This is a genomic window from Polyangiaceae bacterium (genome assembly GCA_020633235.1).
GTDB lineage: Bacteria > Myxococcota_A > Polyangia > Polyangiales > Polyangiaceae > JACKEA01.
Genome location: JACKEA010000002.1, coordinates 860493 through 917649, shown reverse-complemented (window position 1 = coordinate 917649; position 57157 = coordinate 860493). Strand labels below are relative to the sequence as shown.

The 57157-nt window shown below is 68.1% G+C and carries 52 protein-coding genes (2 of these 52 only partly in view); 35 read left to right on the top strand and 17 right to left on the bottom strand.

Translation table 11 applies throughout. From position 1 onward, the window contains the following. The 3 genes from H6717_14535 to purE form a co-directional block, all read right to left on the bottom strand. Window positions 1-517: the 5' portion of a hypothetical protein gene (locus tag H6717_14535; protein ID MCB9578239.1), read on the bottom strand. It extends 230 nt beyond the left edge of the window; 517 of the gene's 747 nt are visible here — the first part of the coding sequence; the start codon lies at window positions 515-517; the stop codon falls past the left edge of the window. A 116-nt stretch (window positions 518-633) separates the two neighbouring features. Then, window positions 634-1731, bottom strand: coding sequence for a 5-(carboxyamino)imidazole ribonucleotide synthase (locus tag H6717_14530; GenBank protein MCB9578238.1), 1098 nt, complete (start codon window positions 1729-1731; stop codon window positions 634-636). A gap of 1 nt (window position 1732) precedes the next feature. After that, window positions 1733-2206: a 5-(carboxyamino)imidazole ribonucleotide mutase gene (gene purE, locus H6717_14525; protein MCB9578237.1), complete on the bottom strand. Its 474-nt coding sequence runs from the start codon at window positions 2204-2206 to the stop codon at window positions 1733-1735. 123 nt (window positions 2207-2329) lie between these two features. On the opposite strand from purE, the gene H6717_14520 reads away from it, so the two are divergent. Genes H6717_14520 through H6717_14510 form a run of 3 tightly spaced genes read left to right on the top strand, consistent with a single transcriptional unit; the run spans window position 2330 to window position 5378 of the window. Further along, complete coding sequence (locus H6717_14520) at window positions 2330-3343, top strand: M20/M25/M40 family metallo-hydrolase (GenBank protein MCB9578236.1); 1014 nt, start codon at window positions 2330-2332, stop codon at window positions 3341-3343. Next, window positions 3340-3831, top strand: a complete 492-nt coding sequence (locus H6717_14515) for a hypothetical protein (GenBank protein MCB9578235.1) — start codon at window positions 3340-3342, stop codon at window positions 3829-3831. Before H6717_14520 ends, H6717_14515 begins: the two co-directional genes overlap by 4 nt. Then, the gene (locus H6717_14510; protein MCB9578234.1) at window positions 3828-5378 is read left to right on the top strand and encodes a GMC family oxidoreductase; all 1551 of its coding nucleotides are present in this window, start codon (window positions 3828-3830) and stop codon (window positions 5376-5378) included. The genes H6717_14515 and H6717_14510 overlap by 4 nt, the downstream gene beginning before the upstream one ends. A gap of 7 nt (window positions 5379-5385) precedes the next feature. Here the strand turns inward: H6717_14510 and H6717_14505 are convergent, their stop codons facing one another. The 3 genes from H6717_14505 to H6717_14495 all read right to left on the bottom strand — a co-directional run bounded on the left by H6717_14505 (window position 5386) and on the right by H6717_14495 (window position 9039). Then, window positions 5386-5643 carry a hypothetical protein gene (locus H6717_14505; GenBank protein MCB9578233.1) on the bottom strand — a complete coding sequence of 86 codons (258 nt, stop codon included), beginning with the start codon at window positions 5641-5643 and terminating at the stop codon, window positions 5386-5388. Between the two features lie 707 nt (window positions 5644-6350). After that, window positions 6351-8018, bottom strand: coding sequence for a serine/threonine protein kinase (locus H6717_14500; protein MCB9578232.1), 1668 nt, complete (start codon window positions 8016-8018; stop codon window positions 6351-6353). 40 nt (window positions 8019-8058) lie between these two features. Beyond that, window positions 8059-9039: a hypothetical protein gene (locus H6717_14495; GenBank protein MCB9578231.1), complete on the bottom strand. Its 981-nt coding sequence runs from the start codon at window positions 9037-9039 to the stop codon at window positions 8059-8061. 48 nt (window positions 9040-9087) lie between these two features. Between H6717_14495 and H6717_14490 the strand changes: the two genes are divergently transcribed. The 5 genes from H6717_14490 (at window position 9088) to H6717_14470 (ending at window position 12283) form a co-directional block, all read left to right on the top strand. After that, window positions 9088-9585: a hypothetical protein gene (locus H6717_14490; protein MCB9578230.1), complete on the top strand. Its 498-nt coding sequence runs from the start codon at window positions 9088-9090 to the stop codon at window positions 9583-9585. Then, window positions 9567-10073, top strand: coding sequence for an FKBP-type peptidyl-prolyl cis-trans isomerase (locus tag H6717_14485; GenBank protein MCB9578229.1), 507 nt, complete (start codon window positions 9567-9569; stop codon window positions 10071-10073). The genes H6717_14490 and H6717_14485 overlap by 19 nt, the downstream gene beginning before the upstream one ends. Window positions 10074-10204: 131 nt before the next feature. After that, window positions 10205-11008 (top strand): methyltransferase, encoded by an 804-nt coding sequence (locus tag H6717_14480; protein ID MCB9578228.1) that lies wholly within the window; start codon window positions 10205-10207, stop codon window positions 11006-11008. A gap of 155 nt (window positions 11009-11163) precedes the next feature. Beyond that, the gene (locus H6717_14475) at window positions 11164-11898 is read left to right on the top strand and encodes an alpha/beta fold hydrolase (GenBank protein ID MCB9578227.1); all 735 of its coding nucleotides are present in this window, start codon (window positions 11164-11166) and stop codon (window positions 11896-11898) included. A gap of 28 nt (window positions 11899-11926) precedes the next feature. Continuing rightward, entirely contained in the window at window positions 11927-12283 is a 357-nt protein-coding gene (locus H6717_14470) for a hypothetical protein (GenBank protein ID MCB9578226.1), read from the top strand. A gap of 78 nt (window positions 12284-12361) precedes the next feature. Here H6717_14470 and hxsB read toward each other — a convergent pair whose 3' ends face one another. After that, window positions 12362-13864, bottom strand: coding sequence for a His-Xaa-Ser system radical SAM maturase HxsB (gene hxsB, locus H6717_14465; GenBank protein MCB9578225.1), 1503 nt, complete (start codon window positions 13862-13864; stop codon window positions 12362-12364). 267 nt (window positions 13865-14131) lie between these two features. Between hxsB and H6717_14460 the strand changes: the two genes are divergently transcribed. After that, the gene (locus H6717_14460) at window positions 14132-14839 is read left to right on the top strand and encodes a CDP-alcohol phosphatidyltransferase family protein (GenBank protein MCB9578224.1); all 708 of its coding nucleotides are present in this window, start codon (window positions 14132-14134) and stop codon (window positions 14837-14839) included. Here the strand turns inward: H6717_14460 and H6717_14455 are convergent. Continuing rightward, entirely contained in the window at window positions 14811-15263 is a 453-nt protein-coding gene (locus H6717_14455; GenBank protein ID MCB9578223.1) for a phosphatidylglycerophosphatase A, read from the bottom strand. The two genes, H6717_14460 and H6717_14455, sit on opposite strands and share 29 nt — an antisense overlap. Window positions 15264-15298: 35 nt before the next feature. Between H6717_14455 and H6717_14450 the strand changes: the two genes are divergently transcribed. From H6717_14450 to H6717_14435, 4 genes are all read left to right on the top strand, one after another. Next, window positions 15299-16261 carry an inositol phosphorylceramide synthase gene (locus H6717_14450; protein MCB9578222.1) on the top strand — a complete coding sequence of 321 codons (963 nt, stop codon included), beginning with the start codon at window positions 15299-15301 and terminating at the stop codon, window positions 16259-16261. Between the two features lie 46 nt (window positions 16262-16307). After that, window positions 16308-18782 carry an MMPL family transporter gene (locus H6717_14445; GenBank protein MCB9578221.1) on the top strand — a complete coding sequence of 825 codons (2475 nt, stop codon included), beginning with the start codon at window positions 16308-16310 and terminating at the stop codon, window positions 18780-18782. A 47-nt stretch (window positions 18783-18829) separates the two neighbouring features. Further along, window positions 18830-20341 (top strand): hypothetical protein, encoded by a 1512-nt coding sequence (locus tag H6717_14440; GenBank protein ID MCB9578220.1) that lies wholly within the window; start codon window positions 18830-18832, stop codon window positions 20339-20341. Between the two features lie 97 nt (window positions 20342-20438). Continuing rightward, entirely contained in the window at window positions 20439-22412 is a 1974-nt protein-coding gene (locus tag H6717_14435) for a DUF4157 domain-containing protein (protein MCB9578219.1), read from the top strand. On the opposite strand, the gene H6717_14430 is transcribed toward H6717_14435, so the two are convergent. Then, window positions 22375-23229 (bottom strand): SUMF1/EgtB/PvdO family nonheme iron enzyme, encoded by an 855-nt coding sequence (locus H6717_14430; protein MCB9578218.1) that lies wholly within the window; start codon window positions 23227-23229, stop codon window positions 22375-22377. The genes H6717_14435 and H6717_14430 overlap by 38 nt on opposite strands. 180 nt (window positions 23230-23409) lie before the next feature. Between H6717_14430 and H6717_14425 the strand changes: the two genes are divergently transcribed. Then, on the top strand, window positions 23410-24609 hold the full coding sequence (locus H6717_14425; protein MCB9578217.1) for an efflux RND transporter periplasmic adaptor subunit: 1200 nt from the start codon (window positions 23410-23412) through the stop codon (window positions 24607-24609). Then, window positions 24606-27968 carry an efflux RND transporter permease subunit gene (locus tag H6717_14420; GenBank protein ID MCB9578216.1) on the top strand — a complete coding sequence of 1121 codons (3363 nt, stop codon included), beginning with the start codon at window positions 24606-24608 and terminating at the stop codon, window positions 27966-27968. The genes H6717_14425 and H6717_14420 overlap by 4 nt, the downstream gene beginning before the upstream one ends. Window positions 27969-27971: 3 nt before the next feature. On the opposite strand, the gene H6717_14415 is transcribed toward H6717_14420, so the two are convergent. Continuing rightward, window positions 27972-28532, bottom strand: coding sequence for a hypothetical protein (locus H6717_14415; GenBank protein ID MCB9578215.1), 561 nt, complete (start codon window positions 28530-28532; stop codon window positions 27972-27974). Window positions 28533-28694: 162 nt separating this feature from the next. Here H6717_14415 and H6717_14410 point away from each other — a divergent pair, with 162 nt between their 5' ends. Next, window positions 28695-29507, top strand: coding sequence for a hypothetical protein (locus H6717_14410; GenBank protein MCB9578214.1), 813 nt, complete (start codon window positions 28695-28697; stop codon window positions 29505-29507). Here the strand turns inward: H6717_14410 and H6717_14405 are convergent. Further along, entirely contained in the window at window positions 29477-30313 is an 837-nt protein-coding gene (locus H6717_14405; protein MCB9578213.1) for an SGNH/GDSL hydrolase family protein, read from the bottom strand. The genes H6717_14410 and H6717_14405 overlap by 31 nt on opposite strands. 67 nt (window positions 30314-30380) lie before the next feature. Between H6717_14405 and H6717_14400 the strand changes: the two genes are divergently transcribed. From H6717_14400 to H6717_14390, 3 genes are all read left to right on the top strand, one after another. After that, window positions 30381-31088, top strand: coding sequence for a CDP-alcohol phosphatidyltransferase family protein (locus tag H6717_14400; protein ID MCB9578212.1), 708 nt, complete (start codon window positions 30381-30383; stop codon window positions 31086-31088). Between the two features lie 269 nt (window positions 31089-31357). Continuing rightward, window positions 31358-32713, top strand: coding sequence for a DUF4178 domain-containing protein (locus H6717_14395; protein MCB9578211.1), 1356 nt, complete (start codon window positions 31358-31360; stop codon window positions 32711-32713). Next, complete coding sequence (locus H6717_14390; GenBank protein MCB9578210.1) at window positions 32655-34280, top strand: hypothetical protein; 1626 nt, start codon at window positions 32655-32657, stop codon at window positions 34278-34280. The genes H6717_14395 and H6717_14390 overlap by 59 nt, the downstream gene beginning before the upstream one ends. A 98-nt stretch (window positions 34281-34378) precedes the next feature. Here H6717_14390 and H6717_14385 read toward each other — a convergent pair whose 3' ends face one another. Beyond that, a complete protein-coding gene (locus H6717_14385) occupies window positions 34379-35377 on the bottom strand; it encodes a hypothetical protein (GenBank protein MCB9578209.1) in 999 nt (332 codons plus the stop codon). A 45-nt stretch (window positions 35378-35422) separates the two neighbouring features. Beyond that, window positions 35423-35947 carry a hypothetical protein gene (locus H6717_14380; GenBank protein MCB9578208.1) on the bottom strand — a complete coding sequence of 175 codons (525 nt, stop codon included), beginning with the start codon at window positions 35945-35947 and terminating at the stop codon, window positions 35423-35425. Window positions 35948-36038: 91 nt separating this feature from the next. Here H6717_14380 and H6717_14375 point away from each other — a divergent pair, with 91 nt between their 5' ends. Both H6717_14375 and H6717_14370 read left to right on the top strand, forming a co-directional pair. Continuing rightward, window positions 36039-37703 (top strand): glycerol-3-phosphate dehydrogenase/oxidase, encoded by a 1665-nt coding sequence (locus H6717_14375; protein MCB9578207.1) that lies wholly within the window; start codon window positions 36039-36041, stop codon window positions 37701-37703. Next, window positions 37700-38848 carry an FAD-dependent oxidoreductase gene (locus tag H6717_14370; GenBank protein ID MCB9578206.1) on the top strand — a complete coding sequence of 383 codons (1149 nt, stop codon included), beginning with the start codon at window positions 37700-37702 and terminating at the stop codon, window positions 38846-38848. Before H6717_14375 ends, H6717_14370 begins: the two co-directional genes overlap by 4 nt. A 34-nt stretch (window positions 38849-38882) precedes the next feature. Here the strand turns inward: H6717_14370 and H6717_14365 are convergent, their stop codons facing one another. Together H6717_14365 and H6717_14360 are read right to left on the bottom strand one after the other, a co-directional pair. Further along, window positions 38883-40166, bottom strand: coding sequence for a cystathionine gamma-synthase family protein (locus H6717_14365; GenBank protein MCB9578205.1), 1284 nt, complete (start codon window positions 40164-40166; stop codon window positions 38883-38885). 72 nt (window positions 40167-40238) lie between these two features. Beyond that, the gene (locus H6717_14360) at window positions 40239-42170 is read right to left on the bottom strand and encodes a c-type cytochrome (GenBank protein ID MCB9578204.1); all 1932 of its coding nucleotides are present in this window, start codon (window positions 42168-42170) and stop codon (window positions 40239-40241) included. 153 nt (window positions 42171-42323) lie between these two features. Here H6717_14360 and acnA point away from each other — a divergent pair, with 153 nt between their 5' ends. Together acnA and H6717_14350 are read left to right on the top strand one after the other, a co-directional pair. After that, a complete protein-coding gene (gene acnA / locus H6717_14355; protein ID MCB9578203.1) occupies window positions 42324-45017 on the top strand; it encodes an aconitate hydratase AcnA in 2694 nt (897 codons plus the stop codon). A 101-nt stretch (window positions 45018-45118) separates the two neighbouring features. Beyond that, window positions 45119-45472 (top strand): hypothetical protein, encoded by a 354-nt coding sequence (locus H6717_14350; GenBank protein MCB9578202.1) that lies wholly within the window; start codon window positions 45119-45121, stop codon window positions 45470-45472. On the opposite strand, the gene H6717_14345 is transcribed toward H6717_14350, so the two are convergent. After that, window positions 45473-46813 carry a S41 family peptidase gene (locus H6717_14345; protein MCB9578201.1) on the bottom strand — a complete coding sequence of 447 codons (1341 nt, stop codon included), beginning with the start codon at window positions 46811-46813 and terminating at the stop codon, window positions 45473-45475. It abuts the gene before it with no gap. Window positions 46814-47056: 243 nt separating this feature from the next. Between H6717_14345 and H6717_14340 the strand changes: the two genes are divergently transcribed. From H6717_14340 to H6717_14325, 4 genes are all read left to right on the top strand, one after another. Beyond that, window positions 47057-47209: a TIGR04563 family protein gene (locus H6717_14340; GenBank protein ID MCB9578200.1), complete on the top strand. Its 153-nt coding sequence runs from the start codon at window positions 47057-47059 to the stop codon at window positions 47207-47209. Next, window positions 47178-48083 (top strand): alpha/beta hydrolase, encoded by a 906-nt coding sequence (locus tag H6717_14335; protein ID MCB9578199.1) that lies wholly within the window; start codon window positions 47178-47180, stop codon window positions 48081-48083. The genes H6717_14340 and H6717_14335 overlap by 32 nt, the downstream gene beginning before the upstream one ends. Continuing rightward, the gene (locus H6717_14330) at window positions 48080-49045 is read left to right on the top strand and encodes a hypothetical protein (protein ID MCB9578198.1); all 966 of its coding nucleotides are present in this window, start codon (window positions 48080-48082) and stop codon (window positions 49043-49045) included. The genes H6717_14335 and H6717_14330 overlap by 4 nt, the downstream gene beginning before the upstream one ends. 78 nt (window positions 49046-49123) lie before the next feature. Then, entirely contained in the window at window positions 49124-49834 is a 711-nt protein-coding gene (locus tag H6717_14325; GenBank protein ID MCB9578197.1) for a HAMP domain-containing histidine kinase, read from the top strand. 27 nt (window positions 49835-49861) lie between these two features. Here the strand turns inward: H6717_14325 and H6717_14320 are convergent, their stop codons facing one another. Then, window positions 49862-51055, bottom strand: a complete 1194-nt coding sequence (locus H6717_14320) for an SUMF1/EgtB/PvdO family nonheme iron enzyme (GenBank protein MCB9578196.1) — start codon at window positions 51053-51055, stop codon at window positions 49862-49864. A 107-nt stretch (window positions 51056-51162) separates the two neighbouring features. Here H6717_14320 and H6717_14315 point away from each other — a divergent pair, with 107 nt between their 5' ends. From H6717_14315 to H6717_14280, 8 genes are all read left to right on the top strand, one after another. Further along, entirely contained in the window at window positions 51163-51423 is a 261-nt protein-coding gene (locus H6717_14315; protein ID MCB9578195.1) for a hypothetical protein, read from the top strand. Next, on the top strand, window positions 51420-52541 hold the full coding sequence (locus H6717_14310; protein MCB9578194.1) for a DUF2088 domain-containing protein: 1122 nt from the start codon (window positions 51420-51422) through the stop codon (window positions 52539-52541). Before H6717_14315 ends, H6717_14310 begins: the two co-directional genes overlap by 4 nt. An 81-nt stretch (window positions 52542-52622) precedes the next feature. Beyond that, window positions 52623-54584, top strand: coding sequence for a 3-isopropylmalate dehydratase (locus H6717_14305; protein ID MCB9578193.1), 1962 nt, complete (start codon window positions 52623-52625; stop codon window positions 54582-54584). Then, on the top strand, window positions 54581-55159 hold the full coding sequence (locus tag H6717_14300; protein ID MCB9578192.1) for an FKBP-type peptidyl-prolyl cis-trans isomerase: 579 nt from the start codon (window positions 54581-54583) through the stop codon (window positions 55157-55159). The genes H6717_14305 and H6717_14300 overlap by 4 nt, the downstream gene beginning before the upstream one ends. Further along, window positions 55159-55398: a hypothetical protein gene (locus tag H6717_14295; GenBank protein MCB9578191.1), complete on the top strand. Its 240-nt coding sequence runs from the start codon at window positions 55159-55161 to the stop codon at window positions 55396-55398. The genes H6717_14300 and H6717_14295 overlap by 1 nt, the downstream gene beginning before the upstream one ends. Beyond that, a complete protein-coding gene (locus H6717_14290; protein MCB9578190.1) occupies window positions 55395-55736 on the top strand; it encodes a DUF1844 domain-containing protein in 342 nt (113 codons plus the stop codon). The genes H6717_14295 and H6717_14290 overlap by 4 nt, the downstream gene beginning before the upstream one ends. After that, the gene (locus tag H6717_14285) at window positions 55733-56878 is read left to right on the top strand and encodes a trypsin-like peptidase domain-containing protein (GenBank protein ID MCB9578189.1); all 1146 of its coding nucleotides are present in this window, start codon (window positions 55733-55735) and stop codon (window positions 56876-56878) included. The genes H6717_14290 and H6717_14285 overlap by 4 nt, the downstream gene beginning before the upstream one ends. 63 nt (window positions 56879-56941) lie before the next feature. After that, window positions 56942-57157 carry the 5' portion of a sigma-70 family RNA polymerase sigma factor gene (locus H6717_14280; protein ID MCB9578188.1) on the top strand. 570 nt of this gene lie beyond the right edge of the window, so only the first 216 of its 786 coding nucleotides appear in the window; it begins with the start codon at window positions 56942-56944; the stop codon falls past the right edge of the window.

Sequence of the window (57157 nt, the reverse complement as noted above, 5' to 3'; positions counted from 1 at the left end):
TGCTGATGTAGGTGATGCCCGCTCGCGGCCAGAAAGAGAACGTCTCGTCGAACTGCATGGCGTAGCCAACGCGCGGGCTGATGAGAAAATTGGTGACCGTCGGAAGGTCTGCAGATTGGCTCCCGGTTTCTTGAGTACCGCTGCTGCTGATGAACACCAGTGAGCCACCCACGCTGATGCCTTCGGCAACGAAGTAGTCGAGCGCCAAGCGGGGGACCGTTGTGGAAGGAGTGCCGCCCTGCAGGCTCTGGTTGTTGATGCCGAACAAGGAAATCGTGGTCGTCTTGACGGTGGTGTCGTCACCTTGGTCCGGCGAGAAAGTGAGTCGATCGAAGGACAGAGCCGTCACCCGGTCCACGCCGAAGACGAACTGCATCTCCTCGCCGATGTTGTCGAGGCCGCTGGAGCGCGACGGCATGGACGGCGAGTAGCTGCCGGACCACTGCTGCTGCGCGAAGGCCGCACCCGTAATCGCGAACAGTGCCGTACCCACCAGAGCCGATAGTGCTTTTTTCATGACTTCCTCCGAGAAAAAGCTCGTGCCGCCGCGCGGCGCGGGCAGCATATCCGCGGCCCTCGGCGCTTGTCGCGGGAATTTTCCGCGCCCGTGGCGGCGGTAGAAGTGTGCGGCTTTCAGCCGGTTTTGTCGGTGAGCAGCGCGTTCACCTGGGCAACGCGCCGCTCGAGCTCGGCGAAATCCGGCGCCCGGACGGTGACGTGCCCCACCTTGCGATCCGGCCGCGGCGCCTTGCGGTAGTCGTGCAGGTGCAGATCTTCCACGGCCAAGAGCGCCGCCGGCTCGGGGATCCGCCCGAGCAGGTTGACCATGGCGGCTGGGCCCAGGGCGCCGGGATCACCGAGGGGCAGGCCCACGACGGCGCGCAGGTGATTCTCGAACTGGCTGGTGCGAGCCCCTTCGATGGTCCAGTGCCCGGAGTTGTGGACGCGCGGCGCTATCTCGTTGGCGAACAGACGTCCCCCGACGTCGAACAGCTCGAGCGCGAGCACCCCGACGTAGCCCAGGTGCTCGAGCAACCTGCCGCTGATCGCTTCCGCCCGCTGCTGGAGCTCCACGGGCACGTTTGGGGCGGGCGCGCGGGAAGTGCGCAGGATGCCGCGCTCGTGCTCGTTCTCCACCAGTGGATAGAACGCGGTCTCTCCGCGCTGACCCCGCACACCGAGAATGCTGAGCTCCCGGCTGAACTCGACGAAGCCCTCGAGCAGCAGCGGAACGCCGCCGATGGCCGACCAGGCCTTGGGCACGTCCTCCGTGCTGCGCAGCACGAACTGCCCCTTGCCGTCGTAGCCGAAGCGACGGGTTTTCAGCACCGCGGGCACCCCGATGCCCTTGATCGCTTGGCGCAGCTCCGCCTCGCTCTCCACGGCGGCGAAGGGCGCGGTGTCGATGCCGAGCTCTCGGAACGTCTCTTTCTCGCGCAGGCGATCTTGAGCCACGTACAACGCCGCCGGAGGCGGCCACACGGGCACGTGCTCCGCCAGCGTCCGCGCCGCCACGTCGGGCACGCTCTCGAACTCGTAGCTCACCACGTCCACGTGGGCCATCGCGTCGAGAGCCTCGGGATCGTCCCAGGGCGCCACGATCTGCTTGGCGATCAGCCCCGCCGGGGCGCCCGCCTTGGGATCCAAGAACACGAAGTCGAGCCCCAGCGGGTAGCCCGCGAGAGCGAGCATGCGTCCGAGCTGACCCGCGCCGAGGATTCCGAGCTTCATGCTACTTCTGAGGCACTCGCGGATCGGAATCGGCCAACACGCGATCGGTCTGTTGCGCGCGGAAGGTGCGTAGCGCCTCGCGGACCTCGAGGTGACGTTGCCCCACGATGGCGGCGGCCAAGAGCGCGGCGTTGGTAGCGCCGGCGCGCCCAATCGCCAACGTGCCGACGGGGATGCCGGCGGGCATCTGTACGATGGAGAGCAGCGAGTCCATTCCGGACAGCGCCTTGCTCTGCACCGGGACGCCCAACACCGGGAGCACGGTCTTGGAGGCGACCATGCCGGGCAAGTGGGCGGCGCCGCCGGCTCCCGCGATGATGACCTCCAGCCCGCGCGCCTCGGCACCCGCCGCGTACTCGAACAGTAAGTCCGGGGTGCGGTGCGCGCTCACGACCCGCACCTCGTGCGCAACTCCGAGCTCCGTCAGCGCGTCCGCCGCGTGGCGCAAGGTTTCCCAGTCGCTCCGGGATCCCATGATCACGCCGACCAGGGGGGATTTGGGCGCCGTCTCCGCCAAAGGAAGGGCACGTTATCGGACGGCGCCGAACGGCTCAAGCCCGCACTTGCCCGCCGGCCGAGCCCTGACCATAAGGGCAGCATGCGCGCGTTCGCCGTGGGCCTTTCGCTGACCCTCGTTTCTTGCGGGACTCCGCCGCCGCCGCGCGCCACCCCGCCCGAGCCCCCCGTCGAGGCGCCCCCCGAGGTCGAGCCCGCGGCTCCCGCGCCGCTGACCGCCGAGGAGCAGGCGCTGCGGACGGAGCTCGACAAAGACGTGCACGCCCTGGCGAAGATCGGCGAGCGCAACGTGGACAAGAAGTGGGAGCTCGCCTCCGCCGCGGATTGGATCGCCGACGAGCTGGACGCAGCGGGACTCGGGGTTCACCGCGAAGGTTACGAGGTCGGCGAGGTCGCCGCGCAGAATCTCGCTACCGAGGTCCGCGGCGGCGCCCGGGGTTCGGAGTTGGTGATTGTGGGTGCGCACTACGACAGCGCCTCCGGCAGCCCCGGAGCCGACGACAACGCCAGCGGCGTTGCCGCCGTCCTGGCCCTCGCGCGGCGCTTCGCCAAGACGCAGCCGAAGCGCACCCTGCGCTTCGTGTGGTTCGTGAACGAAGAGCCGCCCTTCTTCCAGACGCCCCAGATGGGCAGCCTGGTGTACGCCAAGGCGCTGGCCGCGCGCGGAGAGACGGCGGTCGCGATGGTCAGTGTGGAGAGCATCGGAGTCTTTTCCGACGCTCCCGGCAGCCAGCGCTACCCCGCTCCGCTGGCGAAGAAGCACCCCGACGTGGGCAATTTCGTCGCCGTGGTGGGCGACGAGCGCTCCGCTCCGCTGGTGGATCGCTTCAGCGCTGCGCTGTCCAAGGGTGCCTCCCTCCCGGTGGAGTCGGACAGCTTGCCCGCGGAGCTACCTGGAGTGGGCTGGTCGGATCACTGGTCGTTCTGGCAGATCGGCGTGCCGGCCATCATGGTCACGGACACCGCACCGTTTCGCTACCCGCACTACCACAAGCCTACCGACACTCCGGACCGCCTCGACTTCGATCGCATGGCGCGAGTGACTCAGGGGCTCTTCGTCGCCCTCTCCCAGCTGGCCAACGGGGAGCAGGGATGAAGCGCCGGCGCTTCATTGCGCTGGTGGGCGCCGGCGCGGTCGTCGGAGGGACCGGCATCGCGCTGGTGCGTGCCGGCGGCTATTCCGTGCCGGACCACGTGAAGCTCCAGGTCCTCGCGCCCTGGCAGTACGTGGTGCTGTCCGCGTTCGGGGCGCGGGTCCTGGCGCCGGAGGGCGCGCCCGTCGCCGAATGGGCGGACGAGTACTTGGTGGACATGGCCGATGCGGATCGCACGGACTTGCTCCGGCTCTTGGGAGTGGTGGAGCACGTGATGCCGCTGGTCAAGGGCTATTTCCGGCGTTTCAGCGCACTCTCGTCCCGAGAGCAGGACGACGTGCTCGCCGCCCTGGAGCAGAGCCCCGTGGGGCTGCTCCGCGGAGGCTTTCAGGCGCTCAAGGCGCTGAGCATGATGGCCTTGTATCGCCGCCCGGAGAGCTGGGCGGCCATCGGCTACGACGGCCCCGTCGTGAAGTGGGACAAGTCGTGAGCCTCCGCGCGCGAGACATCGATGGGGACCTCTCCCTCGAAGCCGACGTGGTGATCGTGGGCAGTGGTGCCGGCGGTGGCATGGCGGCGCGGGAGCTCGCCGTGCGCGGTGCCAAAGTCGTGCTCCTGGAAGAAGGGCCCGAGCTCGCGCTTCCGGAGATGACCCAGCGCGAAGAAGAGATGATGCCGAAGCTGTTCCAGGAACGTGGCGGCCGTTCCACCACGGATCTCGCGATTCGCGTGCTGGGCGGACGCAGCCTGGGCGGCTCCACCGTGCACAACATCAACCTGTGCAAGCGCTTGCCCAAGGAGATCCTGGAGCATTGGGCTCGGGACTTTGCCGTGAGTGGCGCGAGTGAGGCGGAGCTGGCTCCGGTGTTCGAGAGCGTCGAGAATGACCTCAGCGTTTCTCTCGTGGAGGCGGACCGCAGAAACGAGAACAACCGCATCCTCGAGCGCGGCGTGCGCGCCCTCGGCTGGCGCGGGGGGCCCCTCCGTCACAACCGCGTGGGCTGCCAGGGCACCGGGTTCTGCGAGCTCGGTTGCCCCTACGGCGCCAAGCAGAACGCCGCCAAGATCCTGATTCCGGACGCCAAGAGCCACGGCGCCAACGTGGTCACGGACGTGCGCATCGAGCGCGTGATCCACGACGGCCACGAGGCGACGGGCGTGGCGGGCCATGCCCTCGACTCCCGCGGTCGCCCTCACGCCAACGTGAGCGTGAAGGCGCGCGTGGTGGTGCTCTCGGGCAGCGCCGTCGGCAGCGCCGTGATCGGCGTGAAGAGCGACCTGCCGGATCCGCACGCGCGCCTCGGGCGCGGGCTCCGCATGCATCCCGGGGTGGCCGTGGCAGGGCTGTTCGACGAAGAGGTCGTCGGCTGGAAAGGGATCCCCCAGAGCTTCGAGTGCACCGAGCTCTTGGATTACGCGCCGGGCAGCGACAAGCGCGTGTGGATCACGACGGTGTTCGCGCATCCCATAGGGGCCGCCATCATGCTGCCCGGTTTCGGGCAGAAGCACCGCGAGTGGATGCTGCGCTATCGAAACATCGCCGTGTTGACGGCCATGCTCCACGACGAGAGCAGCGGGCGCGTCAGCGCCAAGCGCGATGGCCGCGCCAAGATCGAATACACGCTCAGCGACGCCGACGTGGTGCAGCTGGCCCGCGGCATCCGCGCCTGCGCCAAGCTGCTCTTCGCAGGCGGCGCCAAGCGCGTATTGGTGCCCAGCGTGCCCCCAGTGGAGCTGTCTCGCCCCGACCAGGTGGAGAGCGTGCCGGACTCCGTGGCGCGCCCCCACAACATCGCCATGGCCGCGGTTCATCCCATGGGCACCCTGAGCCTCGGCGACGACCCACGACGCGCCGTCGTCAAGAGCACCGGCGAGCATCATCAGATCAACGGGCTCTTCGTGCTGGACGGCTCGCTGTTCCCGACCAGCATCGGCGGACCGCCGCAGATACCGATCTACGCGCTGGCGCGACACCTTTCGCGGTTCGTGGCCGAGCGGGCTGGGGCGCGAGGTTCCGCGGCGCACCAACAAAAGTAGGCTCTCCTCACACATCCGTGGGTGCCTGAATGCGATGAGGAGGGCTCAGAGGGACGTGCCATTCACCCGGGTCATGGTTTTCTGGTCCGGCGCGGTCGCGTTCGTAGACTTCACGCTTGTCCGCACGGCTCGGCCTTCGGTCCTTGCGACCCCCGGAGCGTCGCGGCCGCTCGGTCTTGCCCCACTGCTTGTTCTCGAGCTCGCGAATCAGCGCGTCGAGGGCACGTTCGAAGACGACCTCGAGCTTCCGGTTCACGTGGCTCATCAGGTTCTGGGCGTGCTCGAGCTTGGGGCCCGTCCGAGAATAGCAGCGTAGCGAGACCGCCGAGACCGAAGCGAGGCGGGCGCCCGAGGAGCGAGCACCGGAGGGCTACTGAAGTAGCTCGAGGAGCGCAGCAACGAGGCCGCACGCCCGCAGCGAGAGGATCGGCGGTCGTAGCAGCTGCGATTCTCGGACGGGCCCCCTAGCCTTCAGCTCCGCGCTGCCGCTGAAATGCACGAGGAAGCGCCGCTCCGACAGCGGCTCCACGCGCGAACGTTGCGCGAGGGGATAGCTCTTCGTCGCGTGCGCGCCGGAGACGCTGCGATGCGCCTGGCCCTCGCAACCGCGCGGCGACGAGCAGCGTTCGGTGTGCCCAGGATCCTGTCCACTGAATTCGACATCGCTTCGCGACTTTCTTCGAGGAGCTCGCGCCACGCGCTGCGCGCGTTCCATTCGCTGGCGAAGGGCACGCATCTGAACGGCGACACCTTTCCTGAACCCTTTCCGCGTTGTGCGTCAAAGAAGCACCGGGCTCGATTGCGGAGCTCGACAGCGCCTCCCTTCGCCTCATTCCCGATGGCCGAAACGTGGCGACAGGCGCACAAAGCCAACGATTCCTCACCCCACGAAGATGTCAGGAGAGCCAAAAGTAGACGCTTGGTCTTGTCGAGGCGGCGCGGAAAAGGCCCTGGCGGACGCCGGGGTGGGCGTCAGCAATCGTCGGGGACGCTGCCGTCCCAGTCGGCGTTCTTGATGCGCCAGCTGCCGCTGCCGTCGAGGCTGGCGGCGAAGGTGAGGGTGGCGCGGCCGTAGCCGGAAGGTCCGCCGGTCTTTTCGGCCTTGTCGAAGACCACGTCCGTGGAGCACCGCGGTGGGCTCACGGTGCGTTCCGGGCAGCTCTGGGCCTTCTGCGTGGTGAGCCCGGTGGGACCGACGTCCACGTTCACGCAGCCGGAGCTGGTGCGGAACGCGTACACCACTCGGTCCCCGGCTTCGTCGGCGAGGTTCACGGTCTTGTTCGACCAGCTTCCTTTGGCGTCGATGCTCACGAGCTTGGCGGATTCGTCGCGGTGGCTGGCGATGCTCATGGCGCGGGCCGTGAACCCCGTCACGTCGAAGGCCTTGGGCTTGAACACGGCGACCTCGCCGTTGCCCACCGGGACGCTGATGGCGTCGCCGTCGGCGTTGGCGCCGATGAACACGCAGGTGACGCAGGAGCCGAGGGTGGCGAGGGTGATGACGCCGCAGGTTCCCACCACGAAGTAGCCGAAGCGGCCGCCCCTCTTCTTCTCGACCACGGGGGGAGGCGTGAGCGGCGGCGAGAGCTCCGGCGATGGTCCCCGCGCCAGCGTCGCGGGAGTCACCGCGATGGGCGTGGGGACGCGGGCAGCGCGAGGGTTGGAACCGGCGGGCAAGGTGGCCAGCGTGCTCACCGGCACGAAGGCATCCGCGGGCAAGATCTGGCGCACTTGCGAGAGCGCTTGCGCGAGCTCGCGGGCGGACTGGAAGCGATAGGCCGGGTCCTTCTGCAGCGCGCGCAGCAACACCTGCTCGAATACCGGCGGGATCTCCGGCCGCAGCAGCCGCGGCGCGGTGGGCATGAGCTCGACGTGGGCCTTGAGCAGCTCGTACAGCGAATCCACGGAGAACGGCCGCTGGCCGGTGGCCGCCTCGAACAGGATCACCCCGGCGGAGTAGAGGTCGGAGCGGATGTCCACCGGACGACCCGCCGCTTGCTCCGGCGACATGTAGTGCGGCGTGCCGAGCAGCGAGCCGGTGCGGGTCGCGTCGCTGATGCCACCGAGCTCCGGGCGCAGCTTGGCGATGCCGAAGTCGAGCACCTTCACCCGTCCGCTGCCCGTGATGAAGACGTTGTCCGGCTTCAGATCCCGGTGGATGACGCCCTTGTCGTGGGCGGCACCCAGGGCGTCGAGCAACTCCGTCGCCAGGTCCACGAGGGTGCCCAACGGCAGCGCGCCCACGCGCTTCAGGATGCCGGACAGCGGCGCGCCGTCCAGGTACTCCATCACGATGTAGGGACGGCCGTCGGGCAGCGAGGCCAGATCCGAGACGCTCACGATGTTGTCGTGGCGGATCACGTTGACGGCGCGAGCTTCGGCGAAGAAGCGCTCCACCAGCGCGGGGCTCTTGGCGCACTCCGGCGAAAGCAGCTTGATAGCGACGCGACTGCCGATGTTCGGGTGGACGCCCTTGTACACCACGCCCATGCCACCCTCGCCGAGCTTGGCGGCGATGCGATAGCTACCGACGATGGTGCCGAGCAGCTCGTCGCCTGCGGTGGCCTGCAGGCCGCCGCCGTCCTCCGTGCAGAACCCGGGGGCCGGGTAGCTTCTTCCGCACTCGGAGCACACGAACATGGGCGGTCGGGAGAATTGCAGAGGGTCTTTCGGCCGTCCACTACCGGCGACGCCCAGCGCCTGCGACGCGGCGGAGGATCATCGGTTCGGTCGCCGTGGAGCGGAGCACCAGCCCTGCGTGGCCCTGGGGCGCCGCGCGATACGCGCCCGGAACCGACCGCGGGCCGGAAGCGGAAATCAGGTCGCTGGCGTCCTCCAAGACGGAGTCCACCCAGCCTTCCACCTCGATCTCGTCGCCGTCGCGCAGCATCACGGTGGAGGCGTCCAGGTGCTCGCGAAGCCAAGCGTCCTTGCCGCGCGGAGCCAAGAGCTCCTGCGCGCGCTCGGGCAGGGCGCGAAAACGCGCGTGCGCTTCGTCGTCCATCGCCTCGGCGACCACCAGCGGCGGAACCGAGAGATCCAGGCGCACCGGCACCATGGCCGTTTCGACGGCGGCGTCTCGGGTCAGGAGCATCCGGGAGTAGCCCTCGCCGTCTTCCGCCCAGCTGTCACGCAGCACCTCGCCGGCGCTCTGCTCGAGCGCCGTGAGCACGCCGCGCACCCGGATCCTCTTGCCCACGAGCGGTCGCAGCGAATCCGCGCGCACGTGGCCACTGACTTGTTGGCGCGGGATGCGCGCCGCGCGGGGCCTGGTCTTGGGCTCGGTGAACGGGACGAGCACGACGTGCTCTTGTTCCTCGACGCTGCCGGTGACCAGGCGAAAGACGATGAACGAGATCAGAATCGAGAAGAAGCCGAGGACCAGCGCCACGAACAGCAGCGTGACGGCGTCGCTCAGCCGCGGGTCGACCACGTTGAACATCGCCTTGGGGACGAGCAGCAGCGGAGAGAGCCACAGGGCGACGCTCACCCAGCGCAGGCTGCGTTCGAACAGCCGCGCCAGCTTCGCTGCGAGCGGGCTCGCCAGCTCCAGGTAGGCGGGGGGCGTGGCACGCTCCTCGGCGGCGGGGGCAAAGCCCTCGGCGACCGAGACTTGCTCGCAGCGCTTCGGGGTCAACCGCTGAACGATGACGACGGCCACTCCGCGCGAGGATAGCGAAACGCCGCGGGGACCGGTATCGTGTCCATCGTGAAACGTTTCGTGGGTCTGTTGGTCGTGATCGTGGTGACCACCCTTGGGATGGCCTTGTTCACCTCCACGGTGGAAGATGCCCACGGCAACAAGGTGTCCACCACGCAGGTGATGGGGGTTCCGGTGTTGCGCATCAACGCCAGCACGGACGACGTGGAGTCCCCGGCCATCGTGTCGGTTGGTGGGCCTGGCGTGGGAGTGCTCTACGTGGGCGTTGCCGGTGCCGGCGTGGTGGCGATGGGCGCCGGGGGCGCCGGCGTGCTCTTTGGTTTGGGTCAGCTCGCCACTGGTCTGCTCTCCATTGGGCAGATCAGCATTGGCTTGGTGTTCGCGCTGGGGCAGTTGGCGATCGGGAGCGCCTCGCTGGGGCAGCTGGCGGTGGGCTGGCGTACCCGGGGGCAGGGAAGCGAGAGTCGTGACGGCTGGCGTTTCATCAAGTCGCTCAACGCCGAGCTGGAAGAGGCCCTGAAGTTCGACTGGCGCGGCCGGAAGTGAAGCGGGCGCTCGTCCTCGTTCTGTTGGCAGGTTGCGCCGCCCGGACGCCGGCACCGCCGCCGGAATCGGCACCCGCTCGCGTTCAGGTGCCCGAGCCCGAGCCCGAAACCGAAGACAGCGAGCCGCCCGTACGTGAGGTCAGCGCACCGCCCTCTCGGGTGGACGAAGACGGGCTCGTGATCGAGACGCTCGCTTCCGGCAGCGGCGCGCGCGCGGTGCCCGGGACGCGCGTGGCGGTGCACTACGTCGGGACGTTGGAGGACGGCACCGTGTTCGACTCCAGCCGCGAGCGCGGTACGCCCTTCGAATTCGAGCTCGGAAGGCAGCACGCGATCGAGGGCTTCGAGCGCTGTGTGGATGGAATGCAGGTGGGCGAGGTACGCCGCGTGACGATTCCGCCGGAGCTCGGTTACAAGGACCGAGCTCGGGGGAAGATCCCCGCGAACGCGACGCTGATCTTCGAGATCGAGCTATTGGGCGTGAAATAGCGCCTGGTTTGATAATTGCGCTGAAACCTGCGTAAGCTGCGGTTCGCTCGGTGCGCGTCCTCTTCGTCGCCGAGTGAACTTAGACCGCGCGCTGCTGGAAAGCGGCGCGTTTCCACCCCTCCGGAGGTGCGATGAACGACGTTTCGCGTCGACGTGTAGATTTTTCCATGGCCGAGTGGAAGGGCAAGGTGCGCCTGCCGCCCTTGACCGAAACCATTCCCCAGCACGAGGAATGGTGTGAAGTGCTCGAAGGCGGCGAATGGAAGCGCATTCGCTTTCACGATTACGACCGCATCTACGAGCGCCCAGGCCTTTACGAGCACCTGTTCTACGGACTGCTCAAGTGCAACTCGCCACGGCGCGTGGTGCGTTTGCTTTCCGAGGTGATGGCGGAGCCCGGCGCTCTCGAAGAGCCGCTTCGCGCCTTGGACCTGGGCGCGGGTAACGGCATCGTGGGCGACGAGCTGCGCGCCGTGGGCGCCACGGAGCTCGTCGGCATCGACATCATTCCCGAGGCGAAGATGGCGGCCGAACGCGATCGCCCCGACCTGTACACGGACTACGTGGTGGCCGACCTGTGTCGCCCCACGGACGAGGTGAAGGCGACCTTGGCGGAGATCCGCCCCAACGCCCTCGTGTGCGTGGCCGCCCTCGGCTTCGGCGACATTCCGCCCCTCGCGTACTACCACTCCGCGAGCTTCGTGCCGAAGGGTGGGCTCTTGGCGTTCAACATCAAGGAAGAGTTCCTCGACGAGCGTTTCACGCATGGTTTTTCGGAGCTCATTCGCCGAATGGTTCGCGACAAGATCGTTCGCATCGAGGCGACCCGCCGCTACTGTCATCGCCTGAGCGCGGCGGGCGAGCCGATCTTCTACACCGCGATGGTGGCGACCAAGCTCGAGGACATCCCCCGGGCCATGGTCGTGGACCCGTAAATCGCGAAGAAGCCGCGACGCTCGAGCCAGGCCGTCGGCGCCCGGCTCGAGCGTTGTCGTCCAACTCGCGCGGAGTGGCTACAATCGCCGGCGTGATCCACGTCAACGGGACGAGCCTCTTCGTCGAGGACAGCGGTGGCGGGGGGCCGCCGGTGATGTTCAGCCACGGGCTCTTGTGGAGCGGTGAAATGTTTCGCGCGCAGGTCGACGCCCTCGCCGGTAGCTTCCGGACAGTGACCTACGACCATCGCGGACAAGGTCGCAGCGCCGAGTCGAGCCTGGCGAGCATCGACATGGACACGCTCACGCGGGACGCCGTCGCGCTGATCGCGCGGCTGGCGCTCGCCCCCGTGCACTTCGTCGGGCTGAGCATGGGCGGCTTCGTGGGGCTGCGGCTGGCGGCGCGCTATCCGAAGCTCGTCCGCTCCCTGACGCTGATGGAGACCAGCGCACTGCCGGAGCCCGAGGAGAATCGACTCAAGTATCGCGCCATGGCCTGGGCCTCCCGCATGGTCGGCGTCGCGCCGCTCGCGGATCGCGTCATGCCCATCATGTTCGGCAAGACGTTCTTGGAGGATCCGGCACGGGCGCAGGAGCGCAAGCTCTGGCGAGAGCGTTTGCTCCAAAATCGCCGTAGCGTGTGGCGCGCCGTCAATGGCGTCATCGATCGACCTTCGGTGGAGGCCGAGCTCGCGCGCATCGCCGTCCCCACCTTGGTGCTGGTCGGTGACGAAGACGTCGCCACGCCGAGGGACAAGGCGGAGCGCATCGTCAATGGCATTGCCGGAGCCCAGCTGACGGAGATCCCCGCCGCCGGGCACAGCTCGACGGTGGAGAACCCGGAGGCCGTCAACCGCGCCCTCACCGGCTTTTTGGCCTCTCTGAGCTGAATCACCGTGGCGGGGGTATGATCCCCTCATGAGGTGGGTCGTGGTGCTGGTCGCCCTCGCGCTGGTGGGGTCTTCATGTTCGTCCGCGGAGTCCACGCCGGACAACGACGCCGGCAGCGCGGACGCCGGCGACTGCGGCGGGCAGCTCTGCAGCGCCGGCCACTACTGCGTGCGGCCGTGCTGCGGGGGCGCGCCGCCGCTGTGCGATCCGCTGCCCGACGGCGGCAGCTGCCCGGCGGGCACCACGCCGGGGACCTGCGACATCGGCGGGCTCCCCGGCTGCCAGCACGGACCGTGCACCCCTCCGCCGCCGTACTGCTCGGCGACGATCCCGACGGGGTGCTCGCTCTCGGGAGACGGACAGGTCGTGTGTGTTTGTGCCTGATGATGTCGGTACGGCGCGAGGCCCGTCGCGCCGCGCCGGCACTCCGCGCCGGGGCTCGCGCCGTACCGACATTCAGCGTCAGGAGGCGGTAGCGGCCGTCTGCAGGAAGTGAGAGCGCTCCCGCATCGTGGTCCAGCGCCGGAAGGTGTCCATCGTGACTTCGTCTTGGTCGCGGAGCTTCTCGAACAAGTAGTCTTGGATGCCCTTGTGCACGGCGCAGATGTCGCTCTCGCGGGTGCGGCCGAAGATGGAACCCTGGGTGCGGTAGGCGTGCTCCGGCTTGTTGCCGCAGTACGGGTTGTAGGTGCAGGTCACGCAGTCGGGCTGGGCGTCCAGGTTGGAGGCGACGATCAGCGAGCGCACGGTGTCGTGCATCACCAGCTCGCGGTAGCGCGCGCTGTCCACGTGGCCGATGCGAAAGGTCTCGTCCCCGGTTTCCGAGAGCATGCGGCCCTCGTCGCTGGTGTAGATGCCGCCGTCGTAGTTGAAGGTGAGCTGGCCGATGCCGGCGCCGCCCGGGCTGCGTAGGTCCAGGAAGTTCGGATCTTCCCCGGTGAGGATCTTGGTCAGGAAGATGGCGGCGTAGCGCTCCTGGACGCGGGTTCCGTCGCGGTTCTTCGCGAGCATGTAGTCGACCGCGGTGCGATAGAAGTCGAGGTAGCGCTTGCGGTCGTACTCGATCTTGTCGCGCGTCTTCTCCGCGAAGCCGAAGGGATCCACCGGGCGCAGGAAGATGGAGTGACAGCCGAGGGAGACGTAGGTGTCGACGATCTCCTTGGGCATGTCGAGGGCAGGGCGCGTGATCGTGAGCAGCGCCTCTACGTGGTAGAGCACCGGGTCGAGCCCGAGATCCACGTAGCGCTGGTTGATGCGCTCGATGGCGCGAGCACTGGCCTGATACGCGTTGCCGGACGGCAATACTCGTTGCTTGTTGTGGAGCTGCTCGGGGCCGTCGACGCTGGTGCAGATCTGGACGCGGTTTTCCACCAGGTAGTCGAGCTTGTCGTCGGTGAGCAGGCTGAGGTTGCTCACCATGGTGAACTCGAGCTCCTTGCCATACGCCTTGTTGCGCTCCTTGGCGTACTCGATGGCGTGCTTGACGACGTCGAAGGCGACCAGGGGCTCGCCGCCCTGGAACTCGATGGTGAGGCGCGGCGCGGTGCTCTGGAACACGAGGTCGATGGCGCGCTCCGCCGTTTGCGGGCTCATGTCGGTGTCCACGCGATCCATGTCCGCCCGGCTCGCGTGGCAGTAGACGCAGGTCTCGTTGCAGCGGAGCGTGACCACCAAGATGTGCAGGTTCGGCCCGTAGCGCAAAAATCGCCGGCGCGCGGCGAGGCGGGCGGAGAGCCGTGTCGGGTCGGCACCGTCGCGAAGCAGGTTCGCTTTGTCGAGCTTGGCGCGCAGCTCTTCCGGGAGCTCTCGCCCCTGGTACAGGACCGCCAGCTCATCGTCCGTCACGAACACCCAATCACCGAAGTGACTGGTGAGCAGGACTCGATCGCCCAGGCGCCGGAAGCGAAAGGGCAAGAGGGGGCTCGCGGCGGAGGCCGGGCGGGGGAGGGTGCGAAGCTCGAGCATGCGTGAGCAATGATGACAGAGGCTCCGGGGGACTGGCTACCCGGCCTATTCCGCTGCGGCCGTAACGGGAGTCCGTTGCTGGCGGGGAGGCCCATTGCAGAGCAGAGGACGATCGAGCAGGCGAGGTGGATCAGCGAACAAAACGGAGCCGGTCCGAGCGCGGGCGAGCTTGGATTCGAGAGCATCGGCGGGCTTGTATTCGAAGCGTTGGTGACTAGGTTACGCCGTGGATCGGCGGCGCAGGGCGCGCCCCGGGAACGGTCCAAGATGCTCGCGCGTACCCTGGTAGAAGTCGACACGACCGTTGAGAGCGCTCGCGTAGCCGAAGCGCGTTTGCACGGGACCGTGTGGCAGAGCGTTGCCTCGGCCCACGTGCTGTACGGCGCCTGTGTTGGCCTCGGGCAGCGCGCCGCGCGGATTGGCGTCTCCGCCAACGCTCTCACGTACACGTCGCTGGTGTTGTCCATCGCGGCGGGCGTGGTGGCGGCCGGTGGGCACTTCGTCACCGCGGCGGTGCTCATGCTCGTGGGTGGCGCGTTCGACGCGTTGGACGGCGTCGTGGCTCGAGCCACCGGCACCGTGAGTCGTTGGGGCGCGCTTCTCGACTCCACCGTCGATCGACTGGCGGACGCTTCGCCTCTCTTGGGCGTCGCGCTGTTCTATTCGGATCATCGGCTGCTGGCGTTGATTCCGGTGCTCGCCATGGTGGGTGGCTTCACCGTCAGCTACGTGCGTGCTCGGGCGGAGGCGCTCGGCACGGTGCTGCCGCCGCTGTTCATGCGTCGGGCGGAGCGCGTGGTGTTGACCGCGTTCAGCTTGTTCGCCGGCGCCGTGGTGCTCTCCGTTCCGATTCAGGCCCCGCTGCTCTTGGGCGGCGTCACCGTGCTCGCCGTTCTCAACGCGATTGGTGCAGTGGCGGTGCTCGTCACCGCGCGGCGCGCGCTGCTCAACGACGAACGAGCCAACGCGCGGTGAGGCCGGCCATGACGCCGGCCAGCAAGTCGTCCGCCATGATGCCGAGCCCTTCCGGTTGGGCGTGTTGCACGCTGTCGATGGGCCCGGGCTTCAGGATGTCGTACGCACGGAACAGCGCGAGGGCGAGGAGCTGCGCGGGGATGCCCAGGCGCCGCGTCATGCCCATGGCGATGAGGGTGCCGGCCACTTCGTCGATCACGACGCTCTGCGGATCCTCCACGCCCAGGCGGTCCGCCTCTTTTTGGCTCGCCCACACGCCCACCGCCGTGATGGCCACGATGGCGGCAGCGTGGGGTAGCGGTGGCAGCAGCTTGAGGGCGAAGTGAAGCGGAACCGCGCCCAGCGACCCCACGGTGCCCGGAGCAACCGGGGAGCTGCCGCAGCCGAACCACGTTGCCAAGCGCTCCGCCAACCGGTCGTCCATTGCCGCGGGACCCTAGCACGACGCTGGAGGGCCGCGTGAGCCGCGTGCTCGCTCACCTGCGGGGCTTGTGGGGCCGGTGGTGGATCCTGCCCGGCGGCATCCCCGTGGCCTACGCCGTGGTCATGTGGGCGATCGGAGATCTGCGGCCGGAGCACGTGATCATTCCGGCCATCGCCTGCGTCCTTGCTTACACCGGCCCACGAACGAAGCGCTTCTTCGTGGATGCGAGCCCGTACTTGGCGGTGGCCTTTGGCTACGACAGCGTGCGCTATGCCCGCGAGGCGTTCGTCAGCGCGGATCGAGTCGTCGGTTGTGGGCTCAGGAACGCGGAGCTCAGTCTGTTTTCCGTGTCACCGGGCGTGACGGTCCAGGACTACTTCGCGCTGCATCACAACATCGTGGCGGATCTGATTTGCAGCATTCCCTACGCCATCTTCGCTTACGTCGCGATCCTCTACGCCGCCTACTTGTTCTTCGTGGATCGTCGGCGCATGCGCCACTACCTGTGGGCGTTCGCCATCGCCAATTTCATCTCCTTCACGATGTGGCTCATCGTTCCGGCGGCGCCGCCCTGGTACATCCGGCAATACGGCTGCGCCATCGACATGAACGCCCTGCCCAGCGCCGCTGGGCTCAACCGGGTGGATGCGTACCTGGGCATTCACTACTTCCACACCTTCTACTCTCGCGCCGCGTCGGTGTACGGCGCCATGCCGTCCATGCACTGCGCCTATCCCGTGCTGGGCCTGCTCACGGCGTGGAAGGCGGCGGGTTGGAAGACCCGGCCGATTCACATCGGCTACGCCATCTTGATGTTCTCCGCCGCCGTGTACCTGGACCACCACTGGATCCTCGACGGCCTGGCCGGTTGGGCCGTGGCGGTGGTCGCGGTGGTGGTGGCCAAGCGCCTGCTGATCCGCTTCGGGCTGTGGCACGAGGTCGACGCCGCCGAGGCCGAGGTGCCGGCTCCCCAGCCCGCTTCTGCGGCTGCGGAGTGAGATCCCCCGGTGACGTGACGTCGAATCCGGGCTAAGGCGGCCGCGAGTGAGCGACTCGGAACGACCCAGCGAACGCCTCGCGCGGTGGCTCCTTCGCCGCGCCAAGATGGTGCTCTTCATCGCGGCAGCGCTCGCGGTCGTGGCCGGCTACCGCACGGTGCGCACCTACATGGATCTGCGCAGCGATCTGGAAGAGCTGTTGCCCACCAGCGCGCCGAGTGTTCGAGCCCTCACCACGCTTCGCAGCCGCATGCCGGGCCTGCGGCATCTGGGCATCGTGATCGACACCGGCGGTCCCCAGAACGTGCCTGCGGCCAATCGCCTGGTAGACGACCTCGCGAAACGCATACGCGGCTATCCCGAGGAGCTGGTGGGCGCGGTGCGCGGGGACGTGAAGGCGGAGCGGCGCTTCGCCGAGACCTACGTGCTGCAGCTCATGGACCCGAGCGACGTGAAGAAGCTCCGGGAAGCCGTGGAGAAGCGGCGCGACTGGGAAGTGACTCGGTCCATGGACATGGACCTGTTGGACGACGACGAGAACCCTCCGCCCAAGGTTCCCATTGCCGAGCTGCGCGACAAGTACCAAGCGCGGCATGGCAAGCCGCACTCCTTTCCGGACGACCGCTTCGTCTCCGACGACGGAAAGACGGTGGTGCTGTTGGTCCAGGCGAGCTCCACGGCCACCGGCTATCCGAGTGACAAGGCCCTGCTCGAACGGGTGAAGGCGGATCTGGCGGACCTCGGCTTTCCGAGCTCCTATGCTCCGGCGATGCGCGTGGGCTTCGCCGGGGACGTGGCGACGCGAGTAGAGGAAATGGAGGGGCTGGCGGCGGACCTGGGGCTCTCCGGCGTGCTCGTGCTGGCGCTGGTGATCGCCGTGATCGTGTGGTTCTTCCGTTCCTCCCGCGCGCTTCCGATCCTGGGCGTGCCGCTCTTGTTCGGGACCGTCTACGCCTTCGGTCTCGCGGCGCTGCCGCCACTGTCGATCCGCCACCTGAACTCCAACACCGCGTTCTTGGGGTCCATCGTGGTGGGCAATGGCATCAACAGCGGGATCATCCTGCTCAGCCGCTACACCGAGGAGCGCCGTCGTGGTTTGGGTCTGGAGGACGCCATTGCCACGGCCCTCGCCGGGAGCTGGCGTCCGACTCTGGCCGCGGCGCTGGCGGCGGCGGCCGCCTATGGCTCCCTGGTCTTCACGGACTTCCGTGGCTTCAACCAGTTCGGTTGGATCGGAGGCCTCGGCATGGTGGTGTGTTGGTTCGCCAACATGCTGTTGATTCCCCCGCTCGTGCTGTTGGTGGGGAAGAAAATGGTCCCCGCGAAGCAGCGCTCGGGTGCGAGCCTCGGACAGCGGCTGACCCGCTGGCTGCTCCGCCGACCGCGGGCGGTGTTGGCGGTGACCGGGATCCTCTCGGTGCTGGCGGGGACGGGCATCTTTCAGCGCCACTCGGACTGGATCGAGTACGACTTCTCTCGCTTGCGGCGTCGCGACTCGTGGAACGACGGCGAACGGTATTGGGGGCCCCGCATGGACGCCACCCTGCGCCGCTACCTGACGCCCACCGTGGTGATGGCGGCCGACGCCAACCAAGCAAAGACCATCGAGGCGCGGATTCGCGCCCTTGCGAAGGCCGGCGGTGCCGGCGGCCTCATTGGCTCGGTGCGAAGTGGCAGCGAGATCCTGCCGCCCCATCGCGACCAGGCAGTGGTCGAGGCGAAGAAGCTCCGCAAGGTGCTGACGCCCAAGTTGAAGTCCGAGCTCGAGCCCAAGGACCGGGAGCTGGTGGAACGAGCGCTGACGGACGAGGCCCTGGTGCCCCTGACGTCGAGCCAAGTGCCGGGCGTATTGGTGGCCGGGCTTCGCGAGCGCGACGGCCGCATGGATCGCAACGTGCTGGTGTTCCCCAAGACCGGTGCGGGCACCTGGGACGCCAAGCGCATGAAGCAGTTCACCGACGACCTCCGGGAGGCCGCGCGAGTGGACGGGCGGCAGGTGGACGTGGCCGGATCGCTGCTGCTCTCCAGCGACATCGCCAGCGCCATGAGGGGGGACGGCCCGCGCGCCACGGTGCTTTCCCTGGCCGCCGTGCTCGGCATTTGCATCTTCGCGTTCCGGTCTGTGGGCCTGTCTTTGGCGGCGGTGGCGTCGCTGTTCGTCGGCGTGCTGCTGATGTTGGGCGGGCTGTCGTGGACCGGTGCCAAGCTGAACTTCTCGAACTTCGTGGCACTGCCCATCACCTTCGGCATCGCGGCGGACTACTCGATCAACATGTTGAAGCGCTTCCAGGCAGATGGACGCTTCGATCTGGAAAGCGCCCTTTCCGCCACGGGGGGCGCAGTGGCGCTGTGCTCCGCGACCACCATCATCGGTTTCGGTTCGCTGCTCGTGGCCCAGAATCAGGCGCTGTTTTCCTTCGGCGTGTTTGCCGTGGCCGGAGAGCTCGCCTGTTTGGGGACGGCGATCATCGCCCTGCCCGCGGCGTTGTCCTTGAAGAAACCCCGCTCGAAAGCCACCTGACGCCGGCGTGTTCCATCCCGTTTGAAGACGCTCTAACGTCGCGGCCCATGCGGACGAATCGAGTCACTGCCGTGGGTCTTGGTCTGTGCATCGTCGCGTTGTTCGGTTGCGGCAAGCTGAAGGGCCTCACCGGCGGCGGCGGAGCGGTAGAAGCGGGCGCGACCGCCGTAGCCTCGGGCTCGGCGGCGCCGGCGGCCGAGGAAGCTCGCATTCCCGAAGGCGCCGTCTGCGCCGTCGCGGAGGAGAAGGTGTGGGGCAAGTGGGCCAACCGCCGCACGGGGCTCACGCCCACGAAGTCCGGCGGCAAGCTGCTCCTCGGTGTCGCGCTCGGCAATCGGCCCTACGTCCTGTCTTTCGATGCCGGGGGGCACGGCAACCTGACCAAGGTCGCGTTGCACTCGGGCTCGAGCCTCGCCAACGAGATCCCGGCGAAGAAGGGTCAGCGCGATCTGCAGCGCGTGACTCCCTCGCTCTCCAACGGCAAGCTGGCGGTGTACGCGGACTACCGCGACAAGTACGCGGACAATCAGCGGCGGCGCATCGCCTGTGAGCAGGTGACGGAGCGCCAGGCGCTGTTGGTGTTCGACGGCAAACCGCTCCTCGAACGCGAGAAGGAAAAGGAGAAGGAGAAGCCCGCGGCGGATACGGCCAAGCCAGCGACACCCTCGGTGGTCGGACGGCTCAAGCTGCCGACTCGGGGCATCCAGAATGCGCCCAGCGCCGCGCCACCGGCGAGCTCCGCTCCCGCCGCGGAGGCGCCGCCGGAACGCGCGCAGCGGCCCATCCGTGAAGTGCGCGATTGCCGCACCTTCGTCGACTCGGACGGTGCGGTGTGGGCCGTGGGCAGCGAGCTGGTGGGCTCCCCTCAGCCGGACGGCTCGCACAAGTGGAGCATGCGCTTCTTCGCCGCGCCGGATGCCGGACGCGGCTTCGTCACGTTGATGAGCGTGCCACTGCCGAAGTCGCCGCGAGACCCGAAGGACCTCTACACGCTGGAGGCCCCCGTGGCCCACGAGCTGTCGGACCACTCGCACGTGCTCTCGGCGCGCTATCGCGGCAGCCTCCTGGCATGGTCGCTTTCCAGCGCCTTCAAGCCTCGGGGATCCATGCGCACCTATCGTGGCGGCTACCCGAGCCTGCCGCGCTTCTTCGACGACGGTTCGCCGCATCTGTTGGTGAGCCAGAAGGTCGCGGACGACCGCTGGGAGCTCCGTACCGCTCTCTTGAGCGCCACGCTGCCCCGCACGTTGGACAAGATCACCCTGGAGGGCACGGACGCGTCGCTGGCGGAGCCGTCCCTTGCGCGGGCGGGCGGCGAACGCTGGCTTGGCTTCCATGCCGGAACCCGCCGCGGCGGCCAGCTCACGATCGTGCCCGTGGACGACAAGCTGAACCGCGCCGGAAGAAGCTACGAAGTCAGTGGTGCCAACGACGAGATCTACGAGTCCCTCGTGTTCGGGCTGTCGGAAGGCAGGCTCCTTGCCGTCATGCTGCGCAGTACCAAGGACTCCGGGGCCGAGCTCGTGAGCCAAGTGCTGAGCTGCTCCGTCCGTACCTGACGGGCTCGCGGCGGACCGACGAGATCGCTGATCTGCGGGGCTTCGCCAGGGGGCGCGTCGTGAGATAGAGTCGTCCCATGAGTGGGGACGTGGGCTGATGTTGGCCCAGGCAAGACGGCCGAGGGAGGTGTCGCGCCCGACGGCGCCGGTTGCCGGAGCGCCGAAGCTCTCTCCGGCGCTCAGCGCGCCGCTTCCGGATCCGTTCGGGAGTCGGCGGGAGTGTGGCGCTTGCGGCGGAACCTGCCCGAAGTGTCGCGCTCCGGTGGATCCCGCGGAGCGGCAGGCGGACGAGATCGGTCGGCGTATCGCAGAGGATCTCGCCGCCGCGGTGCCGGTCGGGCACGGCACCTTGCCGGAGTCGGTGCAGCGCGTCGCGGAGCACCATCTCGGCGTCCCGCTCGAGGGCGTCCGCCTCGAAGCCGAAGCCGCAGGCCACGAGAAGGCGAAGAGCGAGGCTGCACTGGCGGTGACGGAAGGGCGGGAGATTGCCTTCGGTCCGAGCCAGCTTTCCACGTCGACCCGGGCGGGCCGCCAGCTGCTCGGGCACGAGCTGGTGCACGTGGCACAGCAGGCCAGCGCGCGCAGCGTGCGTCAGCGTCAACCCGATCCCAAGGCACCGCAGGCGGAGAGGCCCGAAGGGCTGCCGGCGAATCCCAAGGACGTGACGCTCGAGTACGTTCGGAGCCTGGTGACGAAGGGAGATCTCGGCGGAGCCCTGTACGTGATCCGAGGCCGGAGCATGGCGCAGATGTTGGGGTGGCTCGAGGGGATTGCCGGGGCTCTGGGACCGGCCGGGCAGGCGACGTTCAAGAGCGCTGCGGCCGGAGCCGGTGGGCCACGCCTACGCCTCGCGGTGCTCCTGAGCTACGCGCCCACGGAGATCGCCGAGAGCGACTGGCTGGACTTCGCGCGGCTGGGAGCCGCGACGAGAGCGGTCATCCTGCGCTATGCGAACGCCAAGGGCGCCGCGCTACCGATCAATCGGGTCGCCCTCGAGTGGGCGGTCGCCAAGGGTGCGCTTCGCGACATGATGGGGAGGCCCCCCGCGGGGCTGGACCCCGCGGACGTGACGCTGGCGGATGCGAAGGCCGATCTGAGCGCGGCGCTGGCCATCCCGGTGGAGGTCGGTACGGATCGAGCCGCGCTCATCGAAGCCTGCGCCGCCACCGTTCGCCGTGCGACCGTTTACTCGACCGCCGTCGACGCGATGGTGGATTGGGCAAAGGTCCACCGTGTGACCGACGCCAGCGGGCGCATCAAGCGTTGCGTGGTTCCGATGCGACGGGGCGCCGATGTCCGAGAGTTGGATTTGTCCGCTCCGGCGCGTCACACGTTCACCGGAGAGGTGGCGCCGCGCATCGAGGTGCTCAAGCGTCAGGAGTGCTGCGCCGCCGAGCCCTATGTCGCGGCCGAAGGCGCCTGCACGATCGGGTACGGCCACGTGGTCAAGAATGCGTGCAAGCCGACGGCGAAGAAGGGCGTGCCCGCACTGTGCCCGGGCGCCAGTGGCAGCAATCGATGCGCCGGCACGAAGACGCTCTGCGAGTGCTCCCCGCCCATGGGCTTCGACGAGGCCACGGCCGAAAGGACGTTGCGCGCGGACTTCCAGAACGCGGTGAAGACCCTGCAGAAGAGCGTTCCCCTCGACTTGAACGACGAGCAGATGTTCGCGTTCGCGGATCTGATGGTCCACGGGATCCCGTTGAGCAACCCGGTCGGAAGGGGGGGAGGGCGGAGTGCGCGCGACTTCCTGGACGTCGCGTACCAGGACCTCTGTGAAGACGACGACGCGGCGCGCTCTGCCTACCAGACCACCGGAACCGGGACGACGGGTGCGCCCGAGGTTTCTCATCGCGCGAGGCGCGAGGCGCGGGTGTGGAGCCCGACGGCGCCGAAGGGAGCTCCGAAGACGTCCCCGAGGCTTGCCGACGTGGTCCCCGAAGAGCTTTCGAAAGCGGCGGACGACGCCATGAGCAAGCTCGATGCGACGAGCCCTGCCAAGGAAGCCGCCGCCCGCACGGTCGACGAAAAGGTCAGCGAGGAGCTTTCGGACGCGGTTCGTTCGCCTTGAGGGCGCAGCGGATCCCATTTCCCGCTTGGGACGCCTTCGGCGGGAGCCAGCGACGGATGTGCGCGGGAAGGAACTTCTCGCCGGAGCCCCAAGCTGCCCCGCGGATCGTCCGGAAGCGCCCCGTCTCCGGGCCCCGGTAGCGGACGCTCTCTCGTGGATAGGGCGCCATCCAGTCGAACACCCACTCCCCGACGTTCCCACCCATGTCGCGAAGGCCAAAAGCCTCCGGAGGATGGCTGCCGGCGACGCAGGTCCCGTCGTACCGCCCGTAGCAGGCGCGCGTCGCGTCCGGTGCGTCGTCGCCCCAGGGGTAGATCCGATACTCCGTGCCACCGCGGGCCGCGATCTCCCACTCCGCGTTGGTCGGCAAGCGCTTGCCAGCCCAGGCGCAGTAGGCCTGCGCTTGAAACCAATCCACGCAGTTTATCGGGTGGTTTCGGCGCGCGTCGTCGCCGAAGTTGCAGAAGCGCGTGCGGTCGTCCGGTTTGGTGCAGGCGCCGGCCTTCACGCAGCTGTCGTAGGCGGACACCGTGACCTCGGTGACGTCGAGGCAGAACGGGTCGACGGTGGTCCGGTAGCGCAGCAAGCGAGCGCCCGCTTCGTCCTCCTCCGAGAGCTCGAAGGTGCCGCCCGGGATGCTGGACATGGCAGCAGGACAGACCGCCGGCGGCGCGGACGGTGGCTTCGCCGAAACCGTGGGCACGGGTGGCGGCGCAGGCGTGCTGCTCGCCGCAGGGACGCTCGGCGACGGGGGACTCGGGTGGCAGGCGCCGAGGGCGGCGAGCACCGTGCAAGCGATGGCCCTCCGGGGGAGCATGCGACTGACCCAAGCACGACTGGCCGTGTCGGTCTCATGCTTTCGATGGTGGGCGCGCCGGGGCTCGCGCCGGACCGACAAAATCAAGAAAACGGAAGCAGTTCCGTGGTATTGGCGCCTCAGAGCTTGCACCCTGCAGGATCAGGCTCTAACTGGACGAAAGGTGCGAGCGTGAGCGGCGTGGGCACGAAGATACTCCGAGCGGCCCTGCCGATCGCGGCGCTCTTGGTGGGCGTGGGGGTGTTGGTCGCGCTGGTGAAGACGCGACCGGAGCCGCAGAAGAAGGCACGCGACGAGCGCGGCGCGCTGGTGGAGGTGCAGAAGGTCGCCAGCGTTCGCGAGCGGCTGCGGGTGGTGGTGCAAGGCACCGTGGTGCCCGCGGAGCAGGTGATCCTGTCGCCGGAAGTGGCCGGGCGCGTGGTGTGGCAGAACGCCGAGCTGATCCCGGGCGGACGCTTCAAGAAGGGCGACACGCTGCTGCGCATCGATCCGCGGGACTACGCCCTCGCGGTGCGGCAGCAAAAGGCGAACGTAGACCGCGCGGCCCTCGAGCTCCGGCTCGAGCACTCACGGACCGAGATCGCGAAGCGTGAGTGGCAGATCATCGGCGAGGAAGGCAACGCCAGCGAGGAGGGCAAGGAGCTGGCGCTGCGCAAGCCACAGCTGGACGTCGCGCGGACCAATCTGGAGGCCGCCAAGAGCGCCAAGGCACAGGCTTCTTTGGCGGTGTCGAAGACGGTGCTGCGGGCGCCGTTCAACGGTTTCGTCAAGAGCGAGTCGGTGGACAAGGGCCAGCTGGTGTCGCCGCAGATGCAGCTGGCAACGCTGGTGGGGACCGATGCGTTCTGGGTGCAGGTGTCGATCCCCGTGGCACGCCTGGACGTGATCTCGGTGCCTGGCCTGAACGCCAAGGACGGTCAGGGCGCGGCCGTGAGCGTGGTGCAGGAAGTCGGCGAAAAGCGCATCGAGCGGAGCGGACGCGTGGTGCGGCTGTTGGGGGATCTCGATCCCGTGGGGCGCATGGCGCGGCTGCTGGTCGAGATTGACGACCCCATGGGGCTCGACAACGACGCCGGAGGATTGCCGCTCCTGTTGGGCGCCTTCGTGGAGGCGGCGATCGAGGCCCAGACCCTGACGGACGTGGTGGAGCTGCCGCGGCTGGCGCTTCGGGATGGCGACAGCGTGTACGTCGTGGACAAGGACGGTCGCCTCGCGGTGCGGACGGTGGAGGTGGCCTGGCGTCGAGAGCGGTCGGTGCTCGTGAAGAAGGGGCTGTCGGCCGGACAGGAAGTGATCGTCAGCCGCTTGCCGAGCGCGGTGCCCGGCATGCTGATCCGCAAGGCGCCTTCGAAGTCGGACACCGTGCTGGGCCGGCGATGAGCGACCACGAGCCGATGTCGAGCCCGCGCGGAAGCGGGCCGGCGGCCACGCGAGGCAAGGGCCCTCTGGCGTGGATGACGAAGAACGCCGTCGCCGCGAACTTGTTGATGCTGGTGTTCATCGTGGGCGGGCTTTTGACCCTGCCCAGCATCAAGCAAGAGGTGTTTCCCGAGTTCGAGCTCGACCTCGTGTTGGTGAGCGTGCCGTACCCGGGAGCCAGCCCCTCCGAGGTGGAGCAGGGCGTGGTGCTCGCGGTGGAGGAAGCGGTACGGGCCGTGGACGGCGTGAAGGAGGTGCGTTCCACGGCCTCCGAGGGCGCTGGCACGGTGGTGGTGGAGCTGCTCTTCGGGACCAACCCCGACCGCGCGCTGGCCGACGTGAAGAGCGCCGTGGATCGCATCACCAGCTTCCCAAAGGACGTGGAGCGCCCGGTGGTGAGCCTGGCGCTCGCGCGGCGCCAGGTGGTGAGCGTCGTGGTGCACGGGGATGCCAGCGAAAAGGCGCTTCGAGAGCTGGCCGAGCGCGTGCGGGACGACCTCCTGAACAGCGGCAAGATCACCCTGGTGGAGCTCTCCGGCGTGCGTCCCCCGGAGGTGAGCATCGAGGTGCCGCGGGAGGAGCTGCGTCGCTACGGCCTCACCCTGGACCAGGTGGCCCAGCGCGTGGGCGCGGCCAGCGTGGAGGTGCCCGGCGGCGGCGTGAAGACTCGCGGCGGCGAGGTGCTGCTGCGCACGGCGGAGCGGCGAGACCACGGTTCGGAGTTCGGCAGCATCGTGCTGCTGTCGCGGCCCGACGGTAGCGAGGTTCACGTCTCCGACATCGCGGAGGTGAAAGACGCCTTCCGCGACACGGACCAGGAAGCGTTCTTCGACGGCAAGCGTGCGGCCATGGTGAACGTTTTCCGCGTGGGGGACGAAACGCCGCTGGAGATTTCGGAGATCGTCAATCGCTACGTGGCGGAGCACAAGAGCGCGCTGCCACCCGGCGTGGAAATGAGCATCTGGTCCGACATCTCCGAGATCTACGCCGACCGTATCGATCTATTGCGACGCAACGCGAACCTCGGATTGATCCTGGTGCTCGGCGTGTTGGGGCTGTTCCTCGAGCTGCGCCTGGCGATGTGGGTGACGTTGGGCATCCCCATCTCGTTCATCGGGTCGCTGCTGTTCATGCCCGGGACGAACGCGTCGATCAACATGATCTCGCTGTTCGCCTTCATCGTGTGCTTGGGCATCGTGGTGGACGACGCCATCGTGGTGGGCGAGGCAGTTCACACCAAGAGAAGACAGGGCTTGCCGCCGCTTCAGGCAGCCATCGCGGGCGTTCGCGAGGTGGCGATGCCGGTGCTATTCGCGGTGCTCACCACGATCATCGCGTTCGCTCCCATGCTGTTCGTGCCGGGGCCGGCGGGGAAGTTCTTCCGCTTGATCCCCATCGTGGTGATCGCCGTGCTGGCGATCTCCCTGGTGGAGTCCCTGTTCGTGCTGCCGTCTCACTTGGCGCACCGGGGGGCCGCGGTGCTGGTGCCCACCGCCGCCATCGTGGCCGGGCTGATGTTCGGCATGCCCTACGGGCTGGGCTACGCCATCGGTCTCGGGCTCGGCACGCTGCTGGTGGGCGGGGTGCTCCTGCTGCTGCTCGGCAAGCTGGCCGAAGGCCGCGCATACAAGTGGATCGAGCGACAGCAGACACGCTTTTCACATTTCGTGGAGTGGCTCATCGAGCACACTTACGTGCCCGTGGTGCACAAGGCGCTCGATCGCCGCTACCTGACGCTGTGCATCGGCATCGCGCTGCTGCTCGGATCCTTCGGTCTGGTGGCGGGCGGCCGCATCAACTTCACCTTCATGCCCAAGGTGGAGAGCGACGTGATCGTCGGCTCCTTGGAGATGCCCTACGGCACGGCCGTCAGCGAGACACAGGCGGTCGCGGACCGGATGGTGAAGACCGCGCAGCAGATCCTCGCGGAGAAGGGCGGGGAGCACACCGTGGGTCGCGGCATCTTCTCCCAGGTGGGGGACAGTGGCTCCATGCGCGGCGGCCCCAGTGCCTCGGTGAAGACCGCCGGCGGCGGGCACCTGGCGGAGGTCGCGGTGTTCCTGGTGCCGCTCAAGGACCGCTCCTTCGGCTCCACCGAGTTCGCCCGGCTGTGGCGCGAACGGTTGGGGGAAATTCCGGGGGCGCGCACGCTCAAGTTCGGTTTCAGCACGGGCCCGAGCGCCGGCGCCGCAGTGGACATCGCCTTGTCGCACAAGGACCTGGACGTGCTCGAGGCCGCCGCCAATCGCCTCGCGGCGCGCCTGGCCGACTATTCCGGGGTGTATGACATCGACAACGGCTTTTCGCCGGGCAAGGAGCAGCTGGATCTGAAGCTCCGCCCCAGCGCGCGGGTGCTCGGCCTCACGGAAGCCGATCTCGCGCGCCAGATCCGATCCAGCTTCTTCGGGGCCGAGGCGGTGCGCCAGCAGCGGGGCCGGGACGAGCTCCGCGTTTACGTACGCCTGCCGGAGTCCGAGCGTCAGAGTGAGCACGACATCGAGGAGCTGCTCGTGCGCACTCCCGCCGGCGGAGAGATCCCGCTGTCGCAGGCCGCTGAAATCCACCGCGGCCGCTCCTACACGGCTATCAGCCGCAAGGACGGGCGGCGGGTGGTGCGCGTCACCGCAGAGGTCGACGAGAGCGCCGCCAACGCCACCAAGGTGGTGAAGGACGTGGAGGAAAACGTGTTGCCCGGGATCCTTCACGAGTTCGACGGGCTCAGCTACTCCTTGGAGGGCGAGCAGCGCTCCCAGGCGGAGACCATGGGCAGCCTGGGCAAGGGCTTCGCCTTCGCGATCATCGCGATCTTCGCCCTGTTGGCGGTGGCTTTCCGCAGCTACATCCAGCCGCTCATCATCATGGGCGTGATTCCTTTTGGTTTGGTCGGCGCGCTCATCGGCCACGTGGCAATGGGCTACGACCTGAGCCTGATGAGTCTGATGGGCATCGTGGCGCTGTCCGGCGTGGTGGTGAACGATTCCCTGATCTTGGTGGACGCCGCCAACGGCTTCAGGGACGGGGGCATGGCACGCCGCGAGGCGATCGTGGCCGGTGGTGCGCGGCGCTTCCGACCGATCTTGCTCACCAGCCTCACGACGTTCTTCGGCCTGACGCCGATGATCCTGGAGACCAGCGTTCAGGCGCGGTTTCTGATTCCGATGGCCATCAGCCTCGGTTTCGGCGTGCTGTTCGCGACCGGCATCACCTTGGTTCTGGTGCCCGCCGTGTACGCCATCGTGGACGACGTGAAGCGCGCTTGGGCCAAGCTCACGGGCTTCGTCGCGGGAGAGCGCCCGCACGAGCCCGCACCCGGCGAGTGAGCTTCACTCTTCGCTGATGGTGCAGTTGACCGGGCGGGCCACCAGCGCCGCGCCGGGCTCGCTCTGCCACTGCGCGCCCGGGTTCCAGCGCAGCTTGGGCGCGTCCAGGGAACCCACGAACTTCACTTCGCAGTCGGCCACGAAGCGCGCCAGCGTGGACGACTGCACGCCGGTGGGCGGCTCCCGATGCAGCCGCATGGCCATGTGCTTCTCCGCCCACAGCCCCGCTATGAGGATCAGCTTGTTGTCCGGCCAGGTGCGGTACGGCTGAATCACGTTCTGGTTGTTGTCGTCCGCCGGTGCGCTGGGATCCGCCGGCCACGCGTCCGTCTCGGACTTGTAGGCGCAATGGGCGCCGTCTATCGGCTTGTCCGCGGCGCAGGAGAGCAGGTTCGAGTCCGCCGTGATCAGCGTGACCTTCACCGTGCTGGTCTTGCCCACGCCCCAGGTGGCCGGGTCCGAGCCCTTGGGCTCCGGCGGCGTGATCAGGTTCGCCAGCGGCGAGAACGGGATGATGACCATGGCTCCGAGCAGAGCGGCGGCGATCCAGAACCGTCCGCTCACGACGGGAGCGGGCTCGGGCGCTCGACGCCGGGTTGGGGCGGCACGCCGTTCAGCGGTAGTGGCCATGGGCCGTGGCTATTAGCGCAATCCGGGCGACGTGTCAGCTTGCGAGAAATGGCGGGATTTGGCCGCGAGCGAAAGTCCGTTAGGCTGGGCGGCCTGGTGAGCGAAAATCCACACTCGGCAGCGGCGGAGCTTCGGAGCTACGTCTGGCAGCGCTACGACCGGCGCAGCCTGTGGGCGCTCGGGGCGCTGGTCTTGACCGGCGGCGTGGTGGGCTACCGCTGGAGCGACCTGCTGGACGCCAACGGCACCATGGACTGGCTGCTCACCGGGATCTGGGTGGGCATGGCGGCGCTCCTCGCGTGGAACGTGTCTGCTCGACGAGATCTCCTGCTCTTGGCAGTCGGGCTGGCGGGCGGCGGGCTCATCGAGTGGTGGGGCACCACCTCCCAGGTGTGGCGCTATTTCACCGACGAGCGGCCTCCGCTGTGGATCCTGCCGGCGTGGCCCGTCGCCGCCCTCACGGCGGAGCGCATGGCGCTGATGCTCGATCACGGCATCTCCGTCATCGAGCGGCGCCGTGGGCGCCTGTCGGAGCGGGTGTTCACGGTGCTGTACTGGCTCGTGCTCCCCGGCTTCGTGGCGGGCATGGCGTGGTTCGTGTGGCCCACCGTGCACGTCACGTCGACGCGGGCCGTGCTGCTGCTGATGGTCACCCTCACGCTGCTCGGTCGCGAGCACCGTCGCGACGTCACGGTTTTCGCCGCGGGTGCGGGGCTCGGCATCTTTCTCGAGTACTGGGGCACCAGCCGTCAGTGTTGGATCTACTACACCCACGAGGTGCCGCCGCTGATGGCAGTATTGGCCCACGGCTTCGCGGCGATCGCCTTCGTGCGGGGCGCGGACCTGTGCGAGCGCGTGTTCGGTCGCGTGTTTCCCCGCTACAAGCAGCTCGAGAACACCTGCTCGTAGAGCGCCTGCCCCAGCTTTTCGTGACCGCCCTTGCCGAAGTGCAGGCCATCGTGGATGGCGTGCTGGTAGTCGGGGCACAGCTTCTCGGGATCGCCGCAAGAAAGCAGCGCGTAGGCGTCCACCACGTAGTCCACGGCGCCGGCGTCCGGCTGGGCGCGGATCCAGTCGTTGAGCTCATGGGTGGTGCGGGAGCGGGATTCGTTGAAGTACTTCTTGAATCCGCCCCAGGGCGCCACGGTGATGGCGACCACCTTGGCGCCGTGCTTCTTGGCGATCTCGTACATGGCCGACAGATCCGTCTCGACCTTGGCGGGCGTACGCCCCGCCGTGAGGTCGCTGTACAGATCGTTCACGCCGCCGAACACCACCAGGTGGGTGTAGGGCTTCGCCGGTGCGCCGCCGGCGGGATACACGTCGCGCAGGAAGCGGCGGTGCATCTGGTTGACCATGTCGCCGCCCTTGCCGAAGTTGTCGAAGGTGCTCTTCGGGCACTTCTTGCGCAGGTAGGGGACATACAGGCCACTGCCGTTCTTCTCGTCGGTGAGGGAGTCGCCGATCAGCGCCACCGTCACGGCGCGTTTCGGTTCCGGTGGCGGCTCGGCGCTCGGCTCCGGCGCGGCGCTCGGCTCCGGCGCGGCGGGCTCGCTCGGGGGCGTCGGCGTTGGGCGAGGGGCCGCGGACGCCACCGATGGAGCCGCCACGGGTGGCGGCGCGTTTCCGCAGCGCGCCAAGAGCAGGGCGCCGAACAGCAGCGCGACGACGAGGGTCGCGCTGGAGGACGGCAGGCCGAAACGCTCAGAGCTCATGGCGACGGCATCGTAGCACTTCGATCGATGGAACCGGTGCGAGCGGACTGGTGTAACGTGCGCGCCGATGGGCGCCATCGCCGAGGTCTACCAACAGACGCGCAAGCGACCGGACCTGTTTTGGAACACGTACGTATGCCGTCCCCTCGCCGCCGTGGTGGTGGTGGCCGTCAGAAACACCCGCGTGACGCCCAATCAGATCACGCTCTCGGCGCTGTGGGTGGCCAGCGCCGCGGCGGCCATGTTCGTGGCGGTTCCCGGCTACTGGGGCCTGCTCCTCGGCGCCATCGTCTTCGAGCTGTCTTACGTGCTCGACTGCGCCGACGGCATGCTGGCGCGGCTCCGCGGCGTGCAGTCCCAGGGCGGCCATCTGCTCGACTTCCTGATGGACGAGATCAAGGCCTTCATCCTGCTCGCCGCCGTGGCCGTGCGCCTGTGGCGTGAGCACGGTCAGGTCGTCTACTTGCTGCTCGGCCTGGGGGGCTTGGTGGTGCTGTCCACCGGCATTGCCATCACCACCTTTCAGCGACGACCCGAGATCGCGGGGCCGCCCCCCGCCGCGGGAGCCGCGGCGAGGAAGAAGCAGAGCCTGCTCCGCCGTGCCGTGGGTCTGGCGGAAGGCGTTGCCAAGTTCCTGATCCACTATCCTTCGTACATCTTGTACGCGGCCATCGCCGGCCACATCGAGCTCTACTTCTTCCCTTACATCGCCGTGAACGCCGCCTACGCCCTCAAGTCCGTGGCGTGGGTCAGCCTCAAGTTCGGCCGCAGCTGATTGTTGGTTCGGCGCGATGCCCGTCGCGGACGCTCGGACGCGCCGAAAGCGCGGTTTCGACGCGGTGAACGCGACGTTGGCGACCGCCGCCAGCAGAGCCTGCGATTGCCACGTGCCGCAGGGGGGTAGCAGGCGCGCCGACACTCTGTGTTAGAGTCGCCCGACTCTTCATGGCGGTTGCACAGGGGACTTGTCCGGGCTGCGGAGCACCGATCGAATTCGGTGTCGGCTCGTCGATCGCGAAGGTCTGCGAATACTGCAGAACCACCGTGGTGCGCTCGGACCGGGGTCTCGAGAACCTGGGCAAGGTCGCCGACCTGGCGATGACGCCCTCGCTGATCGCCGTGGGCGACCAGGGCACCCTGGGGGGCCGGCCCTTCGAGGTGCTGGGCCGGGTGCAGCTGGATCACGGCAAGGGCCCCTGGGACGAGTACTACGTCGGCTTCGACTACGGCCAGGCTTGGGGTTGGCTCGCCTACGCCCAGGGCCACTGGTACGTGACGCAGCAGATGCCGGGCCTCGGCATCCCACCCTACGGCTCGCTGCGCCCGGAGCTCGACGTGCCCCTCGGGCAGAGCGGGAACTTCCGCGTCGCGGAGGTGAAGAGCGGCACCATCGTCAGCGCCGAGGGCGAGCTGCCAGAGCGTTTCCCGCCCGGGTTCACCCGCTACTACGCGGACTGCTACGGACAGAACAACGCGTTCGCCACGCTGGACTACGGCGACAACAGCGGCAGCTACAGCGTGTTCGTCGGCTGGGTGTTCGACGAGCCGCAGATGCAGGTCACCGAGCTCGGCCCGCGCAGCGCACAGAAGATCAAGACCCAGAACATCAAGTGTCCGAGCTGCGGCGGCGACATCCCCAAGCTCGCGGGGGATCGCGCCGAGCGCGTCGGTTGCCCCTTCTGCGGCGCGGTGAGCGACATCGCGCTGCAGCAGGTCGTGGCGCAGCAAGAACGCGCCATGACGATGCCGGACATCCCCATCGGGGCGCGCGGCAACTTCGAAGGCATCGAGTACGTGTGCATCGCCTACGTGCGGCGAAGCTCCAACTTCGAGGGTGAGCGCTACACCTGGGAAGAGTACCTGCTCTGGAGCCAGCCCGTGGGCTACCGCTGGCTGGTGAAGGATCCGGAGACGGGTTGGAGCTGGGTCTCGGAGGTGAACCTGGCGGATCTGGATCTGTCCAGCATGCCGAGCCAGGTGCGCTGGGGTGGGCGCTCCTTCTCCCAGCGGAACACCAACATGGCTCGCGTGGACTACGTCCTCGGCGAGGTCTACTGGAAGTGCGAGGTCGGCGAAGAGACCTACGTCTCGGACTACGTGAACGGCAACGACGTCGTCTCGCGGGAGGAGGGCGAAGGCGAAGTGCGCTGGAGCCACTCCGCCGCCATACCCTGGGCCGTGATCGCCGGCGCCTTCGGTCTGCCGGTGCAGAGTGCCGGGGCGATGACGGGCGGCGGCACCGGGGGCGGCGCCAGCGGCTGCGCGTCCACCGGGCTCATCTTGATCATCGTGGCGATGGTCCTGCTCATCTGCATGCTCGGTGCGTGCGGCTCGTGCGCCGGTGGCGGCGGCTCGAGCGGGTACCGCGGTGGATCCGGCATCTACACCGGCGGCAAGTGAGCCCAAGCCGCCCCCGGGCTACGTCCAAGTCGAGCGCGCCCCCGCGCCCGCCAGCGTAGCGCTGCCCGTCGCCGCCTTCGTGGTGCTGGGCGCCGCGGCCGCCGTCGCGCAGGTGAACGAGGTCGTGGTGCGACAGCCTCAGCTGTACCTGGTGAGCGGCACCTCGCCGGGCACCGGGGTCGCGGCGCTCGCCGCGCTGGCGGGTGCCGCCGCCGGGCTGCTGCTCCCCGCGGGCAAAGACGCGCGCTCGCGCCTCGGCTTTCTCGTCGCTGCCGCGGCTTCGGTGCTCGCGCTCTCCGGTGCGGCGTGGTTCTTCGCCTTCGGTCGCGGCATCACGCTGTGGCTCCCGGCCACCGCGCTCCCGTTTCTCGTCGCCGCGCTGGTGACGCATGCGGCGAAGCTCGCGCGCGCCGCCCTCGGCGTCGCCGTCGCTCGCCTCGGTGTGCTCGAGTACTTGCTCTCGCCGTTTCGTCTGCTGGGCATCGCCGTGGTGCTCGGCGCGGCTGCCAGCGCCGAGGCCACCGTGGGTCCCCTGCGCGCGGGTGCGCTCTTGGGCATGGCCACCGCCGCCCTTTCGGGCTTCTGTCCGTCGCTGTTCGCCTTCGTGGACGGCCAGCCGATCGCCGCGCCGCGAGCGACGCGCTGGACGGCGGCCAGCGCGCTGCTCCTGGGCGGTGGGCTGTTGGCAGCGAGCCAGCGCTGGGTGCCGGTGGGCTCGGTGCCGTCCTTCGTCAACACCGTGATCTACGCCGAGCAGGGCGAACGGCAGAGCCTGATGGTCACCTCCGGACAAGACGCCCTCGAGCTGTTCGTGGACGGCCGCTTGAAAGTGAGCATGGTGGATCAACGCCGCTATTTCGAGGCGCTGGTGCAGCCGGTGCTCGCCGCCAGCGAGCGTCACGACCGCGTGCTGCTCATCGGGGGTGGCAGCGGCATGGCGGAGCGTGAGCTGTTGCGCCACGACGACGTGGGTCAGATCACCGTGGTGCTGCTGGACGACGCCTTGCCGCGCCTGGCTCGCCGCCTGCGCTGGACCCGGGAGCTGTCCGAAGGCGCCCTCGCTTCGCCCAAGCTGCGCTTCGTCGAGAACGAAGGCATCGTGTGGCTTTCGGACAACGACGAGCGCTTCGACGTCATCGTGGTGGATCTGCCGGACCCCCTCGACTACCTCGACGCCAAGAGCTACAGCGTGCACTTCTATCGGCTGCTCGCGCGCCACCTCGCGCCCGGGGGAGTGGCCGCCGTACAGGCCACCAGCGCGTTCTATTCACCGCGCACCTTCGACGCCATTCGCGCCAGCATGAACGCCGCGGGCCTTTCCACCCGCGAGTACCACGCGCCAGTGCCCACCTTTGGCGACTGGGGCTTCATCCTCGGGCGCGGCGACGGCGTCGTTCCTCGCATCGATGCCGAACGCCTCTCGCCATGGCTGCACGGCGTCACGGTACAGGAGCTCGAGCTGCTGCCGCCGGACGTGCAGCCGCCGGAGCCTTCTCCGGAGAACCTGCTCTACGACATGAGCATGGTCGAGATCTTCGCCGAAGAGCGCCACGAAGCCGGCCTCTGACGTTCGCTGCCCGACGGGGTTCGCGCCGAACCAACAAACTCTGCTTCATGGGCAGTCTTCTGTTGTCGGTGCGGCGCGGTAACGTCGCGCGGGCGTCGTCACTCGGCGTCGCTGCGCGCCTCTTCCAAGGCCTCCGCGACCATCGCGGACAGCTCGTCCTGGGAGGCGTCGCGTCGCGCGCTCTTGCGCTGCACCGGCATGGTCGAAAGCACGCTCTCGAGCTCGTCCAGGGACAGCTCGTCGGGCACGGCGTCGGAGATCTTCTTCTTCTTGCCCAGGCCCAAGGTGCGGAGCAGCCAAGGCGTGGCTTCTTCCAGCGTGGCGCCGTTCTCTGCAACACGCTCCGGAGCGCTTCGCAGGCGCTCCAACAGCTTGGGGTTCGAGGCCACGAGCTCCCGCGCTTCCTTGAACAGCGCGGCTTGCGTCGTTTCGAGCTCCTTTGCCACGCCCTTGGTCGACTGCTCGTGCACGCCGGCGGAGAGCGCCGTGAGCACCGCGAGCTCGGGGCAGGAGAGTTTGGTGACCTGCGCCACCGACGGGCCGCCGCAGCTCTTCTGGTAGATGTAGGAGCCGGCGAGCAACAGCACGCCGAAGCCCAAGCCCACGCCGGCGATGTCGATGCTGGCTTCCACGGGCTCCGGCAGGGGCTCGTCGTCGGCTCGCGTCTCGAACAAGAAGATGGCGGCGAGGGAGCGCGCCACGTTGGTGGTGAGCACCACCGGATGGCCGAGCTCCGCGGCGGGGATCTGCAGCCACCAGGTCTCGCCTTCGTCCACCACGCGTGCGTCGGAGGTCGGGCCGGGTACGGCGCAGCCGCCGCTGCCACAGCCGCCGGTGCCGCAGCTGCCGCCTTCTTCCTCCTGGGGCTCGGCGCCGAGGATCCGCGTCTTGATCGGGATGTCGGCCATGCCTGCGTGGCGCTGCATGCGGCGCACCAGCTTCTTCGCGCTCTTTTCGTCACCCGTGAAGCGGTCCGGGAAGAACTCCGCCGTGGGCAGCACCAGCGGGCGTTCCCCGAGCTCGCCGCCCAGGCGAGCCATGAGGTCGGCGTAGCGCGCGATCAGCTCTCGTTGCAGGGATCCGGTCGGCAGCTCCATGTCGCAAGCCTGGCAGAGCCGGCCCGCGCTGGCCAGTGAGCCGTGTCAGTCCTCGTTGTTCCGCGGCGCCCGGACCCGGCTCTTGTCCAGGTCTCCCCGGCGGACCCGCTCGAGCTCGGCCAGCCGGGTGATGACGCCGCGGCTCACGATCTCGAGCACGTGCTCCACCACGTGGTTTCGCTTGCGCGGGTCGCCACCGAAGGAAATGTGGCTCTTCGCGGACTTGCCACCGGGCAGCCGGCCCACCGCCGTGCAGCTGACGCGGAGCACGTCGTCGTGCTTCTCGAGCTTCAGGGTGGTCACCGCGAAGCGGTACTCGATGGTGTTGTTTCGGCCGGCGCCCCACTCCACCCGCCGCACGTGCTTCTCCAGCATCCGACGCAGACGTTTCTTGAAGTAGCGGGCCCCGGCGACCTCGGTCGGGAAGTCGAGTCGGTCGAGCTTCACCGTGGGCCGGCCGCGGCGGCTGGACAGCTCCTCGGCGCTCGGTTTGGCGTGAGCGGGGGCGGTCGGCGCGCTGGCCGCGGCGAGCACCGCGACGACCCCCAGCAGTCGTAGGCCTCGCAACATGGGCGGAGGGTATGAAACCCGGTCCGGGCCGGCCAAATCCTCGGCGAAGCAGAGGCAATTTTCCTCAAAGCCTGCTAAGCCCGTTGCCGCCATGGGACTCTCGGCCGACCCCGGACGCCCCGACGTCGATGTCGTCGTCATCGGCGGCGGCGTGAACGGCACGGGGGTCGCGCGGGACCTCGCCTTGCGCGGCCTGCGGGTCGCCCTGTTCGAGCGCAACGACATTGCCTTCGGTGCCAGCGGCAACTCCAGCGGGATGATCCACGGTGGGCCCCGCTACCTCACCTACGACCCCGACGTGACCTACACGTCGTGCCTGGACTCGGGGCACATCCAGCACATCGCGCCCCACCTCCTGTTTCGCATTCCGTTCCTGGTGCCCATCTACCGTTCGAAGATCGGGTCACGGTTGGCGCTGGACGGATACGACGCCTTCTTCGATCTGTACGACAAGTACCAGCCCCTCAAGCACGGCAAGCCTCACGTGCGGCTGAGTGCGGGAGATCTGACGGAGCTCGAGCCCGGCCTGGTGGCGGACGCCGAGGGCGGCGTGTCCTTCGACGAGTGGGGCATCGACGGCGCCCGGCTCTGCATCGGCAGCGCCGTGGACGCCATCGAGCACGGCGCGGAGGTCTTCGTCCACACCACCGTCACGGACATCGTCAAGAACGGCGACGGCACCGTGGGCGGCGTGCGCTGGCGGGATCGGGAGACCGGCCGCACGGGGACCACCAGCGCCAAGGTGGTGGTGAACGCCACCGGCGCGTGGTCTCCGGTGACGGCCACCTTGGCGGGGCTGTCCCCCAAGGCGGCGCGCATCCGCCCGGGCAAGGGCATTCACGTGTTCCTCGACCGGCGTCTGACCAACTACGCCATCGTGGCCACCGCCATCGACGGTCGCCAGGTGTTCCTCTTGCCCTGGCAGAACATGAGCGTGCTGGGCACCACGGACGACGACTACTACGGCGATCTGGACGAGGTGATCGCGACCGGCGACGAGGTCCGCTATCTCACCCAGGCCGTGGAGCGCGTGTTCCCCGCCGTGCGGGAGGCCCGAGCCATCGGTACTTGGGGCGGCGTTCGGCCCACGCTGTGGGGCTGGGGCGTGAACGAAGACAAGCTGTCTCGGGAGCACGAGATCGTCGACCACGCCGCCGATGGCTCCGACGGGCTCTACTCCATGATTGGCGGAAAGCTCGCGAGCTATCGCATCTTCTCCGAGGAGATGAGCGACGTCGTGGCCAAGCGGCTGGGCAACACGCAAAAGACGCGGACGCACCTGTCGCCGTTGCCGGGCGGGGATCGCGTGATCGATCCGCTGAGCTTGTGCAACGGATCGCGGCTCGACCCCATGAGCGCGGTTCGCCTCGAGTACCGCCACGGTAGCCGGGCGGAGCGCGTGGTGGAGCGCATCGCACGAAACCCTCGCGAGGCGCGGGTAGTGTGCGAGTGCGAACCGGTGACGGAGGCGGAAATCCGCTACGTGGTGGAGCACGAGCTGGCGCGCAGCGTGGACGATGTGTCGCGCCGCACGCGCCTCGGCCTGGGCTCCTGCGGCGGCATGCGCTGCGCGCTGCGCGCCGGAGCCGTGGTGGCGGACGCTCGGGGGCTGTCGCCGCGGGAGGGCCAGCGCTCCGCCCTCGAGTTCATCGACGGCGCCGTCAAACGCCGGCTCTCCGTGGTGGGCCCCGAGCAAGCGCGACAAGAAGCGCTGGCGCGCGCAGTGCTGGCGGCGGAAGTGGGAGCCGAGGAGTGAACGTCGTCGTCATCGGCGGCGGCATCGCGGGCGTCGCGGCGGCCTGGGCCGCTGCGACCGCCGGCGCCAGCGTGCATCTGTTTCGCGACCGACCCGGCGCCAGCGCGCTGCAGTGTGGCGCGCTGGACTCGGAGCCTTGGCACCAGGCGCACGAACGCGAGATCGACGGCCACGTCGTGTCCTTCGCGGCGGCGCTCGGCATCTGGCGTCTGGGCTCGGACTTCGAGCGGGTGGTGACGCAAAACGGCGTCGTGCGCGGTGCGCGGGGTAGCGACACGGCGCTGCTCGACGTCACACCCCTGGCCGGCAAGTCCGTGGCGGTGCTCGACGTCCCCACGCGGCGCTTCGATGCCCGCCTTTTGGCCCTCGCCGCCAGCGAGAGCGACTGGGCTCTTGACACCAACACGCACTTCGTGGCCGTGGAGGTGAGCGACGCGCTCACGGCTGCGGAGCTGGACTACGGCGACTGGGATCTCGCCCACCAGTTCGACGATCCCGCGCGCATGGACGCCCTCGCGGAGCGCCTCGCCCAGCACCGCGGGGAGCACGCCGGCTGGCTCCTCGGCCCCTGGCTCGGGACCGAGGCGGGCGCGGCGGAGCGCCTGCGGGAGCGCCTCGGAGTGCCCGTTGGCGAGACCACTTCGGAGCCCGGCGGCGCGGCCGGTGCGCGCTTCGAAGCGGCCCGGGACCGGCTCCTCGGCGAGCTCGGCGTGGACGTCACAGGTGCGCGGGTCGGCAAGATCACCCGCAGCGCGGATGGCTTGGTCGTGAGTCACGGCGGCACTTCCCTGCCGGCGGACGCGGTGGTGCTCGCGACCGGTGGCATCGCCGTCGGTGGCATTCGTCTGGACGCGGCGCGCCCGGAGCATCCCGGCGGCGCGTGCTTTCACCCGAGCGTGGACGCCGAGCTCTTTCTCGAGCTCGCGGGAGAGAGCGTGGAGCGCGTCTCCACGCTCCATGGCGTGGACTTCACCGCCGTCGGGCTGGCCGCGCTCGAAAATGTCGGCGTCGCCACTTCCGATGGCGTCGCCGCTCTTGGCCACGACAAGCTGTTCGTCGCCGGGGACGCCGTTGCGGATCGTCCGCGCACCGCGCTGGAGGCGGCCCGCGCCGGCATCGTCGCGGGGCGCCGCGCGGCGCGCTGAGCGGTCGCGCCGTTTCCGCGCCGCAGCGACAAAATCAAACGGCGTCGAGAGCTTGGGAAATGTCGGCGATGAGATCGTCCGGATGTTCCACGCCGATGCTCAAGCGCACCATGGATTCAGTGATGCCCATGCGCGCGCGCTCGTCCGGCGGAATGTCGGAGTGAGTCATGCTCGCCGGGTGCTCGGCCAGGGATTCCGTTCCGCCCAGGCTCACCGCCAGGTGAAACAGCTGGAGCGCGTTCAAGAAGCGAAACGCTTCTGCTTCTCCACCGCACAGCTCGAAGCTGACCATGCCTCCCGGAGCCAGGCACTGGCGGCGATACAAGGCATGATCCGGATCGTCTTCCGACAGGTGCCCGAGGTAATGCACGCGCTCCACCTTCGGGTGATCGGCGAGATAGTCCGCGACGTAGCGCGCGTTCTTCATCTCGCTGGTCATGCGCAACTTCAGCGTTTCCAGGCTGCGAAGCAGGAGCCAGCCCGTCCACGGTCCACACATGGTGCCCAGGAACGTGCGCATGGCGCGCACCTCTTGCATCAGATCCGCGGGACCCAGGCACACGCCGGCGATCACGTCGCTGTGGCCGCCGATGTACTTGGTGGCGGAATACAGCACCAGGTCGGCGCCGTGCTTGAGCGGGTGCTGCCACAGCGGTCCCAAGAACGTGTTGTCCACGGCCACCAGTGCGCGGCGCTCGGCGTTTCCATGGCGCTGGGCGATGGCCTTGCACGCCGCGATGTCCACCAACGCGTTGGTGGGGTTCGCCGGCGTCTCGATGAAAATGGCCCGCAGGCGGTCCGCCTTGCCCGAGGCCACGAGCTTCTGCTCGATCTCGTCGGGGGAGGCGCCGGCCACGAAGCCCACCGGCTCGATCCCGAAGCGCGTGAGCACGTGCTTGAGCAGGTAGTCGGTGCCGCCGTATAGCGGCTCGCTGTGTAGGACGACGTCCCCGGGAATGCACAGCGCCAAGAGCGCAGTGCTGATCGCCGCCATGCCGGATTCGAACACGGCGCACGCTTCGGCGTCGTCCCACAGCGTGAGGCGATCTTCCAGGATTTCGAGATCCGGATTGTTCAAGCGCGAGTAGATGAGCCCCAGGCTCTCCGTGGGGCGCGGCGCGCGCAGGCCGTACGCCAGCTCGAAGAAGGCCTTGCCCTCCTCCGCGCTCTTGAACACGAAGGTGGAGGTCTGAAAGATGGGGCACTTGAGCGCGCCCTCGCTGAGCGCCGGCTTGTAGCCGTAGCTCGTCATCAGACTCTCGGGTCGGAGCGGGTGCGACCCGATGAAGGCTTCCGGCTTCCTCGGCGGCTTGGGCATGCCTTGGAGTCTAATCAGCGTGGCGGCGGCGGACTGCCGCGCGAGAACCACGCATGATCGATCCCAGGTGGTTCAGTAGTTGCCGCTGGCGGCGTTGCTCACGTTGATCTTGGTGGTGGGCGTCACCACCCAGTCGCCCTCGATGCGCTGGACCTCTTTCAGCGTCGCGTCGTCGTACACGATGATGGAGCCTGGCTTGTCCCAGCCGGAGACCCAGACCTCCTTGCCGTCGGCGCTGTAGGCGAAGTCCAGCACGCGGCCGCTTTCTCGGGGCTTCCAGCACTTCTCGACCTTGCCGCTCTTCTTGCTGATCACGCACACCTGCCGCGTCAGCTCTGCCTTGCGGTTAGCGGGCGAATCCACCCACACCCAGGGGGAGGCCGGGTGAGTGCGAACGTCGAGCCCGCCGGCGGCCACGCCGCTGACCTCGTACACGGGCTTCCAGGCCTTGGCCGGCTGCTTCTCGGGATCCGCGCCGTACACCAACAGCTTGGCGTCCGCGATGTGCGGCGTCGCGTTCACCCAGCCGGCTTTCGGGTCCTCCCAGTTGGCGCCGGTGCCCGGGTGCGGCACCGCACCGGTGCTGACGGTCGTCACCCGCGTGTGCTCTTTCAGGTCCACCACCACCAGCTCGTTCTTGGCGGGGGCGGGTGCGATGAAATACCGGCCGCTGTGATCCAGCCCCCCATCCAAAATGCCCGGGGCGGCGTCGATGGACGCGACCAGCGGAAAGTCCTTCTGCTTGTAGTCCACCACCCCGACCTTGCCGGACTCCATCAGCGTCATGGCCCAGATCGGGTCACTCCCCGGCGCCACCACCGAGCCGACGCGGACCTGATCGACCTTGCCGCCCTCGGGCAGCACGCTGCCCACGTACTTCGCTTCCAAAGTGGCGCCATCGAACACCACGTACTGCGGCGGCCAGTAGCAGCCCTCGACGAGGAGCTTGTCGCCGAAGCCCTTGGCTCGGCTCGGAGCGATGCTCCGGGCGTCAAAGCAGCCCCGCGCTTGCGCCGCCACCGAGGGAGGATCCGTCCACAGATCCACCAGCGTGATGCGGCCGTCGCGCCCCAGCGCGTAGAGGTAGCGCCCGGAGGCAGAGGCCGCGAGCGTATCCACCGTGAAGCCCGCTTGAATCAGCGTCAGCTTCTCCTTGGTGTCACCGTCGATGATGGCGACCTCGCCCTGATCTCGCATCACCACCGCGAAGAAGTTCTTCCAGTTCTTCCTGTGAGAGGGGGTGTTGGCCCGCCGCGGAAGCGGCACTTTCAGGACGTGGGATTTCGCGATTTCCTCGAGCGGCAACGCCGGCGGCGCGGGTGGCGGCATTTGCAGGTACTGCGCCAGCAGGTCCACCTCCGTCGTGGACAAGATGCCGAGCTCGCCCCACGCGGGCATGCCACCCGGGCGTCCGTGGTTCAACGTCGCGCGCAGGATCACGCTGCCGAGCTCGCGCGTGCGATCGGGCGTGAGCTTCGGTCCCGTGGCGCCCTGGCGCGTCGCTCCGTGACAACCCGCACATCGATCGAAATAGATCGACTTGGCTTTGTCGAAGTCAGCGCCCGTCAGGGTGCGCGGCGGCTCCTTCGGCGGCTGATATCCGCCGGTCGCGCTGGCGTAGTCCAAGAACGCCACCAGCTCTCGGATCTGCGGATCGCTGAGACCGAAGTTGGGCATGATCACGTTGCCGAACTTGGCGGACAGCTCCTTGCCCACGTGATCCGACTCGCCCATGCTGACCGGATCCCGGAGCCAGCTCTCCAGCCACTTGGTCGTGCGTCGGTGGGTCACGCCCCGGAGGTCGGGACCCGTGCGGTCGCCCTGGCCGATGGTGTGGCAGGCGACGCATTTTTGCTCGAAGGTGGTCCGGCCGGCCTTGACCTCGGCCGTTTCCTTGGGCGCGGCGGCCTCGGGCTTCCCGGCCTTCGGATCGGACTTGTCACAGGCTGAGGCGAGCGCCAGCGAGACCATCACGGCCGCCGGAACCGAGAGCGCGAATCGCATGGCAGCCGCATGGTGCCCGAAAGGCGCCGGGTGGGACAACGAGAACCGCAAGGCCGGGCGTTGCGAACGGCCCTTTGCTTTGGTACTTCGGAGCCCAGCTCGCGGCCTATCGCCCGAGCAAACCCACCTCAAACACCTTTATCGAGGGATCCCATGGCCGATCGCTCTCGCGACTCCTTCTCCACCAAGAGCACGCTCGAAGTCGACGGAAAGAAACTCAGCTACTTCAGCCTGGAAAAGTTCGCGAAAGCCAGCGGTAAGGACGTCTCTCGCTTGCCCTATTCCCTGCGCATTCTGCTGGAGAACCTGCTGCGCAACGAGGACGGCAAGGCGGTCACCAAGAGCGACATCGAGGCGCTGGCCGGCTGGCAGGCGAAGGCCAAGCCGGACACGGAGATTGCATTTCACCCGGCGCGGGTCGTGCTCCAGGACTTCACCGGCGTGCCGGCGGTGGTGGACCTGGCGGCCATGCGCGACGCCATGGCCGACATGGGCGGAAACCCCGACAAGATCAACCCGCTGTTCCCCTCCGAGCTGGTCATCGATCACTCGGTGCAGGTGGACTACTACGGGAGCGTCGACGCGCTGCTCAAGAACTCCGAGCGGGAGTACGAGCGCAACAAGGAGCGCTATGCGCTTCTTCGTTGGGCGCAGGGAGCGTTCCAGAACTTCAAGGCGGTGCCGCCCGCCACGGGCATCGTGCACCAGGTCAACCTGGAGTACTTGGCGCGCGTGGTGTTCGACGCCGACGGCATGGCCTACCCGGACTCGCTGGTGGGCACCGACAGCCACACCACGATGATCAACGGCATCGGCGTGCTGGGCTGGGGCGTGGGGGGCATCGAAGCAGAAGCGGCGATGCTGGGGCAGCCCATCAACATGCTCATCCCTCAGGTGATCGGCTTCCGCCTTCACGGCACGCTGCCCCAGGGGGCGACGGCAACGGACTTGGTGCTCACCATCACCCGCATGCTGCGCGACAAGGGCGTGGTCGGGAAGTTCGTCGAGTTCTACGGTGAGGGGCTGGACAGTCTGCCGCTGGCGGACCGCGCCACCATCGGCAACATGAGCCCGGAGTTCGGGTCCACCTGCGGCATCTTCCCCATCGACGCCGAGACCCTGCGCTACGTGCGCCTGACCGGCCGCGGCGAGGAGCGGGCGAAGCTGATCGAGGCCTACGCCAAGGCGCAGGGCCTGTTCCGCAGCACGGACACGCCGGATCCCGTGTTCACCGACACCCTCGAGCTCGATCTCGCGACCGTCGTGCCCACCCTGGCAGGCCCCAAGCGGCCCCAGGACAAAGTGGTGCTGAGCGAGTCGAAGGCGGCCTTCGAGAAGGCCCTCGCGGAGCTCCTGGCGCAGTCCAAGAAGGGTAGCGATCGCAGCCGCAAGGTGGCGACCGAGCTCGGCGGCGAGAGCTTCGATCTCGCGCACGGCTCCGTCGTGATCGCCGCCATCACCTCCTGCACCAATACCTCCAACCCCTACGTGATGCTGGGGGCGGGGCTCTTGGCCAAGAACGCTCGCGCCAAGGGCCTCACGGTCAAGCCCTGGGTGAAGACCAGCCTGGCGCCGGGCTCCAAGGTGGTGACGGAGTACCTGAAGCAGAGCGGGCTCTTGCCCGAGCTGGAAGCGCTGCACTTCAACGTGGTGGGCTACGGCTGCACCACCTGTATCGGCAACAGCGGTCCGCTGCCGGACTCGATCGGCAACGCCATCCGGGAAGGCGATCTGGTGGCGGTCAGCGTGCTCAGCGGCAACCGCAACTTCGAAGGCCGCATTCACTCCGACGTGCGGGCCAACTACCTGGCGAGCCCGCCGCTGGTCGTAGCCTACGCGCTTGCCGGCCGCATGGACATCGACCTGGACAAGGAGCCTCTGGGCAAGGGCTCGGACGGCAAGGACGTCTTCTTGAAGGACATCTGGCCGTCGCCCAAGGACGTCGCGGACGTGGTCACCAAGAACGTGACCAGCGCCATGTACCAGAAGGAATACGCCGAGGTGTTCTCCGGCGACGAGAAATGGCGGGCTCTTCCGGTGCCCGAGGGCAGCCGTTTCGCCTGGGATCCGGACAGCACCTACGTCCGCAAGCCCACCTTCTTCGAGAACATGCCCAAGGAACCCTCGGCGCCGTCGGACGTGGTCGACGCGCGAGTGTTGGCCCTATTGGGCGACTCCGTGACCACCGACCACATCTCGCCGGCGGGCAGCATCGCGAAGGACTCACCGGCGGCGAAGTATCTGCAAGAGCACGGCGTGGCACCCCACGATTTCAACTCCTACGGCTCCCGCCGCGGCAATCACGAAGTGATGATGCGTGGCACCTTTGCCAACGTCCGGCTGCGGAATCAGCTGGCGCCGGGCACCGAGGGCGGCTTCACGCGGCACCTCCCCGACGGCGAGGTGACCAGCATCTACGACGCCGCCATGAAGTACCAGGAGGAGAACGTGCCGTTGCTGGTGATCGCCGGCAAGGAGTACGGCTCCGGTTCGTCCCGCGACTGGGCCGCGAAGGGCACCTGGATGCTGGGCATCCGCGCGGTGATCGCCGAGTCCTACGAGCGTATCCACCGCTCCAATCTGATCGGCATGGGCGTCTTGCCGCTGCAGTTCCTCGACGGGCAGAGCAAGGAAAGCCTGGGTCTCACTGGTGAGGAGACCTACTCCATCACCGGCATCGCCGGCTCGCTCGCGCCCGGCAAGAAGCTCTCGGTGGTGGCCAAGGGGGCCGGTGGCGAGAAGAGGTTCGAGGTGGTCGCCCGCATCGATACCGCCGTGGAGCTCGACTACTATCGCCACGGCGGCATCTTGCAGTTCGTGCTCCGCCAGCTCTTGTCCGGGGGTTGATGCCTCGGGTGGGCTCGGCGCGGGCCGAGCCCACCCCAAAACCCCGCGCACGGCGTGACCGACTTCATCTATGCTGCGCGTTCCAACGAGGGACGACAGCGATGAAGACTTCCAAGATTCAGGTGTTTCTGGCTGCGGTGCTGGTGACGGGCGCGCTCCTGGCCTGCAAGAAGGGCAAGAGCGAGGAAACCAGCTCGACCACGGCGGCGGCCAGCGGCGGGGACTCCACCGGTGTCGCCGAGTGCGACGACTATCTGAACAAGTACCAGAACTGCGTGAAGGACCACGTGCCCGAGGTCGCTCGCGCCGGTATCCAGCAGAGCATCGACACCATGCGCGCCACCTACAAGAAGACCGCGGAGAACCCGGTCACCAAGGCGGGCTTGGCTCAGGGCTGCAAGCAGGCCCTGGAGCAGACCAAGACCGCGATGTCGCAGTACAACTGCGAGTGGTGATCAGCGCGACAGCACGCCCGTCACGATCTGGTAGGCGATGCTGAGGGCCTGATCGGCACCGCCGGCGGGGTTCTTCGGAACCTCGCGAGCGACGCCCAGGTGGGTCTCGTCGGAGGTGCCGCCATCGCCGCTCGGTGGTGCACCGGCGTCCGGCGGCGGTGCGCTCCCGGGCGGTCCCTCCGCCGGCAGATGGTTCTCGAGGTCCGACTCCCGCAGCACTCCGAAGCTCTGATCCGGAACCACGGCGGCGGCCACGGCCACGTCCGGCGTGATGCCCTGGGCCTGGATCGCCCGACCGCTCGGTGTGTAGTAGCGCATCGTGGTCAGGCGCAGGCCCGCGCCCCCGGGCAGGTCGATGATGGTCTGCACCGAGCCCTTGCCGAAGGTCTTGGCGCCCACGATGGTGGCGCGATGGGTGTCCTGTAGCGCTCCGGCCACCAGCTCGGCGGCGCTGGCACTGTACTCGTTGACGAGCACCACCATGGGACCGCGTCGCAGGGCGCCGCCGCTCCCGGCGCGAACCTCGTCGACGATCTTGCCGCGATGGCGCGTGGTGTAGATCACGCCGCCGTCCATCATCTCGTCCGCCACCGCGGAGGCTTCGCTGACCAAGCCCCCGGGATTGTTTCGTAGATCCACGAGGATCCCGGAGAGATCCCCCTTGGCTTGGTTCTTGAGCTTCGCCACCTGGGTCAAGAGCTCGGCGTGGGTTCCGTTCTGAAACTGTTTGATCCGGATGTAGCCCACGTCCCCGTCGAGCAATTTTCCCACCACGCTCGAGACCGTGATGATCTCGCGGGTGAGGGTGAAGTAGAGCAGCTCGTCGCGGCCTTCCCGGCGAATGGTGACCAACACCTTGGTGCCCGGCGCACCGCGCATCTGCCGCACGAGATCGTCCGCGCTCTTGCCGCGAACACTCTGGTTGTCGATGGCGATGATATGGTCGCCGCTTCGAATCCCCGCACGCGCCGCTGGAGAGCCCTCGATGGGAGCGATGACGGTGACGTACTCGTCTTGGAAGTCGACCTCCACTCCCACGCCGCCGAAACGACCTTCCGTGTCGGACTGAAAGATCGCGTAGTCCTCGGGGGGCAGGTAGGTGGAGTGGGGATCGAGCTCCGCCACCATCCCTTTGATGGCGCCCTCGGTCAGCCGTCGGCGGTCGACGGGCTCCACGTACTCCTGCTCCACCAACACCAGCACCCGGGCCATTTGCGCGACCACGTCGTAGGGGCTCTGGGCAGCCGTGGTGGCGGTGGCCCACTGGCTCGTCAGGGCGCCGCCGGCGAAGGCCGAAACGGCGAGGACCAAGGCTCGGAGCAGGCGTGAAACGCGTGGCATCCCGGGAGCATACCCGGGGTTTGTGCCCTGGCTTCGCCCAGGCTGGGTCCGGCTCGAGACAAACTGTCCCCAAGAGTGACCTATCTCGTTGATTTCACGGGCCTGTAGGTGATACTCCGAAGCTAGGCTGTGTCTTGCGACATCGCCTTACATTCTTCACCTGTGCCGAGGTCCCGAGTGGCGGACGATTCGAACAAAGGCGGAAGCGACAAGCGCAAACAAAGCCTCTACTTTCCCGAGGCCATGTTGCAAGAGATCAAGGACGAGGCGGCTCGCCTCGACCGGTCGCTATCCTGGGTCGTACAGCGCGCGTGGAAGCTCGCTCGGCTCGAGATCAAGAAGATCCCGAGCGTAAACGACATCGGTGACGACGACGACGACTCCGACAGCGGCTGAGCCGCCTGTCGGGGAGTTCTTTGCGCTCGGGCCGGACGGGACCCGCCTGTATGCGCGCCGTCGTGTAGGTCCGTCGCCGGTCACCGCCGTACTGTGTGACGGGATCTGCTGCGACGGGTTCATCTACAAGTACCTGTGGGAGGACCTGGCCCGGACGCTGTCCGTGGTGCATTGGAACTACCGCGGGCACGGGCGTAGCGCGCAGCCGCAGAACCCAACCCAGATCGACGTTCCGGATCACGCCGCGGACCTCGACGCCGTGCGTCGACGCGTGGGCGACCCGCCGGTCGTCCTCGTGGGGCACTCCTTCGGCACTCAGGTTGCCCTCGAGGCCTATCGCCTCAGGCCCGAGAAGATCCGAGGCATGGTGTTCTTGTGCGGCAGCTTTGGCCGCGTCACCCACTACTTCAAGGGTACCGACACCCTGGCCAACGTGCTGCCGCGGCTGCGGGAGCTGAGCGCCAATCACCCGAAGGTCGCGCGTGCGCTCTGGTCCCGAGTGCCTCCCCGGATGGCGCTCAAGATAGGGCTGCTCACGGGGGACTTGGACTCCCGCACCGTACGGCCGGAGGACGTGGAGCCCTATTTCCGCCATGTCGCCCACATCGACTTCCCCATGTTCGTGAAGATGCTGGAGCACGCGGGAGAACACTCCGCGGAAGATCTGCTCCCCCACATCGACATTCCGGTCCTGGTCATCGCGGGGGATCGCGACTCCTTCACGCCGCCCGAGCTCTCGCGGCGCATGGCGGACGCGATGCCCCAGGCCGAGCTGGTGATGCTGCCGGGCGGCACCCACGTGGCTCCGTTGGAGCAGAACGAGCTCGTGGCCCTTCGAATCGAGAAGTTTCTTTCCGACTGCGGTGCGGTGTGAAGGGCGCGCTGGTGCTTCTCGCGCTCTCGCTGACGGCAGCGTGCGACCGTTCCGAGACGAAGCCGGCAGCGGCGGTCAGTGCGAGTGCCGCCCCGGCCGTCGTGCCCAGTGGTTCCGCGGCGCCCCGACCCAAAAGCAAAGCCGAAACGCCCGTCGAGCCCGAGGAGACATCACCGCTGAAGCTCACGTCGATCAGCGGTCAGAGCGATGGCTCGCTGATCGGGGAGACCTCCGGGGGGGACCGCGTGCGGGTGATCTTGGCGACCCAAGCGGCGCCGCTGGCACCCGAAGCGCCCACGGCCTGGGCGGCGGTAGCGGGGCTGGTGGCGCCGGACGCCCGAGTGCCCACGGACTTGCGGCTGATTCCTCTCGCGGAGCTGGCGCACGCGGCGAAGGGGCCCCGCGCCAAACGCGCTGTTCGGGATCACGCTCGGGTTCTTGCCGACGGTACGGTGACGGCGGCGCTCCTGCACCTGCCCAAAGAAAAGCTACGACGGGTGGATCTGGGAGACGCCAGCGACGGCAACATCACCGGACGTTGGGAGACGAAGCTGATGACGACGGAAGCTCCCAAGGACGACGACGCGCGGCTGCTGGCGTCCTACCAGTCGCTCTTGGCCGTGGACTACCTGGTGGAGAACCTGATCCGCGGCCCGGTGCTCTTCGACGAAGGCGCCGGGCGCATCCTGGGTGTGGAAGACAACGACGTCTTTTCTGCCAAGGGATTGGATGGTCGCGTGGGCGATCCGCTGGCGCGCTTGAGCCGCCATCTGCACTGGTCCAAGCGCTTGGTCGACGCGCTGCGTGCCCTCGGTCGCGAGAAGCTGGAAGCGGCGCTCCGATCACCTCGTGGCACGCTGTTGCTCACACCCAAGCAGGTGGAAGAAGTGCTGGCTCGGCGCGATGCCCTGGTGCGAACGGCCCTGCGTCGTGGGGAGCAGCGCGCCCTGACGCTGCCCTGACATCCGAATATCCTTCTGGGTTTTGACGGCGCGGAACCGCCCCTTGGCGAGCCCTCCCGACTTCGCTATGAGCCGAGTGTGACGGACACGCTCGAACCGACGGAATTGGGGGCCATCCTCGGCCTGTTTGCTCACGATCTCCGCAATCCGCTGTCGGCGTTGCGCTCGAATCTCGGCTTCGTTGCCAGCTCGGACGCGACCCTGGACGACGACGCCCGGGAAGCGCTGGCTGATTCTTCGGTGTCGTGCGACACGCTGCTCAGGATCATCGACAACCTGGACGTGTTCGCTCGCAGCCTACGGGGCGAAACCCTGGGTCGGGACGGAGTCTCCGCCAACAATCTGCTGGACGAAGCGCGCGCTCAGCATGTCGACCTGGCGAAGAGCCACGCGGTGACGCTCGTGGTGGAGCAAGTCCCTCCGGACAAGAGCCCGTGGCTCGCCGTCAATGCCGGCGCAGCGGCGACGGCGCTGTCCAACCTGGTGCGCAACGCGATCCAGCACGCGGGAGGCAGCGGCAAGGTGACCGTGGGGCTCTCCGCGGACGCGTCGAAATGCGTGATGCGCGTGGAGGATTCCGGCCTGGCGATCCCCGAGGGCGGGGAAGAAGTGGCGCTCTCCCTGGTGGGGCAGCTCACCGCCAAGCGCGACGGTTGCTCGCGCTACAGCTACGGTCTCGGACTGTATGCCGCGAGCCGCTCCGCGGAGCTCGCCGGTGGCGTGCTGCGCGTCGCTTCCTCGAACGGCAAGAACGTGTTCGAGCTGGAGCTGCCGGTAGCCAGCGAGTGACGGGTATCGCGCCGGACCGACAAACCCTCAGGGCTGGACGATCACCACGTCGTCGGGATCCCGATGCAGGATCTTGCCGGTCTCGCCGGGGCAGCCCCAGCACGTGCTAAAGTGCAGGCGAGGCCGGATGTAGCCGCTGTAGGCCAGCGCCACGGGCCCCGGCTCGTTCTTCATGATGAAGCTCGAGGCGAGCTGGTAGTCGTCCTTGCCGACCACGTGATAGGTGACCACGAAGGACGTGTCTTTGCCCGAGCGTCCCACGAACACCAGGAATTCGGAGCCCGCGACGGGATTCCAGATCATCGGCTCCACGGTGAACAGGAAGCCCTTTTTGTCGCCCGGCCCGCGTTCGATGACGGTGTTGGCGGCGTCCGGCTCGCGGAAGAACTTGATGTCCTTGGCGATGACCGAGGTGTGCGGATCCTGAGCGAAGAGCTTCTCGACGCGCTCGGCGGTGAGGTGCACTTTCTGGAACGTCTGCTCCAGCCTCGGCTCCTTCACGACGGCGGCGTTCGGCGCGCCGCCGCAGCAGCGGAAGCCGAGGTCGTCGGCCTTCTCTTCTGGATCCAGCGCGTGGCGGGCGGCGCAGCGATGTTCGAGGGCGGGCGCCTTCTGATTCGCGCCGCGGACCGAGGCGGTGCGCTTGCCCTTTTCGGGCACGACGTCGCTGGCGGTCCACTCGCGTAGGGCGGCGGCGAGACCCAACACGTCGAAACCCGAGGCGCAGGTGCGCGGCTCGTCGGCGCAGCGCGGATCCCAGCCGGCGCCGGTGGGATACAGCTCGCTGTCCGGACCGCGACACGCGCGCTCCCACTCGAGCTCGGTGCACAAACGCTGGCCGCGCTCCGCGCACTTGCGCTTGGCCTCGTCGCGGGTCACGGCGGTGAGCGGCGGCTGACCGGGATCGTTGGGGTAGGGCAGGCGATCGATCTGATAGGCGCCGAGGTCGACCTGCTTGGCCACGGGCTCGAGCTCCGGATTGCGGCCAGGGCTCCCGGGAACGCTGCCGGCTTCGAAGGCGCCGCCGGGGACGTCGATCTTCTCTCGGGCGAGGGGCTTGTTCTTGGGGGCGCGGACGGCCCCCGAGGCGGCGGCGGCAGGCGCCGCGCTGGCGCTGGGACTTGCGCTGGTCGCTGTTTGGCCGGCGCTGCCCTTGTTGCAGCCGAGAGCCGCCAGAGCGACGGCGATGGCGAGGTGAGCGACACGCACGGCGCGGACCATGGGCGAAGCGCCGAAGCAGCGCAAGCGCATGAATGTTTACGTTGTAAACTTCGGCGTCAGCCAGAAAGTCGCAGAAACCGTCAGGAGGGCTAGGATACAAGGCGACCATGCCGCACCCCCTGGCCACGCACTTGGCACCGCTGATCGATCGCGAAGTCTCCGAGCTTCAGGCCATCGTCGCGCACTGGGTGGTGAGCGAGCCCGACGCTTTCGAGCGCGCTCGCTATCGGACCTTCGGCTCGGAGCTTCGGGCGCTGAAGGCACGGATCGAGCGGCGGCCGACGCGGCCGACGGACGAAGAGATCGAGATCGCGCTCACGGCGCTGCTCGCCGTGGTCGGGCGCCGGGTGCGACCCACCCTGTCGTGAGCTTCGCCGAGACCCAGCTCGCCAGCGTGGAGCCGGCGCGGCTGCAGGTGGTGTCACCTGAGCCCGCGGACGCCGGCCGCGATGTGCTCGAGCTGTGTCGAGAAGCGCTGGCGGACGGGGTCGACGCGGCGGGGGCGCGGCGGATTGCCGTCATCGTGAGCGACGCCAGTCGCGACGAGCCGCGCGAAGCGTTGCTCACCGCGCTCCGCGAGGTGCTGCCCTGGGAGCGGGTCACGCTGGTGGTGGCATCGGGCACCCACGTCGGGGACGACTCGGTCGTCCCCGACGGATTTCGGGACCGGCCCATCGTGGTGCACGACGCGGCGGCGCTGGAGCACATGACGGACCTCGGTGTCACCGCCGAAGGCACCCGCGTCCGGCTGCAAAAGGTGGTGGCCGAGGCGGATCTGGTGGTGGTCACGGGTCGCCTGCGTCCGCACTACTTCGCGGGGTTCTCCGGCGGGGTGAAGGGGCTCTTTCCCGGCTGCGCCTTCGCGGAGGACGCGCTGCGAAACCACCTGTTGAAGGCCGACCCCAGCGCGCGCCTCGGGCGCGTGGACGACAATCGCTGCCGGCTCGACATGGAGGCGGCGGCCGCCAAGGTCCCGGGCCGGGTCGTGATGCTGAACGTGCTGTGCGACATCGACGGCAAGGCCGTGGCCGCTGCCAGCGGGGATCCGGTGAGGGCGCACCGGGAGCTGTGTCGGCGCGCGCTGCCGCTGTTTCAGGTGCGGGCGCCGCGGGCGCCGGTCGTGGTCGTGGCGGACCGCCCGCCGGTGTCGCGCTCGCTGTACCAAGCTTCCAAGCTGCTGCCGCCGGCGGGCGCGCTGCTCGAGGACGGAGGCACCGTGATCGTCCTGGCGGAGTGCGATCGCGGCACCGGCCCGCTCTCGCGGGTGAACGAGGGCATCTACCAGCTGGGCGTGCGACGTCAGCTCCCGGAGCGCCACCGCGTGGTCCTCGTGAGCGAGCTCCCGCCCGAGGTGGTTCGCCACACGTACGCGCGACCGGCGCCGAGCCTGTCGTCGGCGCTGCGCGACGCCGGGGCGGAGTCCGCCGTGGTGGTGTGGCGCGCGGGCGAGTGCATCGCCACGCCTGACGCGTGTCAGCGGGCTTGACGCGACGCGGCGGCGCCTCACGGTGACGCTGGCGCCGATTCGCGCTAGAGAGTTTTCTCCCCTGCCGACCCTCGAGGTTTCATGACCGAGCGCACCGTCCGGCTCAACGGAAAGATCCTGTATCTCACCGAAGATGCGGAGTTGTTACGACGCCAGCTGGATGGCGAGCAGCTCGAGTACGACCCATCGACCAAGCTCATCGACAACATCTCCACGGACGAGATCACGCCTGGGTGGGTCTGTTACTACTTCGACGAGACGCTGGCCCGCTACTGCCTGGTGGGGCTCCGGGGCAACGTCGTCCAGAAGGACTCGATCAAGGACGGCGGCTTCTCGGTGATCGTGAGCGGTCGCAGCAAGGGCTGCGGCAGCTCGCGGGAGACCGCGCCCTACTCCGAGCTCACCGCTGGGGTAGGGCTCGTGATCGCGGAGAGCATCGAGAAGATCTACGGGCAGAACAGCCAGAACATCGGCTTGCTCACCTCCACGGACTTCTCGCTCATCGATCGCATCAAGCGCGGTGAAGCGATCCCCATCAGCGAGTTCACCCGCGGCCTCGATCCCATCAGTGCGCAGATCGTGGAGTGCGGCGGCCTGTTCTCCTACAACAAGCGGCGCATGGCCGGCGAGATCACGCCGCCCACGGTGGCCACGGCGCGGCGCCCGATGACGCTGTGCGAGAAGATCATCGCGGCCCACGCCATCGCAGACGCCAAGACCGGCGCTCTGGGCGTGGAAGCGGTCAAGCCCGGGGATGCGCTGTTCGTCCGCACCGACGTGCGTTTTTCCCACGAATACGTGACGCCCATGGCCGACAGCCTGTTCCGCGCCGGCTTTGGTGAAGGCGTGAAGGTGACGGAGCCGGAGAGCGTGTTCGCGTTTCGGGATCACCTCACGTTCCTCGAGCTGGTGATGCCCGAGCAGCACAAGAAGATGGGGCTCCGGGAGCAGGCCGCCTCCCTCAAGGACGTGCAGGAGACCTTCTCCAAGCGTCACGGAATCAAGCTCTACGGCGAGGTCGAGCGGGATGGGCGCACCGTGGGCAGCGAAGCCATCTGCCACAACAAGGTGATCGAGGAGATCGCGCTTCCGGGACAGATCGTGGCGGGCACGGACTCCCACACCTGCATGGCCGGTGCTCTTGGCTGCTTTGCTTTCGGCGTGGGCAGCACGGACATGGCGAACGCGTGGTTCACACGGGACGTGCGCGTGAAGGTGCCGGAGACGGTGCACTTCGTGCTCGAGGGCGAGCTTCTGCCGGGCGTCTGCGCCAAGGACGTGATGCTTCACATCTTGAGCCTGCCGCACTTCAAGACCGGCAAGGGTATCGGCCAGGTGTTGGAGTTCTCCGGCAGCGGCATCCGTCGCATGCCGCTGGACGAGCGTGCCACGCTCACCAACATGGCGGTCGAGGCCGGGAGCTTCACCGGTATCATCGAGGCCGACGACACGGTCATCGACTACCTCACGGAAATGCGCGGCCTCCCGCGAGAAGCGGTCGCCCAGCGGATCGTGCGGGCGGATCCGGACGCTCAGTACGCCGCCACCTTCCACGTGGATCTGTCCAAGATCGGCCCCATGGTCGCCACCCCCGGGGATCCGCGCAACGGCGTGCCCCTCACGGAGCTCGGCGAGAGCGTGAAGATCGACATCGCCTACGGTGGCTCGTGCACCGGCGGCAAGAAGACCGACATGGACATGTACGCGCTGGTGCTCAAGCAGGCGCTGGCGGAGAACCGCCGCGTGGCGGACGGCGTGCAGCTGTTCATCCAGTTCGGCTCCCAGCACATCCGCAAGTACGCGGAGGAGCGCGGGTACATCGACGTCTTCGAGCGCGCGGGGGCCACGCTGGTCGATCCCTCGTGCGGCGCCTGCATTCGAGCAGGGCCGGGCGTGAGCATGAGCCCCGAGCAGGTCACGGTCAGCGCAATCAACCGAAACTTTCCCGGCCGCAGCGGCCCTGGCCAAGTGTACCTCGCGAGCCCGCTGGTGGTCGCTGCCAGCGCCATCGCGGGCCACATCGTGGCGCCTGAACCGTCTTGAGCACGCCGTCGAACGTCCAGCTCGGCCCCGGTGTCGTCGCGTCACTGCGCTACGCCGTCTTCGACGAAGACGGCGAGTGCGTGATGGAGGCCGGGGAGCCCACGGAGCATGTCATCGGCTACGGTCAGCTTTGGCCGGTGTTGGAGCACGCCGTCGAGGGGCTCGAGGTCGGCGCACGAAAGACCGTCACCATGAAGCCCAAGGACGCCTTCGGCGAGCGGGACCCGAAGGCGCTCGTGGAGGTGGACCGCGCGGACTTTCCCGAGGACGTCGCGCCCGGGGATCGCTTCGAGGCGGAAGACGAAACTGGAGCGCAGGTGCTGCTCAAGGTGTTGGACGTGGGCGACGACTTCGTCGTGCTCGACCAAAACCACCCCCTCGCGGGGCAGAAGCTCCGGGTCGAGCTCGAGGTGGTCGCGGCGCGGGTCGCCTCGGAGCAGGAGCTCCGCCGGGCGGAAGCGGCGCTTGTCCCCGAAGAACCGCTGATTTCGCCCGAACGCTTGCGGAAGGGCCCTGGGCGGCGCTACGAGGAGACCCCCGAGCCTTCGGCCGACGAACCACCAGGAGATGAATGATGGCATCCGAGCATTTCAAGTACGACGTCCGAGTCAGCGATCGCTTCGTCAAGAGTGGCGCTACGACCGAGGCGGAGCTCGCCGGGCGGCTGGAGGCTCTTCCCGATCTCACGGACGCCTGTGAGAACCTGGAGATCGCTCAGCCCGCTTTGGGCGCTTCCGAAGGCACCACCGAGGTCCCCGTCACCGGTCGAGTCGGAGCGGAGGCGGCGTCGGACGACGACTTGGTGGCGTCATGAGTGACGCGGGGGGACCCGATTCGGGTCAGCAACGCGCGGCGGAAGAAGCCTTTCAAGATGCGTCCGCGGATGCCCGAGGGGGCGAGCTCCCGGAGGTCGACTTCACGACCTTCGTCCTGTCGCTGACGCACAACGTTCGGGTCCACCTCGGGGACGCCCCCAGTCCTGGGGAAACGACCACCAGCCAGAGCCTACCGCTCGCGCGCCAGACCATCGACCTGCTCGCCTTGCTTCAGGAAAAGACCCGCGGCAACCTGAGCGGAGACGAGGAGCGCATCTTGGAGAGCGCGCTGTTCGACGTGCGCATGCGTTTCGTGGAGGTCGCGAAGTCAAAGTGAGAGCCCGGATCCTGGTCTTCGTCGCCTGCGCCCTCGCCGGGTGCAATCGGAGCTCCAAGGCGGGCGCGGATGCGGGTGCGTCTCCCTCCGCCGTGGTCACCCCGATACCCACGGCACCGCTGCCGGCAGCGCCCCCCGCTGCGGCGCCTCGGAGCTTCGCGGATCTGGCGGCCAAGGCCGATTCCGCCGTGGTTTTCGTGCGGACGCTGCAGGAGCAGCGCGGCCGAACGGGGCGGCGTCGAGTGATTGGCGAAGGCCTCGGAACGGCCTTCGTGTTCGACCCCAATGGCCTGATCCTGACGAACAACCACGTGATCGAGCATGCCTCGGACATTCGCGTGATCTTCGGCAAGAAGAGGGAGATGAAGGCCAAGGTGGTCGGACGCGATCCGCCCACGGACATCGCGGTTCTCCGGGTGGACGAGAAGAACCTCGCGCACCTGCCGCTTGGGGATTCGGACAGCACCCGCGTCGGAGACTGGGTGGTAGCCATCGGCAATCCCTTCGGTCTGTCCCACACCGTGAGCGCAGGCATCGTGTCGGCCAAGGGTCGCACCGGCCAAGACGTGAAGGGTCTGGGGGACGGCACGGGCTACTACAATTTCATTCAGACCGACGCGAGCATCAATCCGGGCAACTCCGGTGGTCCACTGTTGGACATGGCGGGACGAGTGGTGGGGATCAACACGGCCATCCGCGCCCGGGCGAACAACATCGGCTTCGCCGTCCCCATCAACATGGTGAAGGAGCTCTTGCCGAGGCTCACGAAGGACGGCAAGGTCAACCGCAGCGCCATCGGTATTCGGGTCTCATCCCTGCTACCGGAGGACGCAGAGCGCCTCGGGGTGTCGGACCAGGGAGCGCTGGTGCGCTTCGTGATGCCCGGTGGCCCGGCGGACAAGGCCGGCCTGCGCAACGACGACGTGATCCTGAAGTTCGAGGGGGAAACGGTTCAGGGGCCCGAGAAGCTCCGCTGGCTCGCCAGTCTTGCGGGTGTGGGCAAGACCGTGAAGCTCGAAGTGATGCGGGGCAAACGCAAGATGGAGCTCAGCGTGATGCTGGGAGAGCTACCGGATCAGCCGTCCGCCGCGGCACCGGACGCCGAGGAAGAGGAGCCCGATTCCCCCTTCGGTCCACCATGATTGGCCCCTCGGCCGACGGCTGCCGGGGGCACTTGCCATGGAATCGGCGTAAATTGCTGGGTGATGCCCGCTGACACCCGCCCGAGGAGCACGGCCCCCAGCTCTCCGGGGGTCGACGAGCCCAACGAGGGGGCACGGGCCCGTGTGCGCGTACTTTCGGCCGCGAGGTCTGACGCGAATGTCAGGGGGGTGAATAGCGCCACGACGCGGGCGTCCAACCGAAGGGCCCGTCGGGCCGAAGCGGAGCAGGACCGTGCCCTCATCGAACGCGCAAAACAA

Coding starts and splice junctions, on each gene's coding strand:
- H6717_14460 (MCB9578224.1), top strand. CDS start 14,132: ATGCTCGCGCGTACCCTGGTAGAAGTCGACACGACCGTTGAGAGCGCT.
- H6717_14455 (MCB9578223.1), bottom strand. CDS start 15,263: ATGGACGACCGGTTGGCGGAGCGCTTGGCAACGTGGTTCGGCTGCGGC.
- H6717_14520 (MCB9578236.1), top strand. CDS start 2,330: ATGCGCGCGTTCGCCGTGGGCCTTTCGCTGACCCTCGTTTCTTGCGGG.
- H6717_14360 (MCB9578204.1), bottom strand. CDS start 42,170: ATGCGATTCGCGCTCTCGGTTCCGGCGGCCGTGATGGTCTCGCTGGCG.
- H6717_14420 (MCB9578216.1), top strand. CDS start 24,606: ATGAGCGACCACGAGCCGATGTCGAGCCCGCGCGGAAGCGGGCCGGCG.
- H6717_14430 (MCB9578218.1), bottom strand. CDS start 23,229: ATGCTCCCCCGGAGGGCCATCGCTTGCACGGTGCTCGCCGCCCTCGGC.
- H6717_14320 (MCB9578196.1), bottom strand. CDS start 51,055: ATGGTCCGCGCCGTGCGTGTCGCTCACCTCGCCATCGCCGTCGCTCTG.
- H6717_14515 (MCB9578235.1), top strand. CDS start 3,340: ATGAAGCGCCGGCGCTTCATTGCGCTGGTGGGCGCCGGCGCGGTCGTC.
- H6717_14345 (MCB9578201.1), bottom strand. CDS start 46,813: ATGCCACGCGTTTCACGCCTGCTCCGAGCCTTGGTCCTCGCCGTTTCG.
- H6717_14305 (MCB9578193.1), top strand. CDS start 52,623: ATGACCGAGCGCACCGTCCGGCTCAACGGAAAGATCCTGTATCTCACC.
- H6717_14385 (MCB9578209.1), bottom strand. CDS start 35,377: ATGGAGCTGCCGACCGGATCCCTGCAACGAGAGCTGATCGCGCGCTAC.
- H6717_14350 (MCB9578202.1), top strand. CDS start 45,119: ATGAAGACTTCCAAGATTCAGGTGTTTCTGGCTGCGGTGCTGGTGACG.
- H6717_14470 (MCB9578226.1), top strand. CDS start 11,927: ATGAGGTGGGTCGTGGTGCTGGTCGCCCTCGCGCTGGTGGGGTCTTCA.
- H6717_14365 (MCB9578205.1), bottom strand. CDS start 40,166: ATGCCCAAGCCGCCGAGGAAGCCGGAAGCCTTCATCGGGTCGCACCCG.
- H6717_14480 (MCB9578228.1), top strand. CDS start 10,205: ATGAACGACGTTTCGCGTCGACGTGTAGATTTTTCCATGGCCGAGTGG.
- H6717_14435 (MCB9578219.1), top strand. CDS start 20,439: ATGTTGGCCCAGGCAAGACGGCCGAGGGAGGTGTCGCGCCCGACGGCG.
- H6717_14530 (MCB9578238.1), bottom strand. CDS start 1,731: ATGAAGCTCGGAATCCTCGGCGCGGGTCAGCTCGGACGCATGCTCGCT.
- H6717_14295 (MCB9578191.1), top strand. CDS start 55,159: ATGGCATCCGAGCATTTCAAGTACGACGTCCGAGTCAGCGATCGCTTC.
- H6717_14380 (MCB9578208.1), bottom strand. CDS start 35,947: ATGTTGCGAGGCCTACGACTGCTGGGGGTCGTCGCGGTGCTCGCCGCG.
- H6717_14400 (MCB9578212.1), top strand. CDS start 30,381: ATGGGCGCCATCGCCGAGGTCTACCAACAGACGCGCAAGCGACCGGAC.
- H6717_14405 (MCB9578213.1), bottom strand. CDS start 30,313: ATGAGCTCTGAGCGTTTCGGCCTGCCGTCCTCCAGCGCGACCCTCGTC.
- hxsB (MCB9578225.1), bottom strand. CDS start 13,864: ATGCTCGAGCTTCGCACCCTCCCCCGCCCGGCCTCCGCCGCGAGCCCC.
- H6717_14290 (MCB9578190.1), top strand. CDS start 55,395: ATGAGTGACGCGGGGGGACCCGATTCGGGTCAGCAACGCGCGGCGGAA.
- H6717_14340 (MCB9578200.1), top strand. CDS start 47,057: ATGTTGCAAGAGATCAAGGACGAGGCGGCTCGCCTCGACCGGTCGCTA.
- acnA (MCB9578203.1), top strand. CDS start 42,324: ATGGCCGATCGCTCTCGCGACTCCTTCTCCACCAAGAGCACGCTCGAA.
- H6717_14500 (MCB9578232.1), bottom strand. CDS start 8,018: ATGTTCGTGTGCTCCGAGTGCGGAAGAAGCTACCCGGCCCCCGGGTTC.
- H6717_14315 (MCB9578195.1), top strand. CDS start 51,163: ATGCCGCACCCCCTGGCCACGCACTTGGCACCGCTGATCGATCGCGAA.
- H6717_14440 (MCB9578220.1), top strand. CDS start 18,830: ATGCGGACGAATCGAGTCACTGCCGTGGGTCTTGGTCTGTGCATCGTC.
- H6717_14375 (MCB9578207.1), top strand. CDS start 36,039: ATGGGACTCTCGGCCGACCCCGGACGCCCCGACGTCGATGTCGTCGTC.
- purE (MCB9578237.1), bottom strand. CDS start 2,206: ATGGGATCCCGGAGCGACTGGGAAACCTTGCGCCACGCGGCGGACGCG.
- H6717_14475 (MCB9578227.1), top strand. CDS start 11,164: ATGTTCAGCCACGGGCTCTTGTGGAGCGGTGAAATGTTTCGCGCGCAG.
- H6717_14505 (MCB9578233.1), bottom strand. CDS start 5,643: ATGAGCCACGTGAACCGGAAGCTCGAGGTCGTCTTCGAACGTGCCCTC.